Source organism: Allokutzneria sp. NRRL B-24872 (assembly GCF_002155965.1).
Classification (GTDB): Bacteria; Actinomycetota; Actinomycetes; order Mycobacteriales; family Pseudonocardiaceae; genus Allokutzneria.
Genome location: NZ_MUMH01000064.1, coordinates 1 through 55,514, shown reverse-complemented (window position 1 = coordinate 55,514; position 55,514 = coordinate 1). Strand labels below are relative to the sequence as shown.

The 55,514-nt window shown below is 69.3% G+C and carries 60 protein-coding genes and 1 tRNA gene; 33 read left to right on the top strand and 28 right to left on the bottom strand.

What is annotated here, in order from left to right:
* Positions 1–168 precede the first annotated feature (168 nt).
* Positions 169–747 carry a hypothetical protein gene (locus CCN37_RS17445; protein ID WP_143261656.1) on the top strand — a complete coding sequence of 193 codons (579 nt, stop codon included), beginning with the start codon at positions 169–171 and terminating at the stop codon, positions 745–747.
* A gap of 7 nt (positions 748–754) precedes the next feature.
* On the opposite strand, the gene CCN37_RS17440 is transcribed toward CCN37_RS17445, so the two are convergent.
* Positions 755–3,046 (bottom strand): helicase-associated domain-containing protein, encoded by a 2,292-nt coding sequence (locus CCN37_RS17440; RefSeq protein ID WP_086821836.1) that lies wholly within the window; start codon positions 3,044–3,046, stop codon positions 755–757.
* A 92-nt stretch (positions 3,047–3,138) separates the two neighbouring features.
* On the opposite strand from CCN37_RS17440, the gene CCN37_RS17435 reads away from it, so the two are divergent.
* Positions 3,139–3,885 (top strand): GntR family transcriptional regulator, encoded by a 747-nt coding sequence (locus CCN37_RS17435; protein WP_246843105.1) that lies wholly within the window; start codon positions 3,139–3,141, stop codon positions 3,883–3,885.
* An 80-nt stretch (positions 3,886–3,965) separates the two neighbouring features.
* The gene (locus CCN37_RS17430) at positions 3,966–4,223 is read left to right on the top strand and encodes an AMED_5909 family protein (RefSeq protein WP_246843104.1); all 258 of its coding nucleotides are present in this window, start codon (positions 3,966–3,968) and stop codon (positions 4,221–4,223) included.
* On the opposite strand, the gene CCN37_RS17425 is transcribed toward CCN37_RS17430, so the two are convergent.
* The gene (locus CCN37_RS17425) at positions 4,209–4,868 is read right to left on the bottom strand and encodes a hypothetical protein (RefSeq protein ID WP_246843103.1); all 660 of its coding nucleotides are present in this window, start codon (positions 4,866–4,868) and stop codon (positions 4,209–4,211) included. The two genes, CCN37_RS17430 and CCN37_RS17425, sit on opposite strands and share 15 nt — an antisense overlap.
* Before the next feature lie 23 nt (positions 4,869–4,891).
* Positions 4,892–5,215, bottom strand: a complete 324-nt coding sequence (locus tag CCN37_RS17420) for a hypothetical protein (RefSeq protein ID WP_086821834.1) — start codon at positions 5,213–5,215, stop codon at positions 4,892–4,894.
* A gap of 366 nt (positions 5,216–5,581) precedes the next feature.
* On the opposite strand from CCN37_RS17420, the gene CCN37_RS17415 reads away from it, so the two are divergent.
* The 4 genes from CCN37_RS17415 (at position 5,582) to CCN37_RS17405 (ending at position 8,142) form a co-directional block, all read left to right on the top strand.
* Positions 5,582–5,881 carry a hypothetical protein gene (locus tag CCN37_RS17415; RefSeq protein WP_086821833.1) on the top strand — a complete coding sequence of 100 codons (300 nt, stop codon included), beginning with the start codon at positions 5,582–5,584 and terminating at the stop codon, positions 5,879–5,881.
* A gap of 358 nt (positions 5,882–6,239) precedes the next feature.
* On the top strand, positions 6,240–7,019 hold the full coding sequence (locus CCN37_RS39050) for a hypothetical protein (RefSeq protein WP_143261655.1): 780 nt from the start codon (positions 6,240–6,242) through the stop codon (positions 7,017–7,019).
* Positions 7,020–7,499: 480 nt separating this feature from the next.
* A complete protein-coding gene (locus CCN37_RS17410; protein ID WP_086821832.1) occupies positions 7,500–7,721 on the top strand; it encodes a hypothetical protein in 222 nt (73 codons plus the stop codon).
* Between the two features lie 61 nt (positions 7,722–7,782).
* On the top strand, positions 7,783–8,142 hold the full coding sequence (locus tag CCN37_RS17405; protein WP_210408085.1) for a type II toxin-antitoxin system VapC family toxin: 360 nt from the start codon (positions 7,783–7,785) through the stop codon (positions 8,140–8,142).
* A gap of 182 nt (positions 8,143–8,324) precedes the next feature.
* Here CCN37_RS17405 and CCN37_RS17400 read toward each other — a convergent pair.
* Positions 8,325–8,397 (bottom strand) — tRNA-Lys (locus CCN37_RS17400).
* Between the two features lie 118 nt (positions 8,398–8,515).
* Positions 8,516–9,715: an Ig-like domain-containing protein gene (locus tag CCN37_RS17395; RefSeq protein WP_086822086.1), complete on the bottom strand. Its 1,200-nt coding sequence runs from the start codon at positions 9,713–9,715 to the stop codon at positions 8,516–8,518.
* A 352-nt stretch (positions 9,716–10,067) separates the two neighbouring features.
* On the opposite strand from CCN37_RS17395, the gene lysA reads away from it, so the two are divergent.
* A complete protein-coding gene (gene lysA, locus CCN37_RS17390) occupies positions 10,068–11,405 on the top strand; it encodes a diaminopimelate decarboxylase (protein WP_086821831.1) in 1,338 nt (445 codons plus the stop codon).
* Here lysA and CCN37_RS17385 read toward each other — a convergent pair.
* Positions 11,372–12,289, bottom strand: a complete 918-nt coding sequence (locus CCN37_RS17385) for a DMT family transporter (RefSeq protein ID WP_246843101.1) — start codon at positions 12,287–12,289, stop codon at positions 11,372–11,374. The genes lysA and CCN37_RS17385 overlap by 34 nt on opposite strands.
* A 160-nt stretch (positions 12,290–12,449) precedes the next feature.
* On the opposite strand from CCN37_RS17385, the gene CCN37_RS17380 reads away from it, so the two are divergent.
* From CCN37_RS17380 to phoU, 7 genes are all read left to right on the top strand, one after another.
* Positions 12,450–12,980 carry a hypothetical protein gene (locus CCN37_RS17380; protein ID WP_143261654.1) on the top strand — a complete coding sequence of 177 codons (531 nt, stop codon included), beginning with the start codon at positions 12,450–12,452 and terminating at the stop codon, positions 12,978–12,980.
* 1 nt (position 12,981) lies between these two features.
* A complete protein-coding gene (locus CCN37_RS17375; protein WP_086821829.1) occupies positions 12,982–13,329 on the top strand; it encodes a hypothetical protein in 348 nt (115 codons plus the stop codon).
* A gap of 424 nt (positions 13,330–13,753) precedes the next feature.
* The gene (dusB, locus tag CCN37_RS17365; protein WP_371504397.1) at positions 13,754–14,893 is read left to right on the top strand and encodes a tRNA dihydrouridine synthase DusB; all 1,140 of its coding nucleotides are present in this window, start codon (positions 13,754–13,756) and stop codon (positions 14,891–14,893) included.
* Positions 14,894–14,964: 71 nt separating this feature from the next.
* Positions 14,965–15,336 (top strand): hypothetical protein, encoded by a 372-nt coding sequence (locus CCN37_RS17360; protein WP_246843100.1) that lies wholly within the window; start codon positions 14,965–14,967, stop codon positions 15,334–15,336.
* A gap of 260 nt (positions 15,337–15,596) precedes the next feature.
* Positions 15,597–16,529, top strand: coding sequence for a GGDEF domain-containing protein (locus CCN37_RS17355; RefSeq protein WP_086821825.1), 933 nt, complete (start codon positions 15,597–15,599; stop codon positions 16,527–16,529).
* A 239-nt stretch (positions 16,530–16,768) separates the two neighbouring features.
* The gene (locus CCN37_RS17350) at positions 16,769–19,669 is read left to right on the top strand and encodes an LCP family protein (RefSeq protein ID WP_086821824.1); all 2,901 of its coding nucleotides are present in this window, start codon (positions 16,769–16,771) and stop codon (positions 19,667–19,669) included.
* A gap of 89 nt (positions 19,670–19,758) precedes the next feature.
* Complete coding sequence (phoU, locus tag CCN37_RS17345; RefSeq protein ID WP_086822080.1) at positions 19,759–20,409, top strand: phosphate signaling complex protein PhoU; 651 nt, start codon at positions 19,759–19,761, stop codon at positions 20,407–20,409.
* Here phoU and CCN37_RS17340 read toward each other — a convergent pair.
* From CCN37_RS17340 to CCN37_RS17300, 9 genes are all read right to left on the bottom strand, one after another.
* The gene (locus CCN37_RS17340; protein WP_086821823.1) at positions 20,406–20,990 is read right to left on the bottom strand and encodes a Uma2 family endonuclease; all 585 of its coding nucleotides are present in this window, start codon (positions 20,988–20,990) and stop codon (positions 20,406–20,408) included. The two genes, phoU and CCN37_RS17340, sit on opposite strands and share 4 nt — an antisense overlap.
* A gap of 88 nt (positions 20,991–21,078) precedes the next feature.
* Positions 21,079–21,420, bottom strand: coding sequence for a Uma2 family endonuclease (locus CCN37_RS42050; protein WP_168200711.1), 342 nt, complete (start codon positions 21,418–21,420; stop codon positions 21,079–21,081).
* Between the two features lie 124 nt (positions 21,421–21,544).
* On the bottom strand, positions 21,545–22,321 hold the full coding sequence (pstB, locus tag CCN37_RS17330) for a phosphate ABC transporter ATP-binding protein PstB (RefSeq protein ID WP_086821821.1): 777 nt from the start codon (positions 22,319–22,321) through the stop codon (positions 21,545–21,547).
* Between the two features lie 18 nt (positions 22,322–22,339).
* Complete coding sequence (pstA, locus tag CCN37_RS17325) at positions 22,340–23,251, bottom strand: phosphate ABC transporter permease PstA (RefSeq protein ID WP_086821820.1); 912 nt, start codon at positions 23,249–23,251, stop codon at positions 22,340–22,342.
* A complete protein-coding gene (pstC, locus tag CCN37_RS17320) occupies positions 23,248–24,123 on the bottom strand; it encodes a phosphate ABC transporter permease subunit PstC (RefSeq protein ID WP_371504392.1) in 876 nt (291 codons plus the stop codon). Before pstC ends, pstA begins: the two co-directional genes overlap by 4 nt.
* 157 nt (positions 24,124–24,280) lie before the next feature.
* On the bottom strand, positions 24,281–25,396 hold the full coding sequence (gene pstS / locus CCN37_RS17315) for a phosphate ABC transporter substrate-binding protein PstS (protein ID WP_086821818.1): 1,116 nt from the start codon (positions 25,394–25,396) through the stop codon (positions 24,281–24,283).
* Between the two features lie 312 nt (positions 25,397–25,708).
* Positions 25,709–26,047, bottom strand: coding sequence for a hypothetical protein (locus CCN37_RS17310; RefSeq protein ID WP_246843099.1), 339 nt, complete (start codon positions 26,045–26,047; stop codon positions 25,709–25,711).
* Between the two features lie 131 nt (positions 26,048–26,178).
* Positions 26,179–27,081, bottom strand: a complete 903-nt coding sequence (gene mshD, locus CCN37_RS17305) for a mycothiol synthase (protein WP_086821817.1) — start codon at positions 27,079–27,081, stop codon at positions 26,179–26,181.
* Between the two features lie 14 nt (positions 27,082–27,095).
* Entirely contained in the window at positions 27,096–27,842 is a 747-nt protein-coding gene (locus CCN37_RS17300; protein WP_086821816.1) for a response regulator transcription factor, read from the bottom strand.
* Between the two features lie 127 nt (positions 27,843–27,969).
* On the opposite strand from CCN37_RS17300, the gene CCN37_RS17295 reads away from it, so the two are divergent.
* The 9 genes from CCN37_RS17295 to CCN37_RS17255 all read left to right on the top strand — a co-directional run bounded on the left by CCN37_RS17295 (position 27,970) and on the right by CCN37_RS17255 (position 34,697).
* On the top strand, positions 27,970–28,773 hold the full coding sequence (locus tag CCN37_RS17295; protein WP_086821815.1) for an alpha/beta hydrolase: 804 nt from the start codon (positions 27,970–27,972) through the stop codon (positions 28,771–28,773).
* Positions 28,770–29,612: a DUF2993 domain-containing protein gene (locus tag CCN37_RS17290; protein ID WP_168200710.1), complete on the top strand. Its 843-nt coding sequence runs from the start codon at positions 28,770–28,772 to the stop codon at positions 29,610–29,612. Before CCN37_RS17295 ends, CCN37_RS17290 begins: the two co-directional genes overlap by 4 nt.
* Before the next feature lie 33 nt (positions 29,613–29,645).
* Positions 29,646–30,077 carry a thioredoxin family protein gene (locus CCN37_RS17285; protein WP_246843114.1) on the top strand — a complete coding sequence of 144 codons (432 nt, stop codon included), beginning with the start codon at positions 29,646–29,648 and terminating at the stop codon, positions 30,075–30,077.
* Between the two features lie 222 nt (positions 30,078–30,299).
* Complete coding sequence (locus CCN37_RS17280; RefSeq protein WP_086821812.1) at positions 30,300–30,722, top strand: DUF4395 domain-containing protein; 423 nt, start codon at positions 30,300–30,302, stop codon at positions 30,720–30,722.
* Between the two features lie 66 nt (positions 30,723–30,788).
* On the top strand, positions 30,789–31,631 hold the full coding sequence (locus CCN37_RS17275; RefSeq protein WP_086821811.1) for a sulfurtransferase: 843 nt from the start codon (positions 30,789–30,791) through the stop codon (positions 31,629–31,631).
* A gap of 13 nt (positions 31,632–31,644) precedes the next feature.
* A complete protein-coding gene (locus tag CCN37_RS17270) occupies positions 31,645–31,965 on the top strand; it encodes a DUF1416 domain-containing protein (RefSeq protein WP_086821810.1) in 321 nt (106 codons plus the stop codon).
* Positions 31,966–32,094: 129 nt separating this feature from the next.
* Entirely contained in the window at positions 32,095–32,709 is a 615-nt protein-coding gene (locus CCN37_RS17265; protein WP_086821809.1) for a peptidoglycan-binding protein, read from the top strand.
* A 179-nt stretch (positions 32,710–32,888) separates the two neighbouring features.
* A complete protein-coding gene (locus CCN37_RS17260) occupies positions 32,889–33,539 on the top strand; it encodes an FABP family protein (protein ID WP_086821808.1) in 651 nt (216 codons plus the stop codon).
* Between the two features lie 255 nt (positions 33,540–33,794).
* Complete coding sequence (locus CCN37_RS17255; protein WP_168200709.1) at positions 33,795–34,697, top strand: SGNH/GDSL hydrolase family protein; 903 nt, start codon at positions 33,795–33,797, stop codon at positions 34,695–34,697.
* Between the two features lie 50 nt (positions 34,698–34,747).
* Here the strand turns inward: CCN37_RS17255 and CCN37_RS17250 are convergent, their stop codons facing one another.
* On the bottom strand, positions 34,748–35,599 hold the full coding sequence (locus CCN37_RS17250) for an aminodeoxychorismate lyase (protein WP_086821806.1): 852 nt from the start codon (positions 35,597–35,599) through the stop codon (positions 34,748–34,750).
* A gap of 41 nt (positions 35,600–35,640) precedes the next feature.
* Between CCN37_RS17250 and CCN37_RS17245 the strand changes: the two genes are divergently transcribed.
* The 5 genes from CCN37_RS17245 (at position 35,641) to CCN37_RS17225 (ending at position 39,640) form a co-directional block, all read left to right on the top strand.
* Entirely contained in the window at positions 35,641–36,060 is a 420-nt protein-coding gene (locus CCN37_RS17245; protein ID WP_086822077.1) for a Fur family transcriptional regulator, read from the top strand.
* The gene (locus CCN37_RS17240) at positions 36,057–37,130 is read left to right on the top strand and encodes a folate-binding protein YgfZ (protein WP_168200708.1); all 1,074 of its coding nucleotides are present in this window, start codon (positions 36,057–36,059) and stop codon (positions 37,128–37,130) included. Before CCN37_RS17245 ends, CCN37_RS17240 begins: the two co-directional genes overlap by 4 nt.
* Before the next feature lie 53 nt (positions 37,131–37,183).
* Complete coding sequence (locus CCN37_RS17235; protein ID WP_086821805.1) at positions 37,184–38,023, top strand: 3-keto-5-aminohexanoate cleavage protein; 840 nt, start codon at positions 37,184–37,186, stop codon at positions 38,021–38,023.
* Between the two features lie 73 nt (positions 38,024–38,096).
* Positions 38,097–38,687, top strand: a complete 591-nt coding sequence (locus CCN37_RS17230) for an aerial mycelium formation protein (protein WP_086821804.1) — start codon at positions 38,097–38,099, stop codon at positions 38,685–38,687.
* A 14-nt stretch (positions 38,688–38,701) separates the two neighbouring features.
* Positions 38,702–39,640: an asparaginase gene (locus CCN37_RS17225; protein WP_371504452.1), complete on the top strand. Its 939-nt coding sequence runs from the start codon at positions 38,702–38,704 to the stop codon at positions 39,638–39,640.
* Positions 39,641–39,725: 85 nt separating this feature from the next.
* Here the strand turns inward: CCN37_RS17225 and CCN37_RS17220 are convergent, their stop codons facing one another.
* On the bottom strand, positions 39,726–40,214 hold the full coding sequence (locus CCN37_RS17220; RefSeq protein WP_086821802.1) for a hypothetical protein: 489 nt from the start codon (positions 40,212–40,214) through the stop codon (positions 39,726–39,728).
* Positions 40,214–40,705 carry a hypothetical protein gene (locus tag CCN37_RS17215; RefSeq protein ID WP_086821801.1) on the bottom strand — a complete coding sequence of 164 codons (492 nt, stop codon included), beginning with the start codon at positions 40,703–40,705 and terminating at the stop codon, positions 40,214–40,216. The genes CCN37_RS17220 and CCN37_RS17215 overlap by 1 nt, the downstream gene beginning before the upstream one ends.
* A 366-nt stretch (positions 40,706–41,071) precedes the next feature.
* Between CCN37_RS17215 and CCN37_RS17210 the strand changes: the two genes are divergently transcribed.
* Together CCN37_RS17210 and CCN37_RS17205 are read left to right on the top strand one after the other, a co-directional pair.
* Entirely contained in the window at positions 41,072–42,238 is a 1,167-nt protein-coding gene (locus CCN37_RS17210; RefSeq protein ID WP_086821800.1) for an MFS transporter, read from the top strand.
* Positions 42,239–42,281: 43 nt separating this feature from the next.
* Entirely contained in the window at positions 42,282–43,481 is a 1,200-nt protein-coding gene (locus tag CCN37_RS17205; RefSeq protein ID WP_086821799.1) for an MFS transporter, read from the top strand.
* Here the strand turns inward: CCN37_RS17205 and CCN37_RS17200 are convergent.
* Entirely contained in the window at positions 43,478–44,371 is an 894-nt protein-coding gene (locus CCN37_RS17200; RefSeq protein WP_086821798.1) for a hypothetical protein, read from the bottom strand. The genes CCN37_RS17205 and CCN37_RS17200 overlap by 4 nt on opposite strands.
* Before the next feature lie 179 nt (positions 44,372–44,550).
* Between CCN37_RS17200 and CCN37_RS17195 the strand changes: the two genes are divergently transcribed.
* Positions 44,551–44,745 (top strand): DUF3073 domain-containing protein, encoded by a 195-nt coding sequence (locus CCN37_RS17195; RefSeq protein WP_086821797.1) that lies wholly within the window; start codon positions 44,551–44,553, stop codon positions 44,743–44,745.
* Positions 44,746–44,829: 84 nt separating this feature from the next.
* Here CCN37_RS17195 and iolD read toward each other — a convergent pair whose 3' ends face one another.
* The 9 genes from iolD to CCN37_RS17150 all read right to left on the bottom strand — a co-directional run bounded on the left by iolD (position 44,830) and on the right by CCN37_RS17150 (position 54,363).
* Positions 44,830–46,722 carry a 3D-(3,5/4)-trihydroxycyclohexane-1,2-dione acylhydrolase (decyclizing) gene (gene iolD, locus CCN37_RS17190; protein ID WP_086821796.1) on the bottom strand — a complete coding sequence of 631 codons (1,893 nt, stop codon included), beginning with the start codon at positions 46,720–46,722 and terminating at the stop codon, positions 44,830–44,832.
* A 139-nt stretch (positions 46,723–46,861) separates the two neighbouring features.
* Positions 46,862–47,752 (bottom strand): 5-deoxy-glucuronate isomerase, encoded by an 891-nt coding sequence (gene iolB / locus CCN37_RS17185; RefSeq protein ID WP_086821795.1) that lies wholly within the window; start codon positions 47,750–47,752, stop codon positions 46,862–46,864.
* Complete coding sequence (locus tag CCN37_RS17180; RefSeq protein WP_086821794.1) at positions 47,749–48,636, bottom strand: aldolase; 888 nt, start codon at positions 48,634–48,636, stop codon at positions 47,749–47,751. The genes iolB and CCN37_RS17180 overlap by 4 nt, the downstream gene beginning before the upstream one ends.
* Entirely contained in the window at positions 48,633–49,568 is a 936-nt protein-coding gene (iolC, locus tag CCN37_RS17175; protein WP_086821793.1) for a 5-dehydro-2-deoxygluconokinase, read from the bottom strand. Before iolC ends, CCN37_RS17180 begins: the two co-directional genes overlap by 4 nt.
* On the bottom strand, positions 49,565–50,344 hold the full coding sequence (locus CCN37_RS17170; protein WP_086821792.1) for an ATP-binding cassette domain-containing protein: 780 nt from the start codon (positions 50,342–50,344) through the stop codon (positions 49,565–49,567). The genes iolC and CCN37_RS17170 overlap by 4 nt, the downstream gene beginning before the upstream one ends.
* A gap of 2 nt (positions 50,345–50,346) precedes the next feature.
* Positions 50,347–51,387 (bottom strand): ABC transporter permease, encoded by a 1,041-nt coding sequence (locus CCN37_RS17165; RefSeq protein WP_086821791.1) that lies wholly within the window; start codon positions 51,385–51,387, stop codon positions 50,347–50,349.
* Between the two features lie 72 nt (positions 51,388–51,459).
* The gene (locus tag CCN37_RS17160) at positions 51,460–52,458 is read right to left on the bottom strand and encodes a sugar ABC transporter substrate-binding protein (RefSeq protein WP_086821790.1); all 999 of its coding nucleotides are present in this window, start codon (positions 52,456–52,458) and stop codon (positions 51,460–51,462) included.
* A gap of 22 nt (positions 52,459–52,480) precedes the next feature.
* Positions 52,481–53,353: a TIM barrel protein gene (locus CCN37_RS17155; protein WP_086821789.1), complete on the bottom strand. Its 873-nt coding sequence runs from the start codon at positions 53,351–53,353 to the stop codon at positions 52,481–52,483.
* Entirely contained in the window at positions 53,350–54,363 is a 1,014-nt protein-coding gene (locus tag CCN37_RS17150) for a Gfo/Idh/MocA family oxidoreductase (RefSeq protein ID WP_086821788.1), read from the bottom strand. The genes CCN37_RS17155 and CCN37_RS17150 overlap by 4 nt, the downstream gene beginning before the upstream one ends.
* A 139-nt stretch (positions 54,364–54,502) precedes the next feature.
* On the opposite strand from CCN37_RS17150, the gene CCN37_RS17145 reads away from it, so the two are divergent.
* On the top strand, positions 54,503–55,501 hold the full coding sequence (locus tag CCN37_RS17145; RefSeq protein WP_086821787.1) for a LacI family DNA-binding transcriptional regulator: 999 nt from the start codon (positions 54,503–54,505) through the stop codon (positions 55,499–55,501).
* Positions 55,502–55,514: the final 13 nt, after the last annotated feature.

The window sequence follows — 55,514 nt, the reverse complement described above, 5'->3', positions numbered from 1 at the left end:
TCAACTGGTGGAGCGGGTCGGTGGATTCTTCTGCAACACGGTGAGGATCGCCGGAAAACCTGCCTGACGTGCACCGGCCCTTCCTCATCGGACTTGTGCCAGAAGTGCGCCAGCCACCACCAGGAATTCGGAGACCGCCTTGCGACCTCCGTCGTCACTCTCACTCATGTGCGGGGCGGAAGCGTGCACCAGTCGGTCCACACGATGCACGCCTACAAACAGGAGATTCCGGCTCCGCAGTGCGCTGACGACCTGGCGATGATGGCCGCCGGAGCGACCAGAATCCACAGGGGGTGCATCGCAGGGAGCTCGGACTCGTCCTGGGACACGGTCACCTTCGTCCCCTCCAAGCGCTACCCCGGAGCGAGGCATCCGATCGTGGAGCTCGCTCGCAAGATCAAAGGCGCAGAGATCCCTGACAGGCGAGCACTTCTTGAGCTGGGGCCCGGGATCGAGTACGACGACCGGTCTGTGCGCGCAGACAGGTTCAACGTGCCGGACAAGTACCGGGAGCGGGTGCAGGGCCGACACGTCCTGCTGCTCGACGACACTTGGGTGACCGGAGCGAAGATCCAGTCCGCTGCCGTGACCCTGCGCGACGCGGGAGCTTCGCGGGTCACCGCACTCTGTGTCGCACGCTGGTGCAAGGTCAGCTGGTCGGACCACAAAGCGCTGCTGGACAGCCGCACCGATCCCTACGACCCGTTCGTTTGCCCGGTCAGCGGGAAGAACTGCGTCGAGGGCTGATCACCGGTCATGGCACAGGCGAGACCGACCTGATCTTGGCGATGGCGAAACCGCGTTCGGCTTCCCGCAGGTAGCACCAGGATTCGAGCCACCGGTCGTTGATCTCCTCCGGCTGGATGTTCCTGATGGTGAACGCGCCGGTCTGGTCGCTGTAGGCGATGCGCACATCACCGCCGTTGTCCACAGCGTCGGCGAGCAGTTCCAGTTCCGCGTCGCTGAGGGAGCCGTTGTGCTGCCTCAACGCCTCGAACGTGTCGGTTTCCCTCTCCACGCGGACAGGTTCTCCGTGCGGATCAGCGGCGAGCTGTTCGACCAGTTCGGTCGGTGTGAGCCGGGCGCGACCCGATCCGCCAGGTGCCCGCTTCACTGCCTCGTGCTCGTGGCGGGACTCGACGATCACTGTGCCGGACTCGTCCTCGGCGACGGGAGCGAGGCCCGCAGCGCGCAGTCCGGCGAGCACGTCAGCGGTGTCGGCGGAGCTGGCGGCGACTGTGGGGGCGAGCCGCCGCAGGCACAGCGCTCCCAGCGAGCGGGTGTGCAGGATCTCGGTGATCGTCGCCTCGTCCGCGACCACGCAGGACCGCGTGCTCCGCACCCGCACATGCCCGTGCCGTCGCGCGACGTCGTTGACCAGGTATTCCAGTGGTTGGGGCAGCTCGCGCTCGGAGATCGCCCTCAGCTCGGCCAGCAGCTCAGCCGAATCCCAGCCGGCGTCGAACGCCGCGCGCACGCTCGCCGGGGAGAACCGCCACATCCCGGCTGACCCGCGCGCTTCGCTCACGGCCGCGGCCACCAGCAACCTGGCCACGGCCAGGCTGGGCTGTCCGGTGACGACCGCGGTGAGGTCCGATTGGAGGATCACCGAGCAGGGAGCCTCCGGAAGCATTGGGGCGCAACGCCGAGCCAGCTCCTCCGCCTCGTCGGGCACGGCCAGCAGGTGCTCACCGAGCGGGCTCAGCGTGTCGGCCGCAAGCACCCCCAGCAGCTCCGCTTCCCTGAGCGCTGCCGAGATTTTGTCCGCGCGTTGATCGTCGGGGTAGCCGTGCAGCGGGCAGAACCACTCAATCTCCCGGCCCGCTGCGACCGCGGAGCCACCCGAGCGCGCGGCGGACAACAAGGCCCGGCGCATCAGCCCCGCCTTCGACGGAACGAACAGCGGAGGCGGAGTCTCCTTGTCTCCCTTGAACTCTTCCCTGTTGCTCGGCGCGTGATCCATCGCGAACCATGCGCTGGCCAGCTTCGCCCAGCGCGAGCCGGGCTCTGCCGCTCGCCACTCCGCGTACGCCGCCGTCGGCACGTAACCAGCCCCGGTCTTGCCCAGCAGTCCGACCGCGTGAGCCAGGTCGATCCACAGCGCGACCACGCCTTCGGGAACTGCGAGTCGCCCAGCGAGCTTGGCCCGTTCGCGAGCGCCGATCCCGCCCTTCTTCAACGACGCGACCGGATTCGCGGCGGCGTCGTCGAGCAGGGTCGTGACCCCGCGCAGCGCTTCCTGAGCGGCAGCCTGAGCACTCCCGCCGACGACGTCTTCGTCCGCGCCGGACAACGGGATCTCCGGTCGACCGGTCAGCGCGAAGTCCTGCTCCGCCAGCCACGCGGCGACCGCGACCTCCTTCGGCACCTCCGGTATCCCGTTGAGCAGCAGCACGAGCCCGACCAGGTTCGCCGGGCGCTCATCCCCGCTCCGGAAGCCGAAGTAGCCGAACCGGATGCGGCGATACTCATCAAGTCGTCTTCTCGCCGCTTTCGGCAGCGCCTTCACCCGGGCGACGATCGACCGCGTGTCCGACATCAGCTCTGCGAGCCGGGTGATCAGTTCCGGCTTGCGCAGGCCGTCGACGTCACCACCCAGCGCGGCGACCGCCGTGCGCAGATCGTCGGCGAGCACCACCTGCGCGAGCTTGGCGACCGGCTTCGTCGCGCCCAGTGCCTCCGACCAGTGAGCCCGGAGCGATTCCGGCAGGAACACCGTCGCCGACGTGGTCCAGGCCAACCCGCGAGCGCACAGCTCCGCGACTCCCTCGCGAACCGCCGTCTCCGGCGCGTCGAGCAGTCGCGCGACTCCGGTCACGGTCGCCGACGGGGCCAGCACCGCGATGGCCTGGCCCACGACCACCGCGTCCCGGCTCACCTCGCGCAGCGCGTCGGCGAGCGAATGCGTGTCGCTCAGCCGTTGAGCGAGCCCGGTGAACCCTCGCGGAAACGGCTCGACCAGCACGTCCGGCCGTTTGTGGAGCAGCGCCGTCAGCGACGCGCCGTCCAGTTCGGACAGGTACTCGGCGAACGCTTCGGTCTGCATACCTGCACATTGTCCTCCGCGAAGTCAGGTGCGCAGCCCCGCCCCAGTAGCCTGCCGCTGTACAGAACCGAACCCCTGCGGAGGAGGTGGCGGTGGCGCGGCACGGATATCGCGAGATCGCTGACGAGATCCGGAGCCTGATCGACTCGGGGACCCTGCCGCCCGGGAGCAAGGTCCCCGGCGAGAACGAGATCATGGCCCAGTACGGCGTCGCGCAGCCGACTGCCCGCCGCGCGCTGGACACCCTGAAGAACGCGGGACTCGTTGTCGCGCGCCGTGGTTCGGGCACCTACGTCCGCGAGTTCCGCCCCGTCCGCCGCGTTTCTCCCGACCGGCTCAGGACCACCGTGTGGGGAGGCGACCGCTCGATCTGGAGCGCCACCGACAACCGCCGTCTGGCGGTCTCCGACGTTCGGGTTTCCCAGGAATCGGCTCCACCCCACGTCGCACACGTCCTTGACCTGGCCGCCGACGACCAGGTCGTGGTCCGGCGACGGTTGTACGCGATCGAGGAACAAGCCGTCCAGCTCGCGACGACCTACTACCCGGCGACGCTCGTCAAAGGCTCCGCGATCACCGAAGCCGACACTGGCAGCGGCGGTGCCTACGCACGCCTGAAGGAGCTTGGGCAAGAGCCTGTGCACTTCCGCGAGGAACTGCGCACGCGGATGCCGAACCCAGAGGAAACTAAGACCCTCCAACTGGTTCAGGGCACACCGGTCATCGAGATCATGCGCACCGCGTACACGGCGGCCAACGTGCCGGTAGAGCTGAACGAGATGATCCTCGACTCCGGCTCCTACATGCTGGAGTACAAGTTCTCCGCTCACCCGAACTGACTATCTGTACAGAACCTGCTTGACTCCTGGCACCTCGATTCCACTAATAGGGCTCAGGTTCTGTACAGAGGAGTCGGGGCATGCGCGTCACCACCTGGTCGCAAGCGATGAACGTCCGCACCCTGCGAGACGCGCACGAGGCGGTTCGGCGCCTCCGCCCGGCACCAGAGGCGCCCCTGCGGGAGTGGCGCGACTTCTACGCGCGGAGCGCGGCGGTCTACACGCAGGTGGCCGATGTCGACCGCGCGCACCACCACGAAGCGCTCTACTGGGTCAACCGCGACACCGACCGCGCCGCCGAGTTCGCCCAACGCCTCGCTGCTTCACAGAGCAGCTAGCTCACGTCGCATGTTGTTGCGGGCAAAGGAATCCCACCGCCGCCGCGCGTCAGCGGTCCGATAGAGGACATCCCGCTCGACGAGGCTCCGCAGCACAGCCGCACGCCCCACGCGCCACTGCTCGTCCGCAACGTGCGAGTACTCCGCGCGCACCGCCCGCACGTAGGCGTCGTACTTCTCTTGTGGCGCACCAAGAATCGCCAAGTCCACGTCGAGCAGCACGTCCGCCAACGAGTCCTCGCCAGCGGCCTCGTGCGTGATCGTCGCGAGGACGAGCGCCGCAACACGGTCGATGACCTCACCAGGGACGTCGGCGTCCGCGAGGTGGTGCCGAGCCCATGCAGCGCTCGCCCGCTCGTCCTCACCCGGCTGGCCGTTGTAAACGACGTCGTGCGCGCAGATGGCGAGGGTCAGCACGTCACGTTCAGCGGGCTCGATCGCGATGTTCTCCGCCAGCAGTTCCACGTCGGCGAGCATCGCCAGAACGTGCCGCTCCGTGTGGTAGCCGCGGTGCGCTTCGCCGTACCGCGCAAGCAGTTCTTCCGCTGATGCAGCGGCTTTCCCCGCGTCCCCACCGCGCCCGGCGACGGCTCGCGTCCAGGCATCGCGCACCACGGCCTCCTGGAGGTTCCGGCCGACCGCCACGACCGGCCGGACCTCAGCCTGCCCTAGCTCCAGGTGCCCTCAACCCGCCGAACGGAGTCGCACCACATGGTGTAGTCGCCGTAGTCGCCGCCCTTGACCCGGATCTTCTCCGACGAGCAGACCAGCCCGCGCTTCTTCGGAACGATCGTGATCGTGGCACTGCCCTTGCACTTGTTGTGGTAGTACACGGTGGTGTTCAGCTGAACGCCACCCTGCTTGTACGAATAGGTGAAGCATCCACTCTCACCCCGGTGCATCTTCGCTTCGGCCGAGGCCGAAACAGAAGACAAACCCGCCACTCCCACAGCCAGAACGACCGCGGCAAAAACCCTGACAATCTTGCGCATGAAGATTCCTCAGCCCGAGTTCGATGTATGCGATCCCCGCGAGCACGACTCACACCCGCAGGCCGCGAACAAGTGATTACCAGAGCACCGTAACAGAACTCCGATAAATCAATTCGCGTAACCGACACCACGACGTCGACCACACGATGGAGTGGCGATCCTTCGACTGAGCCTAAAGTGTTCGCCCCATCACGGCAGCCCGGAGCTGCCCGGACGGGACCAGCCGGGACCAGCCGGGACCGCAGAGCCAAATCCCTGCACGGTTGTTCACATTTCCGCACGGCTGAATCCACTCACCACCAGCAGGTAGACGCCAGTAGCTTGCGGCCAGCAGAACCTGTGAACCCCACGGATGAGGACTGAAAAATGTCGCGGATCATCGTGCGAGCTGGGAGCGCCCTCGTCGCCCTGGCCAGCATTTTCACCCTGGGTGTCTCCGCCGCACACGCGGACCCTCCCACACTGTGCAATTTCTACGACAAGGACGGCATCCGCTTCTACGGAAATTGCTCGCCCGCCTACGGCACCTTGGTCGAATGGGACACCGTGTCCTCACCTCTTGGGCCGGGCAGGCCGTGGCGCGAGTGCGCGCACCCCAAGCAACACCTGCGCCTCGGCTACGCGGCACTGGTTCGCAACCAGCGCGCGACCTCGAAAGGCTGCTAGCCCCGAACGAACCGAAGGCCCCCTGAGCGATCAGGGGGCCTTCGGTCTGTCTCGGCGATCACACGACCGCGCTGGTGGGCCGCGTGGGACTCGAACCCACAACCCGCGGATTCAAGATCGCCCCCGGTCGATGTCTGGCATTGCTCGTCCCCACCTGCCACAACCAGAGAGTATTGCGAAAGCAAACGGTTGTTGCCTGCCGATGCTTCCGCCCACTTGGCGTTGATTGGTGGGGATTGAGTGGGGGGCGAGCATGTCCTACTTGTGACCGAACTGGTCCTCGCCTGTCAGGCTACGGCGTCATGATCAGAGAACCACATGACTACGGCAGTCTCAGAGCCAGAGGAACGGGGTGGATATGGAGAGCGACGACTGCACGGCTCGGCGACTATACGAACTCTTTGTCGACCTAATGAATTACTGGGATCAGAACCATAGCCTGCATACGGCATGGAGGAAGGTCTTCAAAAGCAGATACGAAGGCGACGAAGATTGGACACTCGGGGAGATACAAGCAATCCTAGGGAGCATGCTTAGCGAAATTCGCAGCGATGCGCAATCCCTCTCTCCCGGCATGCCTCCCTCGGTTACACTGCAACACTTTGACCAGTGGGCACGAATCTGCTTCGGCGCTGGATTCGATGCCAAATCAGCCGGACTAGGAAATATCTCACGCCCGGCGGAACACGAGATAAATTACCTCCTAATAGTTGCCAACCTGGTAGAGTACAAGCTCGGATCACGACGCATCGAAGATGAGCAACTAGAGCTCCTGGCGCGCCAGGCAGAGGATCTACTAAAAGAGATCCGGGCAGACACAATCCTTTCGCCAGACGTAAGAAACAGACTAATCCACTCAGTCACAGACGTTGCGGATGCGATTAGAAACTACCGAATCCGAGGTAGTTCGCATCTAGAAAAGGTGAGTCAGGTACTCGCCGCGAATGTTGCAAACCAAGAGGCAAGCGGAGGAATTAAGGAGAAGTTTTTCACATTCCTTCGACACATTCGCTTGGCCCTACACGTCGGAAAAGGCATTTCCCAACTCGCCGACGGCAACCTTCAAGGAGCACTTGAGAGTGCGACAAAGATCATCGAAGCAGAGGTCATAAAGGACGACTCCGATGAAGAATCTTGACAGCGCCTAACCTGCTCATTGAAGTCACCCGAGAGATTAAGGAGCCCGCTCGATTCCGTAGCAAGGGGACCCGGACCGCAGGCCCGCCAGGGCCGAGGACCGGAAGCCCCGCGCAGTCGCGGACCCCCGACCACGCAGCCAACTCAGCCATGCGCGGGTCCGCGTAGGGACTGCACCCGTTTCACGGCTTCCCCACCCACGTCGACCAGGTCGGCTTGTTCGGCCTCGTGCTCCTGGTCCAGCTCCACCGCCAGCCCCGCAGCTTCCGCCCTCGTCGGCCTTCGGGCCTCCACTGCTTTCCGCGCGGTGTGACGGGTGGGTGGCCGGAGGCCGGGCCCCGCCCGGCACTGACCGCGCGGGAGGGAACACAGTGGCCAGCGGCCCCGGAGGGGCCGCCTTGAACTAGTAAGGAAACTCTGAACACGCGTGCTGTTAGGTCGGAGATGGTCAGGGTGCGTGCCCCAGACTTAGACTGGCTCCATGAGCGCTCGCGAGGATGCTCGTCACCTGTTGGACGCGGTTCCGGATGATCAGATCCCGGCCGTGCTCGAACTGCTGCGCAGCTTCGTCGGTACGGCAGACCAGGAACCTCCTCGGCGCCGCTTCCGGACGGTCGGGGTGTTCGACGGTCCCCCGGACCTCGGCGCCACCGCGAAGGAGATCGCTCGGCGAGAACTGGGAGAGGGACGCAAGGGCGCATGATCGTCGTTGACACCGGTCCACTGGTGGCCATGGCAAACCGGCAGGATCAGGATCATGAGCGATGCGCTCACTTGCTGGCCACAGTTCCTGGGCACTTCTCCTACCTGAGCCGCTGCTGAGCGAGATCGGCTACATGCTCTCCACGCGCGGCACTCGGCGTGCTGAAGGCGTTCAGGCTGAGGCTGGCTTTCTCCGCGACGTCGCCGAAGGCCTCTACGAACTGGTCTCATTGACCGCCGAGGACCTGAACCGCGTGGCTGACCTGGTAGAGCGGTACTCAGACCTTCCCCTCGGCACCGCCGACGCCTCAGTTGTCGCTGTGGCGGAACGGTTCGGAGCTACCACCATCGCCACCTTGGACCAGCGCCACTTCAACGTGGTCCGCCCCCGACACGTACCAGCTTTCACACTGCTGCCGTAGCGGTCCTTCGGGCCGCCCGCATCTCGGCAGGGATCTCTTGTGGGATGGCGGATCCCTGGTCGGGTGCGGCTGCGCTGCTCAAAGCTGTGATCCCCGCAAACAGTCCAGCTCAAGAGCGGGGGTGAAGCTGGGGCAACAGCACTGAAGTACGAAACCCCCAGGCCGTTGACCTGGGGGTTTTGTGGGCCGCGTGGGACTCGAACCCACAACCCGCGGATTAAAAGTCCGCTGCTCTGCCAATTGAGCTAGCGGCCCGTCGACAAGGCTAGCCGACTGCGGGGCGTGACGGGTGCAGAACCGGGCAGCGCGGCGGCAACGATCTCGATCACCGCTGGTGGGGCGGCCGTGCGGGGCCGCCCCAGCTCGCGCGGCGTCAGCCCTTGCCGAGTGCGGAGAGGGCCTTCCAGTTGCTGTACGGGGCGCCCCAGATGTCGCTGCCGTTGGTCGGGATGTCGATCTTGGCGCCGGTCACCTCGATGGGGTCGCCGATGAGGGTGGCGTCGTGGAACTCCTTGGCCCGCGCGGAGGTCAGGTTGATGCAGCCGTGCGAGACGTTGGCCTTGCCGTGCGAGCCGCGGGTGCTGTCGTTGGCGTGGATGAACTCGCCGTTCCACGACATCCGGACCGCCCACGGCGCCGGGTAGTTCTCGTACTCGTAGGCGAGGTTGGTCATCAGCTTGAGGCGGTGCTTCTCCATCGCCCAGTACTTGCCGTTGCGGGTGACGAGCTTGCGGTCGTGCTCCTTGCCGAGGCTGGCCGGGTAGTCGGCGACCTGCTGGCCGTTCTCGGTGACGATCACGTGCTTCGTCTGGTTGTCCGCGACGGTGATGCGGGCGCGGCCGATGCTGAAGCTCCTGGTGATGCTCTCCTTGCCGAAGGAGTTGCCGCCGAAGGAGACGCCGTAGAGCTTCGCGTTCAGGGTGACCTTGGTGTTGGGCTTCCAGTACTCGGCGGGGCGCCAGTAGACCTGGTCGTTGTGGGTCCACGCCCAGGAGCCCTCGGTCGCGGGCTCGGTGGTGACCTTGAGGGCCCGCTCCACCGACGCCTTGTCCTTCACGTCCTGGCCGAAGACCAGACCGATCGGCATCGCGATGCCGTAGGTCTCGCCCTGGACCACGTTCGGCGAGATGTTGATCATGCGGCCCTGCTTGACGGTGCTGAACGAGCCCGCCAGCGGCACGGGCTTGCCGTCGGTGCCGACCGCGCTGCCCGCCCACTTGTAGGTCTTGCTGAAGCCGAGGTCCTCCCCAGGAACCCACGACCTCTTGTCCTCGGACAGCTTGCCCGCGACGGCCTTGCCGTCGTTGTTGGTCAGCGTGACCTCGGTGAGCGTGCCGTCGGTGACACCGACCTTGACCTCCTGGCCGGGAGGCACGTCCTTGGCGCCGTCGGCGGGCGCGATCGCGACCTTCGCCGGGGCCTTCGGAGCCTCCTCCGGGGTGGACGTGCTGCCCTGCGTCGTCGTGCCGCCCCCACCGGTGCACGCGGCCAGAGCCGGAGTCAGCGCGAGCGCCGCGCACCCCAGCACGACGAGCGCCCAGCGACGCCCCGAACGACCCTTGTCCCCCACCATCGTGTCCTTTCCCACAAACCCGTAAACCGCACTCCCTTGACGCCCCGGGCGGGTGGCACGTTGGCGCGGATATCTATGAACTGGGTCACACTTCAGTGCCAGCTCGTCGCGTTCGTGGCATGAGAAAGGCGCGATGATCACTCGCGTTCACCCGAACTACCTGCTCAAACCACTCGAAAGGTCCACAGTGGACACGCTGAGGCGCCGGGTGACGAGCGCACATCACGATTTGGCGCAGCGAAAACGTCAACATCCCGGGCCGTCGCGTCAGGACCGCGTATGGGGCCTCGCAGACCACCGCCGCCAGGAGTGTCGTGGAGCGGTCGAACACCCCCACGCCACGGAGCCCACGGTGACCCTCGCTGAGCTGATCCCCTCACTCCGCACCTCGATCGACCGCCTGCCCGCGCCGGAGATCTGGCCGAGCTCCACCCGCCTCACCCCGACCGGCGACCTGGCCGTCGGCGGGGTCGCGCTCGCGGAGCTGGCCGGGCGCTTCGGCACCCCGACCTACGTCGTCGACGAGGCGCAGGTCCGCGCGAACTGCCGCGCCTACCGCCGAGCCCTGCCGGACGTGGAGATCGCCTACGCGGGCAAAGCGTTCCTGACCCGCGCGATGGTCGCCTGGATCGCCGAAGAGGGCCTGTCGCTGGACGTCTGCTCAGCGGGCGAACTGGCCGTGGCCATGGCGGCGGGCTTCCCGGCGGAGCGGATCGTCCTGCACGGCAACGCGAAGTCCCCCGACGACCTCAAGGCCGCGATGCAGGCCGGAGTCGGCCGCGTGGTCGTCGACTCGCTCGACGAGATCGGCCAGCTCGGTGCGCTCGCGACGGCGCAGCCGGTGCTGATCCGGGTCACCCCGGGCGTCGACGGGCACACGCACGCCGCGATCGCCACCGGCGTCGAGGACCAGAAGTTCGGGTTCTCGCTGGCCAGCGGTGCCGCAGCGGAGGCGGTCCGGCACGTCCTCGCCGAGCCCGGGCTGCGCCTTGCCGGACTGCACTGCCACATCGGCTCGCAGGTCGGGCGGGTGGCGGACTTCGAACTGGCCGCTCGCCGCATGGTCGGACTGCTGGACAGCGTGCGCGCCGAGCACGGGATCACGTTGCCGCAGCTGAACCTGGGCGGCGGGCACGTGGTGCCGTACCTCGCGGGCGAGGCGGACTTCGACCTCCACGGCTTCGCCGATCGAGTTCGCGGTGCGGTGAACTACGAGTGCGATCGCCGAGGGCTGCCCGCCCCGAAGCTCACCGTCGAGCCGGGCCGCTCGCTGGTGGCGCGCGCCGGCGTCACGCTCTACCGCGTTGTGACCGTGAAGCGCGGGACCAACCGCACGTTCGTCGCGGTCGACGGCGGTATGAGCGACAACGCGCGCCCGGCGCTCTACGGCGCGAAGTACGCGGTGCGTCTGGTCGGGCGTGGAAGCCGGGTGCCGGACGCGCCCGTGACCGTCGTCGGCAGGCACTGCGAGGCGGGTGACGTCATCGCCGAGAACGTGCCCTTACCCGGCGACGTACACGCCGGGGACCTGCTCGCCGTGCCGTGCACCGGCGCCTACCACCACTCCCTAGCCTCGAACTACAACATGGTCGGCCGCCCACCCGTCGTGGCCGTGCGCGACGGAGTTCCTCGGCTGCTCGTTCGCGGCGAGACCGCTCAGGACCTGCTCGCGCGCGACGTCGGTTTGTGAACCACCGCCGGGGCCTTGCGAACGCGCTCGTGCCAGCTCAACAGGGTCACCGCGCCGACGATCACCGCGAAGCCGATCCACTGCGTCACTGTCAGCGAGGTGCCGAGCAGCCCTACCCCGATCAGGGCAGCGGTGGCGGGGAAAGCCAGCTCCGCCAAGGTCGCGCGGGAGGCGGGCGTCGTCTGGAGGCCGAGGTAGTACAGGCGCAGCGCGAGCAGGCCCGGGATCACCGCCAGCAGCACCAGGCCGAGCGCGTTGTCGACGCCGACCAGGACCGGCGCGCCCTGCACGCCGACCACGACGGCCGACGCGGGGAGCCCGATCGCGAACCGCAGCGTGGTCACGTGCATCGGCGACATCTCCGTGCTGACCATCCTGCCGAGCACCGTGCCGCCCGCCCACAGCGCCGCGGCGCCCAGCGCGAGCAGGGCGGCGGACAGCGCGGAGACCCGGAACTGCGACGGGTCGGGGAAGCTCAGCAACCACGCTCCGAGCAGCGCGGGAACGGCGAACGCCGCGTAGGTCCACCGCACGCGCTCGCGCAGGAAGAAGAAGGCGGCCAGCACCGCGAACACCGGCTGGAGCTTCTGCAGGACGAGCGGCGTCACCGGATCGCCGAGCTTGAACGCGGCGGTGAACATCGCCGTGGCCACGGCCGAAGCTCCGACGCCGATCGCCACCAGAGCCGCTTTCTGCTTCGCCGTGCTCGTCGCGAACGCCCGCAGCGCCGCTGGCAACCACGGCAGCAGGAGCACGACGACGATCAGGTGCTCCCAGAAGACGACCGTCGCCGGGGGCAGCGCGTCGGCGAGGGGCTTGCGCAGCAGTCCGTCAGTGCCCCACAGCGCCGCCGCGCAGGCCACCAACCAGGTGCGATCACGCACCGCTCACCTCCGGGGTCGAGTTCCTGCCCGGACACAACCATCGGGTGAGGCGCCCGCATTCCCACTGTCCACTGTGGACTGCTTAGCAAATCGGCGTGTGGACGTGGCGACGCAGGGTGGCGCGCAGGGTGGCAAAACGCCTTCACTATCGTCCGCTCCCGTGGAGATGTACGCGGCGGTCGTCGATCGCGAGGTGTCTGCCGAGGACGCTCCGAAACTCGCTGACGAGGTTCGGAGCTGGCTGCTGATGCGCCAGGTGATCATCGGGGAGCAGTTCGAGATCTTCGAGGGCGACCCGCTGTGGGCCTACCGCCCCGGCTCGAACGTCAAGCGGCTGCTCGGGCCGAGCCCGGACATGCTGCGCGGCGTGCGCATCGTGACCGGCCGCACCGCGTTCTCCTCGACGGCCGGACACTTCCTGTTCTGCCCGGTCTGCCGCTACACCTTCGAGCCCGACGAGGACGACGCGACCGACGCGCTCGCCGAGTGGCAGTCGGGTGGCAGCGCGGGCCCGGTGAGCTGCCCGGACTGCTACCTCACCCAGCCGATCACCGAGTGGGACAGCGACTGGGCCTATGGCAACCTGGGCATCGAGTTCCACGGCTGGCCGGACCTGCCGTACTTCTTCGTCAGGGAGCTGACCAGGCTGCTCGCCCACGAGACCGTCGTCGCCTGCGGCGTGGCGCGCTGAGGTGTTCCTCCCCGACGCGAGCGAGCGCGCCGAGCTGGTCGAGGTGGTCCGCCTCGGCGACGACCAGCTCGTCGCGATCTGGGAGGGCGACAGCGCCCGGAGCGCGCTCGCGCTGATCGCGGGCGTGCCGCACGAGGAGCTCAAGCGCTGCTTCGTCCCGGGCTGGATGATCCGCGCCCACGGTGACGCCGGGCCGCTGTTCGAGATCGAGTTCTGCTTCCGCTGCGATGGCGCGCTGCTGCGCGGGCCTGCCGTTCCCGAGGCCCAGCGAACGATCCACGGTTTCGACGCGCAGAGCGCGCAGGCACAGGAGCTGCTCGCCCGCTTCCGCTCAGAGGACCCCGCCTGACGTACTTCGAGACCGCCTGTGTCGCGGCTCTGGGGAGCGCACCAGCCGGAGGACAGCGAGGGCGCGCTCACCTCGTTTCCCCGGCGCGAGCACCGCGACCACTCCTGCCACCAGGAACACCAGCGCGGACGGCCCGTAGCGGAGCGACAGCGCCACCGTCACGATGGGAACGGGCGCGCTGAGAAGCGCTTGGACAGCTGTTGACATGGGGCGTTCTCCCTCGGAGGACGAGGAGAAACGCCCGCTGCGTACGACACGCGTCCTCCTTCGTCGTGCTGAAGAAGGAACGCCTGCACCTCCACGGCCAGCCGACCCCCGGATCAGCCACCGAGTCAGGAACAGACGACCTCGGACCAGCCCAGCGTGCCAGCGGACACCGGCCGGAGCCATCCGCCGTCCGGAGCACGCCGGTTACCCTGACCTGGTGGCATCCGCAGCGCCTTCCCTGAAGATCGGCCAGTACCCGGTCGATCCCGCCGTCGTGCTCGCGCCCATGGCGGGCATCACCAACGTGGCGTTCCGGCAGCTCTGCCGCGAGTTCGGCAGCCCCACCTCGCTCTACGTCTGCGAGATGATCACCGCGCGGGCGATCGTCGAGCGCGACGCGAAGACCATGCGGATGATCGCCTTCGGCGAGGGCGAGCACCCGCGCTCCATGCAGCTCTACGGCGTCGACCCGGTGAACGTGGCCGAGGCGACCAGGATCGTCGTCGGCGAGGGCCTCGCCGACCACGTGGACATGAACTTCGGCTGCCCCGTGCCCAAGGTGACGCGCAACGGCGGTGGCGCCGCGCTGCCCTACAAGCGGCGGCTGTTCGGCGAGATCGTGGCAGCCGCGGTCAAGGCCGCCGAGCCCTCGGGCGTTCCGGTGACGGTGAAGTTCCGCATCGGCATCAACGACGAGCACATCACCTACCTCGACGCCGGGCGGATCGCCGAGGCGGAGGGCGCCAAGGCGGTCGCGCTGCACGCCCGCACCGCCGCGCAGCGGTACTCCGGCGAGGCCGACTGGACGGCGATCGCGCGGCTCAAGGAAGCGGTGCGGACCGTTCCCGTGCTGGGCAACGGCGACATCTTCTCCGCGCAGGACGCGCTGCGGATGATGGCCGAGACCGGCTGCGACGGCGTCGTGGTCGGGCGCGGCTGCCTCGGGCGGCCGTGGCTGTTCGCGGAGCTCCAGGCAGCGTTCCGGGGTGAGCCGATCCCCGAGGGGCCTTCGCTGGGCAAGGTCGGCGAGATCCTGCACCGGCACGCGCTGCTGCTCGTCGACCACCTCGGCGTGGACACGGGCGTGCGCGACCTGCGCAAGCACATGTCCTGGTACCTCAAGGGCTTCCCGATCGGCTCGGACCTGCGCCGCCAGTTCAGCCTGGTGAGCACGGTCGCCGAACTGGAGGACCTGATCGCCCAGCTCGACGGCTCCGCGCCGTTCCCGGACGACGCCGAGGGCCCGCGCGGGCGGCAGGGCTCGCCCGGCAAGGTCGCGCTGCCTGAGGGCTGGCTCAACGACCCCGAGGACACCGCCGTCCCGGTCGGCGCCGACCTCATGCACTCCGGGGGCTGACGCTGAGAGCGCTCGGCGCCCTCCTGCTGCTGGCCGTCGCCGGCTGCGGGCCCGCGATCCCCGGCGAGGCGGTGCTCGCAGGGGTCGGCGATCCCGAGCGGGCGCTGGTGGTCCGCCACTTCGAGGACGGCAACGCGGCGGCGGCCAAGGGCAGCGCGGCGCAGCAGGAGCTGTTCCGGAAGAGCCAGCACCCCGATTTCCATTCAGGCATTTGCCAACTCAATGGCCTCACGGTGCTGACCGAACCGGTCTGGTCGACGTTGCGCGCGGACCCGAAATGGTCGCCGGGCGGAAACACCGCACCCCCTCGCGGGAATGTGTATGTCGTAGCAGTTTCGGTCTCGACGCGCCGCGACAACAACACGGTGGGCAACCAAATCGGTTCCCAACACGTTGTCGTCCTGAATGGAATGGCGTATGGGTTCGCGCCCTGCCCGAACTGAACGCGCTCCGTCCCTGACCGGCGCACCCCCTGGGCCGACCGAGGATATTGGCTGGTCCACGCGGGTAGTAACGCCCCGATCGGGCACGACCCACCGGCGCGGCCGGGTACACAACCCTCTGGGAGATGGATCACGCTGCGTCACCAGTTCGGAGCAACCCTCGATCAGCCAGTCGAGCGAATTACCGGACGGGCCGGGCGCGGTGCCTCAAGGGCTCCGGCGCGCGCGACGACACCACCGTCGTAAGGGAGGTGAGTGCGGTGACCGTACTGCGGCCAGGCATCGCCGAGTCGGACCCGGCGCGGGGCAGCGCCGTCCGAGGCGTGCCCGCACCACCCGTCCCACCGGCGCACCGCGGTTCCCCGGCGAACGGGGTACCGCACAATTCGAGTTCCCAGCAGCCGAACGCGGGGCTCGTCCAACTGCACGAATCCATCGCCGCGTTGTTCGCATCGCGCGGGCAGTGGCGGCAGGCATATCACCACCTGCGTTCCGCGTTGGACCTGCTCTCCTCCGAGCAAATCGAGCCGCCGCACGTTCCGGAACAACTGCGCAACGAAGTCGACAGGCTGCGCAGGGAACACGCGGAAGCGCGTGAACAAAGCCTCCGGGACAGCCTCACCGCCTCCTACAACCGGCGGTACCTGGACCAGCGCCTGGTGGACCTGCTCACCGAGCAGGATCGCGACACCGCGGGCGGCCTCGCCGTCGCGCTCGTCGACCTGGACTGGTTCAAGCAGGTCAACGACACCTACGGGCACCTGATCGGCGACCGCGTGCTCCAGCGCGTCGTCGAACTGCTCCAGGACGGCCTGCCGGAGGGCGGGTTCTGCGCGCGCTACGGCGGCGAGGAGTTCGTCCTGGTGCTGCCGGACATCGACGCCCCCGCGGCGGTCGCCGTCTGCGAAGCGGCGCGGGCTCGCGCCGAACGGTTCCCGTGGCAGCAACTGGCCACCGGACTCCGGGTGACCGTCAGCATCGGGCTCGCCCACGAACCGGCCCCGGAGCAGGGCGGAGCGCCCCTCTCGGTCGACCCCCAGGCGCAGCTGCTGCGCGCGGACAGCCTGCTCTACGTGGCGAAGCAGTCCGGCCGCAACGCGGTCGCCTACCGCGAGGGCGGACGCGTTCGGCTTGCCGGGGCGGCCGCCGGGCGCAGGGCAGTGGCCGAGCCGCGCGTTGTCGGGTACTACTGACCGCCACCCGTACGGAGCAACGCGGTAACAACGATCCGGCCCATTCGCGATCACCGTTCGTTCGGTTACCTTCGTGAGTCCGGACCGTGATCCGTACTATCGGCCGGGACCTCGGAGCGTTCGTCGTCCGACAGAGCGTGACGGGGTGTGACACTGCGCACACGGCGAAGCAACCCAGACGGGTTAGCTTTGCGTCTTCAACGGGGGACGGGCGACTACGACCAGGGAAAGGAGGCCGGGTGTCGGAGGACTCGCGCCGCGGCTTCGGCTCCCGGGGCTCCAGCCACGAACCCCAGAACGAGCACCGGCCGCCGCTGGACCAGCCGACCGGCCGCCGACGCCGCTCGTTGGACGAGGACGGCGGAACCTCGGTCTCGGACCTGCTGGCCAAGCACGGCGGCGGCAAGCAGCTACCGCCGCAGGAACCGGCCGACCCCCGCTGGCAGCAGCCCCAGGCAGCGCCGCAACGGCCCCCAGCGCCGCCGCAGCAGCCCCCGATGCCGATGTCGCCCCCGCCGGTGCCCCAGGGCGCCCCGCACTCCGGGCACTGGCCCGTCGACCCCGCCGCGCCGCAGCACTCGCCGATGGAGCAGGCGCAGGGCGGTCGCAGGCGCGCACGTGAACAGAATTCGGGTCCGCAGCGCGTTCCGGTGGAACAGCCGCCGTTCGATCCCAGGCTCTCCCCGCCGCAGCGGCCACCGCAGCAGCAGCTCCCGCCGCAGCCCCAGCCCCAGCAGAACCGGCCCCCGCTGGAGCAACCGTCGGCGCGCAGGCTCGCCCAGCCGGAACCGCCCCAGGCGACCGGCCGCAGGGCGCTGGCCGAGCCCCCCGCCGGCCGTCCGCCGATGGAGCCGCAGCAGACCGGCCGCCGCGCGCTGCCCGACCCGCAGCAGCCCCTACCGCCCGGTATGCCGCCCCGGTCCGCCGAGCCCCAGCAGGGCGCCAGGCGGTTCCCGCCGGCCAACCCGCCGGTGCCCCCCGGTGCGCCCGGCCCGGCTCGGCAGCAGCAGCCCCCCGTGCAGCCGCCGCAGAACCCGCCGCGCTTCCCGCGCGACCACAACAGCGGACCGCAGCGCCTTCCCGGCGGTCCGGTCCAGCAGACGCCTCTCCAAGTCCAGCCCCCGGCTCCGGCTCCGGCAGCCCCCGCTCCGGCTCAGCCGAAGCAACCGGCCGCCGAGTCGGACTTCGAGCTGGACGAGCGCCGCCGCAAGATCGACGCCACGCTCGCGCGCTTCTCCGCGGTGCACGACGAGATGGCCGAGATCGAGCAGGCCGAGAAACAGCGGCGCAGCAAACTCACCCGGCTGATCCGGATCGAGGAGAGCGCGGAGCTCGGACCGGAGTTCAGCGCTCAGCTCAAATCCAAACTCGATTCCGAGGACAGGGCGATACGAAGCCCAAAAGTGCCGATCCGGCAGCTGCACGCCACGATGCACCACGCAGCTCCGGATCGCGCAGAGCGGGACAGTCGCAACGGAATCGCCGTCGGCAGCGGGGCGGTTGGCGCTTCTGGGGATGAGGCCGTCACCGCGCTCATCCAGCAGATCCCCGACGAGCCGCAGGACGACGCACCCGTCGAGGCCGCGCCCGAGCCGCTCGCGGACGGCGGCGGAGATGACGGCGGGAACGACGACGAGCCGCCGGTGCTGCCGGTGCTCCCGCCGCAACGGCTGAACCCCAAGGCGCGCTTGGCTTTGCGCGGCGTCGCGGTCGCGGTTGCCGCGCTGGTGTTCGTGGTCCTCGGCACCGGCTGGGTCACCAAGGTCTGGCTGGACGGGCAGTTCCGCGAGGTCGACGCGCTCGACCAGAACTCCGCGGCCATCCTGCACAAGGACAAGCAGTACGGCGCGGAGAACTTCCTCATGGTCGGCTCCGACACCAGGGCGAACTCCAAGGCAGAGGACGGCGTCGGCAGCGAGGCCGCATCGGAGGGCGCGCGCTCGGACACCGTGATGATCGCCCACGTGCCCGCGGACCGGAAGCGCGTGGTGATGGTGTCCTTCCCGCGCGATCTCAACACGCAGATCCCGGACTGCAACGGCTGGGACCCGAAGACCGGCGAGCAGACCTCCAAGAAGGTCCCCGGCTCCAAGCAGAAGCTGAACGCGGCCTACGCGATCGGCGGGCCGAAGTGCCTGACGAAGCTCATCCAGAACCTGTCCGGCCTGCACATCAACCACTTCGTGGCGATCGACTTCCAGGGCTTCAAGGCGATGGTCGACGCCGTGAAGGGCGTGGAGATCTGCGTCACCAAGCCGATGAAGGACGCCGAGATCGGCGTGGTGATCCCCGATCCCGGCAAGCAGACCATCAACGGCGACGCCGCGCTGAGCTTCGTCAGGGCGCGCAAGGTCGAGGGCGACACCACCGGCGACTACGGCCGCATCAAGCGACAGCAGGCGTTCCTGTCCTCGTTGCTGCGCAAGGCGATGTCGAGCCAGGTGCTGACGAGCCCGAGCAGGCTGCGGGACTTCGCGAGCGCCTTCGCCAAGGCGACCTACGGCGAGAACATCGACGTGAGCCAGCTGCTGACGCTCGGCGAGTCGCTGAACGGCTTGGAGGCCGGGCGGGTCACCTTCACCACGGTGCCCACGACCACGACCAAGCTGGAGGACAACAGCTTCCGCGAGGACCTGCGCACCGAGGCCACCAAGGCGCTGTTCACCGCGATCATCGACAAGGCCCCGCTGCCCGGCGAGAAGCCTTCCAACAACGGCACTCCCGATCCCCAGGCCGGTGGTCCGGTCGGTCCTCCGCCGACGGCCAAGGAGGTCCCCGTCCAGGTGCTCAACGGCAGCGCCAAGCCGAAGCTGGCCGAGAACACGGCGGAATCCCTTCGCAAGGCGGGTTTCCAGGTCGTCAACGTCAGCGGCGCCGGCGAGCAGGTGCAGCGCACCGTGATCCGCTTCTCCGCGGAGCGCGCGCTGCACGCGAAGGTGCTCCAGGGCGTCGTTCCCGGGGCGCTGCTGGAGGAAGTGCCGAACATGGGCGGCTCGGTGCGGCTGCTGCTCGGCCCGGAGTTCGAGTGGAAGACCCCCTCCGGCGGCGGCCAGAGCCAGCAGCCGAGCACCTCGACGACGCCGCCCCCGCTGCCGAAGGACCTGTCCACGGTCAACGCGGCCGACGAGATCTGCAAGTAGGTCACGCGCACGCGGTGTTTGTGCTCCATTAACGCCGGGTTCACCGAGCTATACGGTCCCCGAGTCCTGCCCGACGTAGGGTGGGCGGCATGCGTGAGGCCTACCAAGAGCAGCTCGACCACTTCGCCAACCACCTCGGTGACATGTGCGCAGCGGTCAGCGAAGCCGTTCAGCGGGCCACCGCCGCCCTGCTGAACGCGGACCTGTCGCTCGCCGAGCAGGTGATCGACGAGGACGCCCGCATCGGTGAGGCCCGCAAGGCGGCTGAGGAGCAGGCGTTCGCGCTGCTCGCCCTCCAGTCCCCCGTCGCGACCGACCTGCGCGTCGTCGTCTCCGCGATCCACGCGGCCGAAGACCTGGAGCGCATGGGCAAGCTCGCGCTGCACGTCGCCAAGACCACCCGCCGCAGGCACCCGCAGCCCGTGCTGCCGGAGCAGGTCCGCGAGGACTTCTCCGAGATGGGGCGCGTGGCGCACGAGCTGGGCACGAAGGCCGAGCGCGTCATCCGCACCCGCGACCTGGAACTGGCCATGGAGCTGGAGCAGGACGACGACGAGATGGACGAGCTGCACCGCCACCTCTTCGCCGTGATGATGAGCCCCGAGTGGCCGCACGGCGTCGCGCCCGCCGTCGACATCACCCTGCTCGGCCGCTTCTACGAGCGCTTCGCCGACCACGCCGTCGCGCTCGCCCGCCGCGTGGTCTTCATCGTCACCGGCAAGATGCCCGGCGACGACTAGTCGTCCTCCTCCAACAACCGGTCGAGATCGATGTCGACCGGGAACGGCTCTGCGGCGGTGAAGCGCTTGCTCACCTCCTGCGAGTCGACGTAACCGAACTCTTCGGTGAGCGAGTAGGCGATCAGTGAGACCGGCTCATCGAGATCGACGATCCAGTAGTGCGGGATACCGGCATCCGCGTACTCCTGCCGTTTCACCACGTTGTCCATCCGGCGCGAGCCGGGTGACACGATCTCGACGACCAGCAGGACCTCCGAAGCCCGGATCAACCCGCCCTCGGCTCGGACTCGCGCTCGCCCCGCCCTCTCCGCGACGAGCACACCCGGCCTGCGCGAGAAGCCGGGCTTCCCCGGGGCGGCGAGTTCCAGGTCGACATCGAGTTCCGGGAACACCGAGTACGTCTTCGGTACTCGGTCGTCGAGTGCTCGCAGCAGCCTGTTCAGGGCGAAGCTGTGCTCCGGCGTTGGGCTCGGGGACATCAGGAGACAACCTTCTTGCAGCTCGGTGTAGCCGTGCTCGGTCTCACCGAGTGCGACGTACTCGTCGATGGTCAGCAGGTGATCAGGGCGGGAAAATTCCATCGCTGCTCTCCTCACATCCACCACCGAGTGTCCCGGTGCGATTGTGCCGGAGGAGCCGACGACACGTAGTTGCCGCGGTGGCAAGGTGTCACCCCTTCGCAGGATTCTTGGTTGCCAACAGCACCGTTCTCGGTTGCTCGGGATCGACCGTCCAGCAGTGGGGAATGCCGGCGTCGGCGTAGTCCTGGCGCTTGATGACGGTGTCGGTGCGGCGCGAGTCGCGCGACACGACCTCGACGACAAGATCGGTCTCTGAGGCGCGCACTACGCCGTCCTCAGCGCAAACCCTCGACACGGCAACGCTTGTAAGCACAACGAAGTCCGGGCGGCAGCTGCGGTTCCAGCGCAAGGCAGACGGCGAGGACGAGCCGACTGGCGCGAGGTACTCGTCTACGGTCGAGTGGCGGTCAGGGCGGGGAAGGGCGATCACACCGACGACTGCGGCAGAGAATTCTCCTTGCCACGTAGGCAAAGCATCCCCCACATGGACGAAATCGGCCGGGCGCTCGTGCGCCCGGCCGATCCGTTTCCCCTGTGGCCCAGTCGGTTGTGGCTCAGCCGAAGCGGCCGGAGATGTAGTCCTCGGTCGCCTTCTGCTTCGGGTTGGAGAAGATCTTCTCCGTGCCGTCGACCTCGACGAGGCGGCCGGGCTGGCCGACTCCGGCGAGGTTGAAGAACGCGGTCTGGTCGCTCACCCGCGCGGCCTGCTGCATGTTGTGGGTGACGATGACGATCGTGTACTGCTGCTTGAGCTCGGTGATCAGGTCCTCGATCGCCAGGGTGGAGATCGGGTCGAGCGCGGAGCACGGCTCGTCCATCAGCAGCACGTCGGGCTGCACGGCGATGGCGCGCGCGATGCACAGCCGCTGCTGCTGACCACCGGAGAGACCGCCGCCGGGCTTGTCGAGGCGGTCCTTCACCTCGGCCCACAGGTTCGCCCCGCGCAGCGAGCGCTCGGCGATCTCGTTGAGCTCCTTCTTGTTCTTCGTCCCGGCCAGCCGCAGCCCGGCAACCACGTTGTCCTTGATGGACATGGTGGGGAACGGATTGGGCCGCTGGAAGACCATGCCGATCGTGCGGCGGACGGACACCGGGTCCACTGTGGACGCGTAGATGTCCTCGCCGTCGAGCAGCACCTGTCCCGCGACGCTCGCCCCGGGGGTCACCTCGTGCATCCGGTTCAGCGACCGCAGCACGGTCGACTTGCCGCAGCCGGACGGTCCGATGAACGCCGTGACACTGCGCGGCGGCACGGACAAGGTGACCCCGTCGACGGCCTGGAACTTGCCGTAGTAGATGTTGAGGTCCTTGACGTCGATGCGCTTGGCCATCGCTGTTTTACCGCCCGCTCACTTCGTCTTGATCGCCGAGAGCCGCGACACGACCGCGGCCACGAGGTTGAACAGCATGATGATCACTACCAGGGTCAGCGCGGCGCCCCAGACGCGCATGTCGCCCGCCTCGGTGCCGGTGGCGCGCTCGGTGTTCATCAACAACGGCAGCGAGGCCATCTCGCCGGAGAAGATGTTGTAGTTGATGAACGGCGCGTAGCCGACCAGGATCAGCAGCGGCGCCGTCTCGCCCATCACCCTGGCCAGGCCGAGCATGACGCCGGTGACGATGCCGGACAGCGCCGTCGGGATGACGATCTTGACGATCGTCTTCCACTTGGGCACGCCGAGCGCGTAGGAGGCCTCGCGCAGCTCCATCGGCACGATCCGCAGCATCTCCTCGGTGGTGCGGATGACCACCGGGACCATCAGCAGCACCAGGGAGAGCGAGACCGCGAACGCGCTGCGGGTGAAGCCGAACGTGGTGATCCACAGCGCGTAGATGAACAGACCGGCCACGATGGACGGGACACCGGTGAGGATGTCCACCATGAAGGTCGTCGTCTTGGCCATCCGCGAGCGCGCGCCGTACTCGACGAGGTAGATCGCCACGAGCACGCCGATCGGCACCGAGATGAGCGCGCAGACGACGCCCTGCACCAGGGTCCCGAAGATCGCGTGGTAGGCCCCGCCGCCGAACTGCGTCGCGGTGAGGCCGTTGAGCGACTTGCCCCACCAGTCCGCGCTGAGGATGGGGCCGAGGCCCTTCTCCACCACGGTGTAGAGCACCCACACCAGCGGGATGACCGCGATGGCGAAGCACAGGTAGACCAGCACGGTCGCGACGAGGTTCTTGGTCTTGCGCGCCGCACCGATCGGCCGGAACGCCGGCGGGCTCGCCGGGCGGTCGAGATCAACGGAGGTACTCATGCGTACTCCTTCTTCCCGGCCACGACGGTCCGCGCGAGCGCGTTGACCGCGAAGGTGATCAGGAACAGCACCAGGCCGGCGGCGATGTAGGCGCCGACGGTGAGGTTGTCGTTGAACTCCGCCGAGCCCAGCGCGATCCGCGAGGCGAACGTCGCACCGCCGTCGAAGATCGTGTAGTTCGGCGGGGAGTCGGTTGCGCTGAGGATCGTGGTGAGCGCGATGGTCTCGCCGAGCGCGCGGCCGAGGCCGAGCATGGCGGCGCTGATGAAGCCCGCCTTGCCGAAGGGCAGCACGGTGGTGCGCACGACCTCCCACTTGGTGGCGCCGAGCGCGAGCGCGCCCTCGACGTGCGCGACCGGGGTGCGCTCGAAGATCTCCCTGCTGACCGCGGTGATGATCGGCAGGATCATCACCGCGAGCACGACGCCGGAGATGAAGATGTTGCCGCCACCGCCGGTGGAGACGTTGCCCAGCGCGAAGATCGGAATCCAGCCCAGCACGTCGTTGAGCCACTCCGCGAACGGCAGCAGCGTCGGCGCGAGCACCTGGATGCCCCACAGGCCGAAGATGATCGACGGCACGGCGGCGAGCAGGTCGACCACGTAGGCCAGCGACCGGGCGAGCCTGCGCGGCGCGTACTGGGTGAGGAACAGCGCGATGCCCAGCGCGACCGGGGTGGCCAGCACCAGCGCGACAGCGGAGGCCGCGACGGTGACCCACAGCAGGTCGATGATGCCGAAGCGCAGGTTCGCGGGGTCGTTGGTCACCCAGTCGCGGCTCAGCAGGAAGTTGACGTTGTCCCGCTGCAGCGAGGGAACCGCGCGCAGCAGCAGGAAGATCCCGATCGCGGCGATCAGGACCACGATGAACACGCCCGCACCGGAGGTCAGGGCCCGGAAGATCCGGTCACCTGGCCTGACAACGGTCGGCTTCTCAGCGCTGGAGATGACAGCCTCCGGTAGTCCGGTCAAGCGGAAGGCCGGAACGCGCGTCGCGTCCCGGCCAACCGCCCGATCGAGAGTGGAACCGTCAGGCGATCGCCGCGACGGCCGTTGTCAGCTTCTTCTTGAACGCCTCGGGCAGCGGCACGTAGCCCGCGGCCTCCAGCTCGCTCGCGGAGGCGTTGGCGGCCACCGTCAGGAACGCCTTGAGCGCCTTGGTGGTGTCGGCGTCGTAGCCCTTGGAGCAGACCACCTCGTAGGTGGCCAGCAGCAGCGGGTAGGCGCCGGCGGCCTTGGTGCCGTAGATCGAGTTCAGGTCCAGCACGAGGTCGTTGCCGGAGCCCTTGACCTGGGCGCCGTCAATGGCCTTGGCGGCGCTGGCCGAGGTCAGCTCCACCGCGCCGGCGCCGGTGTCGACCTTGGCGATGCCCAGCTTGGCGTTCTTGGCGAAGGACCACTCGACGTAGGTGATGGCGCCGTCGGTGCTCTTGGTGGCGCTGGAGACGCCGTCGGAGGACTCCTTGCCCTCGCCGACGCCGCCGGTGAACTTCTTGCCGCCGCCCTTGGTCCACGCCTGCGGGGCCGCGGTCTTGAGGTAGGTCTGGAAGTTCTCGGTGGTGCCGGACTCGTCGGAGCGGTAGATCACGACGATCTTCTTGTCCGGCAGCGAGGTGCCCGGGTTGACCGCGGCGATGGCCGGGTCGTTCCACTTGCTGATCTGGCCGCTGAAGACCTTCGCGGCGAGTTCGCCGTTGAGCACCAGGCCGTTGACGTTCGGCAGGTTGTAGGCCAGCGCGACCGGGCCGAAGACCAGCGGCAGGTTCCACGCCGGGTTGCCCTCGCAGCGCTGCGCGGCCTTGTCGACCTCGCCCTTCTCCTTGCTCAGCGGGGAGTCGGTGCCACCGAAGTCGATCTGCTTGACGGTGAACTGGCTGATGCCCTTGCCGGAGCCGGACTTGGTGTAGGCGATCTTCTGGCCCTGGCACTTCGCCTGGAAGTCCTTGGCGAAGATGTCCATGGCGTTCTTCTGCGCCGAGGAGCCCTCGGCCGAGAGGTTGGCCTTGCCGCCGCACTCGACGCTCAGGTTCGCCATCGAGCTGGACGTCCCCTGGGCACCGGTGTTGTTGTCGCTGCCGCAGGCGGACAGCAGCAGGGCACCGACGGCCACCAGACCGATCGCGGCGCCGCTCTGCTTGATCTTCACCTGAACTCCTCCAGCTGGGAAAGGGATGCGTCGGCGAGGTTTCCGCCGTACGGCCGCAGACGGTAGGCAGCCAGGGTTGACGGCCCCCGCTGAACAGGTGAACGACGGGTGAACAAGCCACTCGGAGTGACCATCCCCACCCCTTTGGGGCCTTTCCGTGTCCCCCGCGTGACCAGCGCGTATGCGCGCCGTGACAGCCCCGTCATCCGGTGTGCCCACGGCTCCCAGTCTGCGACGAGCCCGTCCGCCCCGCGACACAGGAAAGGGGGCCGCGCTCGTTCGAGCACGGCCCCCTCCCGGAGGAGTTCGGCGCTACCGGTTGGGCAGGTTGCGCAGGATCTCGTTGCCGGAGTCGACCGCCTCGTTCCACGCCGAGAGGTAGGCGAAGCACATGATCAGTCCGACGATCGAGCAGACGAGGCCAGCGATGGCCAGCCCCTTGTTGCTGGCGGCACCGCTCATCGCCTTGCTCAGGCCGACCCCGGAAAGCACGGCGCCGATGATGACCAGCGGCCACGCGACGACACCGATGATCGGGATGAAGCTGAAGACCAGGCCGATGAGGCCGACGACGAAACCGGCGGTGCCCAATCCGTTCTGCTGCTGTGCGGGGTATCCACCCTGGTTCTGCGGCGGGTAAGGCATGGACATGGCTGAACTCACTCCCGAACAGGTCTACGGCGTGTTAAAGGCGCGTGAAAGTACCGCACATTCACATACCCGCGTGCCGGTTCGTGCGGACTCGGTACCTCTCCGTCACCGGATGCCCAACCTGGAACGGGTCATACCGGCGCAAACTGGACATCGGCGTCCCACTGGCTGAACCCGAGCTTCTCGTAGACCCGGACGGCCGCGGCGTTGTCCGCCTCGACGTAGAGCATCACGGCGGGCAGGCCGAGCGAGCGCAGGTGGTGCAGCCCGGCGAGGGTCAGCACGGAGCCGAGGCCGCCGCCCTGCGCGTCGGGGTCGATGCCGACGACGTAGACCTCGCCGATGGGCTCGCCGCCGGTGCCGGGCGAGGCCGGGTGCACCTTCGTCCAGTGGAAGCCGACGACCTCGCCCGCCTTCTCCGCGAGGAAGAAACCGTTGGCGTCGAACCACTCCTCGGCCTCGCGGGTGCGGACGTCCGCCTCGGTCCAGCCGCCCTGCTCGGGGTGCCAGGAGAACGCGCGGTTGTTCACCGCGACCATGGCGGCCTCGTCCTCACCGGGCCGGAAGGTCCGCAGCACAACGCCTTCCGGGGCCTCGCGGGTCGGCAGGGGCTCGGCGAGCGAGCGGCGCATCCGCCACAGTTCGCGGGCGCGGCGCAGGCCGAACTTCTCCGCGAGACGCGTGGCGGCGGGCGTCTCACCGTGCGCCCAGATGCGCAGCTCCGCGCCGTCGGAGACCTTGGCCAGCACGCCTTCGACCAGCGCGGAGCCGGTGCCGCGGCGGCGGCGCTCGGGGTGGACGGCCAGCTCGGCGACCGCGTTGCCGTCGTTGTCGCCGGTGCGGTCGAGGAAGGCGTAGCCGACGACCGGCCCGCCCGCGCGCTCGGTGGCGACGAGATGGTCCCCGGCGTCGAGGTTCAGCAACACGTGCTCGCCGATGGGCGCCCTGCCGTCGACCTCGGCCGCGGCGGCGACGAGCGCGCGCACCTGGTCCGCCTGCTCTTCGGAGAGCTTGTCCTGCCAGATCAGTTCCACCGAACCGACGTTACCTAGCGCGAGAGCGGAATCCGAGGCGCAGGAGTCGTGGGAGCCGGGGTCGCCGCGCGCTGGGAGCCGGAACGGGTGGCCGGGCGGACGAACTTGTAGCCGACGTTGCGCACGGTGCCGATCAGCGTCTCGTGCTCAAGGCCGAGCTTGGCGCGCAGGCGCCGCACGTGCACGTCCACGGTGCGGGTGCCGCCGAAGAAGTCGTAGCCCCAGACCTCCTGGAGCAGCTGTGCGCGGGTGAAGACCCGGCCCGCGTGCTGGGCGAGGTACTTGAGCAGCTCGAACTCCTTGTAGGTCAGTTCGAGCGCGCGTCCGCGCAGCTTCGCGGAGTAGGTGGCCTCGTCGATGACCAGCTCGCCGACCTGGAGCGCGCCGTCGCCGCCCCGGTGCGCGGCGGCCCGGCGACCGCGGACCAGCCGAAGGCGGGCGTCGACCTCGGCTGGGCCGGAGTTCGGCAGCAGGATCTCGTCGATGCCCCAGTCCGCGTTGAGCGCGACGAGGCTGGCCTCGGTCACCACGGCGATGACCGGGACGTCGATGCCGCTGCCCGCGAGCAGGCGGCAGAGGCTGCGCGCGCCGACGAGGTCGGTGCGGGCGTCGACGATGACGGCCTCGTGCGGACCGGCCTCCAGCAGCGCGGAGACGTCGGGCGCGAGGGGGCGGACCTGGTGCGGGAGCAGCGAGAGAGCGGGCAGCACCGACTCGGGGTCGCGGTCGGTGGTCAGCAGCAGCAGGTCGATGCTCGACATGGCGCTCCTCTCGCGCGGGCCGCACTCGGTCCACAAAGAGTTCGGTCGGCGCCGTTGCCGAAGGATGTCGGGGAGGATACCGAACGTGCCACCTCGACACCTAGGCCGCGAAACCCGCGTCACACTGATGACCTCGGACAACGTTCGCCTGCACGCTGCCTTGCACGATTCAGCTGAGCCGACCGGTCTGGCCGTCGTCGTGGCACACGGCGTAACACACCACGTCGGCCTGCCCACCGTTGAACGACTGCTGCGAAGGCTCGCGCTGAAGCACTCCGTGCTCGGCTTCGACCTGCGCGGACACGGTCGCTCCGGCGGGGTCTCCACGGTCGGCGACGCCGAGATCCACGACGTGGAGGCCGCGGTCAGGTACGCGCGGGAGCGCTACGAGCGGGTCGCGACGCTCGGGATCTCGCTCGGCGCCTCGGTGGTGCTGCGCCACGCGGCGCTCGTCGAAGCCCCCGACGCCGTCGCCGTCGTCAGCTGCCCGGCGCGGTGGTGGGTGCGCGAGACCCCCGCGATGCGCCGGGTGCACTGGATGCTGGAGCAGCCGCAGGGCCGGATCGCGGCGAGGCTGCTCGGGGTCCGGCTGGGCACTCCGTGGGCGGAGATCCCGGCGTCTCCGGTCGAGGTCGCGAGCCTCGTGCCGCCGGAGAAACTGCTGATCGTGCACGGTGAGCGCGACCAGTACTTCCCCCGCGAGCACGCCGAGGCGCTGCACCGGGCGACCGGCGGGGAGGCCGAACTTTGGCTCGAACCGGGCATGAGGCACGCTGAGAGCGCGCTGACGCCACAGCTGGTGGACCGCATCGCGCGGTGGCTGGACGAGCGCACCCGAGGCAACGCCGTCGGGGTGCGTGACGTCCCCCTATCGGTACCGCGGCCCTCCAGCGGCGGACCGGGGCAAGGATTGGACGGAGAACCCACGTGAAGAAGCTGGTCATCAGCCTGGTCGTCGTACTGGGCCTGTTCGTGGTCGCCGACTACGCCATCGCGGCGACCGCCGAGTACCAGTTGTCGCAGCGGATGCGGACCCAGCTCAACATCACCGAGGACCCGGACGTCCGGATCAACGGCTTCCCGTTCATCTACCAGGCGCTCACCGGCGACTACCCCAACGTCGAGGTCCGCGCGGTCGGCGTGCCGCTGACCGCGGACGGCAAGATCAAGGTCGAGGGCGAGGTCCGGCTGCGGCACGCCCGCGCCTCGCTGTCCGACCTGATCTCCGGCAACACCCAGGACATGCGGGTGGACGAGGTGCTCGGTGCCGTCAAGGTCACCGCGAGCGACGTCGGCAAGCTGATCAACATTCCGGACCTGAAGATCGAGAACCCGACGCAGGAGGAGCTGAACAAGCTCCAGAACGACGTCAACCGGGTCAAGGAGCAGGAGGAGCCGAAGCCGCCGCTGGCCGGGACCGTGCAGGACGAGGAGAAGCGCAAGGCCATGGTCCGGCTCACCGGCAGCACCACGATCGCCGGGCAGAAGACCGAGATCACCGTGCTCGGCGTGATCCAGATCGTGGAGGGCCAGATCGAGATCAAGCCCAACACGCTCAAGCTCGGCAACGCCAAGTCCGGCGGCGAGGTCTCCCTGCCGCCCGCCATCGAGCGGGCCGCTCGCGCCGCCTTCACCACCCGGGTCAACCTCGGCGCGCTGCCCTTCACCGTCGTGCCGACCGCGGTCAGGGTTGAACGGAACCAGCTCGTCATGGAGGCTCTGGCCAGGGACGTGCAGCTGCGCACCCTCACCGGGCGCATGGGGCAGTGACCCCCTAGCTCTTTCGGCGGTGACACGATGACGGTGACGGGTTTCGTCGTTGTGCTGGCCGCGATCGCCGTGACGGTCGCGGTCGGCCTGCTCCACCGCAAGCTCAACGGCAGGGTCAGGCAGAAGGGACAGCCGGTGGAGGTCGCGCTGCCCGCTCCGGTGCGCACCGCGCTCGACGCGGCGCCCGACGCCGGAGCTCCGGTCACCCTGCTCCAGTTCTCCACCACCTTCTGCGCGCCGTGCCGCCACGCGCGGGTGCTGCTTGCCGACCTCGCCGGGCGCACGGAGGGGCTGCGCCACGTCGACTTCGACCTCACCGCGCACCCCGAGGTCGCCGAGCAGCTGCGCGTGCTGCGCACCCCGACCACGCTCGCGCTTGCTCCCGACGGGCGGGAACTGCTGCGGGTCAGCGGGCTGCCGAAGCGGGACGCGCTGGTCACCGCGCTGCGCCCGCACCTGCCCTAGCACGGGCTCTTCCCACTGGTTGGACACCCCTCCCGGAGCGCGGGCGATCGGAGTAACCTCGCCGACATGTACGTATGGCTGACGAAGCGACGCGTGGTGGACCACTGCCGCGTGCGCAGCAGCCTGTGTCGCCTCTGACGGGCGGTTGCTGACGGCTGCGCCGAGCGCGCCGGAAACCGCCTCTGACGGACTCTTTTCGCAGTCGAGTCAGGAGGCAAGTCCATGTCCGCAGACCCACCGGTCGACCCCCGAGGGCCCCGTTTCTCGGCGTGGCTGACGAGTCTCGTGCTCGTGCTGGCGATGGTCACCGGGGTGTGGCAGCTGCTGGCGGCGCAGACGGTCATCTTCGCGATGTGCGCCTTCGTCAGCCTGCGCCTCAACCCCTACGGCCAGCTCTACCGCACGACGGTGCAGCCCCGGCTGCGGCCGACGACCGAGCGCGAGGCGTCGGAGCCGCTTCGCTTCGCCCAGGGCGTCGGGTTCGTCTTCACCCTGGTCGGCACCATCGGCTACGCCTCGGGCCTGACCACCCTCGGCCTCGTCGCCACCTCCGGCGCACTGGTCGCCGCGCTGCTGAACGCGGCGTTCGGCCTGTGCCTCGGCTGCGAGATGTACCTGCTGCTGAGGCGTTTCCGCCCAGCGTGAGACGCCAAGACTTTCCACCCCAGCAAGTGTCCTGAGTAGACGCAAACCCTTCACGAGGAGCGCTCGATGAGCCGTGAGAACGTCCTGGTCTCGGCCGAATGGGCCGAGCAGAACCTCGACGCCGAAGGGGTGGTGTTCGTCGAGGTCGACGAGGACACCGCCGCCTACGACACCGGGCACATCCCCGGCGCAGTCAAGATCGACTGGAAGTCCGACCTCCAGGACCCGGTGCGCCGCGACTTCGTCGACCGCGAGGGCTTCGAGAAGCTGTTGTCCGCCAAGGGGATCAGCAACGACAACACCGTGGTCCTCTACGGCGGCAACAACAACTGGTTCGCCGCGTACGCGTACTGGTACTTCAAGCTCTACGGCCACGCCGACGTGAAGTTGCTCGACGGCGGGCGCAAGAAGTGGGAGCTGGACGGGCGCCCGCTGGACAAGCAGGACGTGCAGCTGGCCGCGACCAGCTACACCGCGTCCGAGCCGGACACCTCCATCCGCGCCTTCCGCCGCGAGGTCGAGGACGAGATCGGCGCAAAGAACTACGTGGACGTGCGCTCCCCCGACGAGTTCTCCGGCAAGCTGGCCGCCCCCGCGCACCTGCCGCAGGAGCAGGCGCAGCGGCCCGGCCACATCCCCGGCGCGCTGAACGTGCCGTGGAGCAAGGCGGCCAACGAGGACGGCACCTTCAAGAAGGACGAGGAGCTGCGCGAGCTGTACCAGGCGGAGGGCCTCGACGAGTCCAAGGCGACCATCGCCTACTGCCGCATCGGCGAGCGCTCCTCGCACACGTGGTTCGTGCTGAAGGAACTGCTCGGCTACTCCGACGTGAAGAACTACGACGGTTCCTGGACCGAGTACGGCTCGCTGGTCGGCGTGCCGATCGAGCTCGGCGCGGGCAAGAAGTAAGGGAGCGAACGAGATGAGCAGCTGCGGAGCCCCCGCCCAGACGGCGACGTTGCCCGCCGACATCGACACCGGCAAGGAGGTCGTGCTCTCCGGGCGCGTGCTCTCCGGGCGCGTGCTCTCCGGCGGTGCCCCGGTCGGCGGCGCGTTCGTGCGCCTGCTCGACTCCTCCGGCGAGTTCACCGCCGAGGTCGTCTCCTCCGACGAGGGCGACTTCCGGTTCTTCGCCGCGCCGGGCTCGTGGACCGTGCGCGCGCTGCACCGCTCGGGCAACGGTGAGACGTCGGTGAGTGCCGACGGCCCGGGACTGCACACCCTTGAGGTCGCGGTCGTCTAGAAGCCACTCCGAGAAAGTTCGGCCCCGTTCCTGCCTCGCAGGGACGGGGTCGAACTCTTTTCTTTTCGTGGCAACCACATCCCCCACCCGAACGTGTCACTGACACAAGACACGGCAAGGGGAGGAACCATGCGGAAGTTCGGTGTTCGGGCTGTCATCGTCGCGGTGCTCGCGGCGGGGCTCAGCGGTGTGGCAGCGGTGACCGGCGCGGGCACGGCGATGGCTTGTGAGGCGCACCAAGGTGATTCGCGCGAGTTCGCCGCGACGCTGTCCAGAGTGGAGCCCGGCCAGCGCGGGGTCGAGGTGCTCGGCTTACAGCGGGCGCTGCGCTACAAGGGCTACGGGCTGCGCGGAACGGGGCTGTACGCGGAAAACACGCTCGCGTCGGTGAAGGACTTCCAGCGCCGCAACGGAATCGTCGACGACGGCGTGGTGGACCAGCCGACCTGGCAGGCGCTCGTCGGCGTGTTGCCGCCCGCCAACACGAGGACGCCGCCGCTGCCGGAGCGCGGCATGCAGCCCGGCGCGCACGACCCGCAGACGATGGACTGGCTCAGCGACGCGCTCAACCGGCTGGAGATCAACTCCCCTGAGTACCACGACGGGCACTACAACGACGCGTGGCAGGCGACCGTGCGCGTGTTCCAGCGCAACGTCGGCATCAGGGACAGCGGCATCATCGGCCCGCTGACGTGGGGCGCGCTCTACCGCGCGATCTCCATCAGCGGCCAGTGGGGCTGTTGATCCTCGTCACTGAACAGGGGTGGGGCGGCGCGGCCGTCCCACCCCCGGCGTTATCCTCGGCGGGTGGAATGGTTCTTTACCGGGCTGATCGGGCTGGCCGCGCTGCTGACACTGTGGTTCGCCGGCTACGTCGTCTACCGGCTCTACTCCGACCAGCGCTGACGAGTGAATCGCAGGACATGACCCAGACTCCCCCCGAGCCGCCCCCCGGTGTCGTTCCCGGCAGCGGTGACGCCGCCGTCCGCGCCGCGGCCGAGCGCGCCGAGCACACCCGCGACCGCAACCTGCCGCAGTTCGAGGACATGCCCATCGCGGGCGACACCGCGAACCTGCGCCTCGGTCCCAACCTGCACGACGCCTGCCTGGACCTGCTGCCGCTGATCGGCGTGTGGCGCGGCGAGGGCGAGGTCGTCTACCCGACGATCGAGGGCCCCTACCGCTTCGGCCAGCAGGTGACCTTCGCCCACGACGGGCGGCCGTTCGTGTACTACGAGGCGCGCTCCTGGCTGCTCAACGAGGCCGGCGAGGTCGTGCGCCCCGCCGCGCGCGAGACCGGCTTCTGGCGCCCGCAGGCCGACGAGACCATCGAGGTCATGCTCACCCACTCCTCGGGCATCGTCGAGATCTACTACGGCAAGCCGCTGAGCCAGACCGCGTGGGAGTTCGGCACCGACATCGTCATGCGCACCGCGACGGCCAAGGAGGTCAACGCGGCCTCCCGCCTCTACGGCGTCGTCGAGGGCGACCTGGCCTACGTCGAGGAGCGCGCCATGGCCGGTCAGCCCCTCCAGCCGCACACCTCCGCCCGCCTCACCCGCGTCGTCGGCTGAGGTCGCGGCCAGCAGCCCCTGTCGCACGTGAATCCCGTGCGGCGGGGGCTTCGCTTTTCTCAAGGCGGCAACGCCGATCCCGGTGACAATCGGTTGCGTTCCGCGTGCATTTCACGCGTGCACGAAGCGAGGATCGAACTTCGTCGGCCGCACCCATAATTTCCACGCAAGAGCTCGTTGAGATCAACAATTCCTCAAGTCGCCCACTGGGTGGCGGGAATTCTCTCGCTCGACAGTCTCGACAGTGGAGAAGCGTTGAACAAGAACATCCTTCCGGTCGCGGTCGTGCTGGCCGCGTTCCTGGTGTGCGCCTTCGCCGTTGTCGCCTCCGCCGCGCCATCGGAACCGGTGCGCGCGGTGGTGCTCGGCGACTCGACCGCGTCGGGAACGGGAGCGGGTGACTACCGGGACGGCACCGCGCGCACCTGCTGGCGCAGCGCCAACTCCTACGGCGAGGTCGCGGCGGCGAAGCTGCGCGCGGGCGGCCGGGATGTCGAGCTGCGCAGCGTCGCGTGCAGCGGCGCGGCGATCGACGACGTGCGCAGGCCGTTCAAGAACGAGCCGGCGCAACTGGAAGCGTTGCAGCCGGAAACCGATCTGGTGCTGCTCACCCTCGGCGCGAACGACGTCGGGTACGCCGAATTCGGCACCCTCTGCATCACCGGTGATTGTTCGACATCGGGCAACACCGTGACCGATCAGCTCCCCGCGATGAGCGACAACCTTTTCCGGCTCTTCACCGAGATCAAGGCCAAGAGCCCGACAGCGAAGATCATCGCGGTCGCCTACGGCAGCCAGCTGGCGCGCGGCCACAATTCGCTCACCGCGCTCGACCCCGTGTGCGCGCCCCTCGTCTTCACCGGCGCGGAGCGCGTCGAGGGCAACAAGGTCGCCAGCGCCCTGGACGCGGCCCTTCGCGCCACGGTCGCCAAGGCGCGGGAGAGCGGCGTCGACGCCTCGTTCGTCAGTCCCTACGAGGCCGATTCGGTCACGGTCGGCAAGGCGTTCGCAGGTCACTCGCAGTGCGAGGCAGGGGCGCCCTACTACCGCGGCTTCGACGCCCTGCTGCCCACGCAGGAGGGCCGGGAGGCGGTGCTGCACCTCAACAAGACTGGGCAGTCCGTGCTCGGTGGGCTCGTCGCCGCGAGCATCCGGTAGCCGAACGCGGTGTGGGCTGACCGAAGGCGCGATCAGCCCACACACGAGCTTCAGGCGTAGGCGGCCTCGTAGAGGGACGAGATCTCCTGGTGCAGGGGCGTGAAGTCCCGCAGGGGCGTGCCGTTGAGCGTGTGCACGCGGGTGATGAGCCGGACGCTTGAGACGCACCAGAGGCCGTCCGCGCTGGTCAGGTCCTCGACGGTCATCGGCTCGACCTTGGTCTTCCAGCCAGCCGCCTCGGCGGCGCGGAACAGGGCCGCCTGGGTGGTGCCCTCCAGGATGCCGAGCGGGGGCGGCGTGGTGGTCAGGGTGCGGTCCTTGGCGATGACCACGGTGGACGTCGGCCCCTCCAGCACGGTGCCGTCGGCGGCCGTGAAGATCACTTCCTGGGCGCCCTGGCTCTTCGCGTAGCGGGTCGCGGCCATGTTCACCGCGTAGCTGAGCGTCTTGGCGCCCAGCAGCAGCCACGGCGCGCGGTCGGTGAGGTCGGTGCTGTAGCCGCGGTCCAGGGTCAGCGCGGCCACGCCGTCGCGGCGGCAGGCGATGGTGCTGTCCGGGATCGGGATGCCCATGGCGAAGCCGGTCGGCGTGCCGTCGCCGTACTCCGGGCCCCGGGTGTAGATCAGCTTCAGGCCCATCTCGGGGTGGGTGTCCCACGGCCAGGCGTCGATGACGATCTGGCTGAGCCGCTCCCACGCGGGCACGTCGACCGGGGGCATGTCCAGCAGGGCGGCCGAGCGGGCGAGCCGGGCGAGGTGCGGGTCGAACTCGCGGGTCCTGCGGTTCACCACGAAGATCGTCTCGAACACGCCGTCGCCGCGCTGGACGCTGTAGTCGTCCGGTCGGAGGAGGGGGGCCTCTGGGTCGACGAGAGTCCCGTCGAGCTTTGCCACTACGCGCATGCGATCAGCCTACGATCGGTGTCGTGGACAGCGTGCCGGAGATGCTCCGCCGGACCCTGCGCGAGCGCGGGCTGCGGATGACGCCGCAGCGCCAGCTGGTGCTCGACGCGGTGACAGAGCTCGATCACGCGACCCCGGAGCAGATCTGCCAGCACATCCGCGAGCGCACGCCGACGGTCAACATCACCACCGTCTACCGCACGCTTGACCTGCTCGAACAGCTCGGACTGGTGCGGCACACGCACCTCGGGCACGGCGCGCCGACCTACTCGGTGGACGCCCACGAGCACGTCCACCTGGTCTGCCACCGCTGCGGCGGACTGGACGAGGTGCCTTGCGACGCACTCGCGGCGCTGGGGGAACAACTGCACTCCGCGCGCGGTTTCCACCTGGATGCCAGCCACCTCGCGCTCTCCGGGGTGTGCGCGGACTGCTCAGTCGGAGATCAGGAGTTGCCGTGACGCTAGGCCAGCCAGGCGCGATCCCCCCGCCGGAGGACTCGGTGGACCCCGGGGTGCCGTGGCACTTCGGCGATCCGCTCGCCGAGCAACGGACGGCCGCGCGCTCGGCGGCGGTCATCGACCGCTCGCACCGCGGCGTCATCGCGGTCTCCGGTGCCGACCGGCTGACCTGGCTGCACTCGCTGACCAGCCAGCACATGACCGCGCTCGCCAACGGCTCCGGGAGCGAACTGCTGGTCCTGGACGTGCAGGGCCGGGTCGAGGACCACGCCGTCGTCGCTGAACTGGACGGCACGGTGTGGCTGGACACCGAACACTCGCGCGTCGAGCCGCTGCTGGGCTACCTCACCAAGATGGTCTTCTGGTCCAAGGTCGAGCCCAAGGACGTCACCGACGAGTTCGCGCTGCTCACCGTGCTCGGCCCGACCTCGGACGAGGTGTTGGCGGCCGTGGGCGTGGTGGTCGCGGACGGGGTGCTCGCCCTGCCCGGCGGCGGCTTCGCCAGGCGGATGAGCGCGCCGGACTCCGTCGACCTGCTGGTGCCCCGCGCCGAGCTGGACTCGTGGTGGTCGCGGCTGACCGACGCGGGCGCCAGGCCGACGGGCAGCTGGACCTACGAGGCACTGCGCGTCGAGGCGCTGCGCCCCCGGCTCGGCATGGACACCGACGCGCGCACGATCCCGCACGAGGTCTCGTGGATCGGCCGCGCCGTGCACCTGGACAAGGGGTGCTACCGGGGCCAGGAGACGGTCGCCCGGGTGCACAACCTCGGCAAGCCGCCCCGGCGGATGGTGCTGCTGCACCTGGACGGCTCGCAGGAGGTGCTGCCCGAGCCCGGGGCCCCGGTCACGGCGGGCGGCAAGGTCGTCGGGCGGCTCGGAACGGCCGTGCTGCACCACGAGCTGGGCCCGATCGCGCTGGCGCTGCTCAAGCGCTCGGTGCCGGTCGAGACCGAACTGGCCGCGGGTGAGGGCGAGGACGCGGTGAGCGCCGCGATCGACCCCGACTCGGTGCCGCCGGACACCGGTGAGCAGCCAGGACGTGCCGCGCTGCGCAGGCTGCGGGGCTGACCACCTGCTCCGGGGGTATCACCGGACGGCGCTCGCCTGGCAGGATCGCCACCATGACAGCGTCGTCGTCCGGCACCCTCATCACGGTCGCCCCCACCGGGGCGGAGCACAGCAAGGCCGAGGTCCCGAACCTGCCGGTCACGCTGGAGGAGCTGGTCCGCACGGGCCAGGACTGCGAGCGCGTCGGCGCGAGCATGATCCACGTGCACATCCGCGACGCGGAGGCCCGGCCGAGCCTGGACCAGGGCCTGCTCAAGGAGACCGTGGCCGCGCTGCGCGGCGAGACGAACCTGATCGTCCAGCTGTCCACCGGCGGCGCGGTGACCGACCCGGAGGAGGACCGGCTGGCCGTGCTCGACGCCATGCCGGACTCGGCCTCCTGCACCATGGGCACGGTCAACTTCGGCGACGCGGTGTTCATGAACCGCTGGGAGTTCATCGTCGAGCTGCACAAGCGGATGCAGGAGCGCGAGATCGTCCCGGAGTACGAGATCTTCGACGTCGGCCAGCTCGCCTCGCTGAACCGGCTGCTGGACGAGCACGGGGCGCCCGCGGGCGGTCACGTGCACGTCGACCTCGTGATGGGCGTTCCCGGCGGCATGCCGGGCACGACGGAGATGCTGACCTCCGCGCTGCGGTTGCTGCCGCAGGGGGCGAGCTTCTCCGCGACGGGCATCGGGCGCACCTCGCTCCCGGTGATGTTGGCCTCACTGTCCGCAGGTGGGCATCTGCGGGTCGGCATGGAGGACACGCTCTCCTACGCGAGGGGCGAGCGGGTGCGCGACAACGCCCAACTGGCGGCCCGAGCGGCGGCGTTGTCCCGGATCGCGCAGCGGCCGCCGATCGCGGTCGACGAGGCTCTGACGCTGCTCGGAGTGCGGCAATCCAGGTGATTATTCGAATGTGTACCTGTTGGGAGTAGAGCGGGTGTTGGCGGCTGACCGGAATGTCCCGCAGGATGGGCACGTGATCGAGGTACGTCCAGGCGGGCGCCGGAGGATTGACCGCGTGCTGGCCCCGGACTACACCGAGGGTGTCGAGCAGCGCCCCCTCAGCGAGGTGCGGGAGCTGCGGGACGAGGCTGCGCAGGAGGAGACCGACCTCTCCTACGTGCGCAGACTTCTGCACGCCAGGATCGACATCGTCCTGGCCGAGCAGCGCAGGCGCTCCGAGGGTGGTCCGACCTCCGTGGTCGAGCAGCTCGTCGGCATCCTCTCGGAGAACGCGGTCCGGTCCACCAGCAGTCTCGGGCGCGCCCAGATGCCGGAGCCCTCGCGCGCGGAGGCGCACCGCAGGCACGTCGAGACCCTGGTCTCCGACGTCGACCTGTCCAACGTCACCTCGCTGACCGAGGAGCAGATCGCGCACGCGCTGCGGGCCTACCGCGCCGAGGAGGCGTCGGTGTCCGGGCGGCGGCGCGAGGTGCAGGTGGTCATGGACCAGCTCAACGAAGAGATCGCTCGGCGGTACCGGGAGGGCAGGGCGTCGGTGGACGATCTGCTGGCGGCCAGCAGGCTGCGCCAGCAGGACGGCACCGACGAGCCCGAGGAGGACTAGCCATCGCCAGCGAACTGGTCGAGGTGGTCCGTTCCGGCGTGCGCGAGTGCGTGCACCACGGCTCGGTGATCGTGCTCGGGCCGGCGGGCGAGGTGGTCCGCGTGCACGGGGACACCCGCAGGCCGATCATGCCGCGCTCGTCGAACAAGCCGGTCCAGGCGCTGGGGATGCTGCGCTGCGGCCTCGACGTGCCGGACGACGCGGACCTGGCGCTGATCTGCGCCTCGCACAACGGCGAGCCCGAGCACGTCGAGCGGGCGACGGCGCTGCTGGCCAAGCACGGCCTCACCCCGGACCACCTGCTGTGCCCTCCGGACTACCCCGTGCACGAGGGCAGCAGGAACGCGCTGGTGGCGGCCGGTGGCTCGGCGAACCGGGTCAGCATGAACTGCTCCGGCAAGCACGCGGGCATGCTCGCGACGTGCGTGCAGCGCGGCTGGCCGACCACGTCCTACACCGATCCGTCGCACCCGCTCCAGGTGGCGATCAGGAACACCCTCGCCGAGCTGGCCGAGGAGCCGATCGCGCACACGGCGGTCGACGGCTGCGGTGCCCCGCTGTTCTCCGTCTCGCTGTACGGGCTCGCCCGCGCCTTCGGCAAGCTGGCCAGCGCGGAGCCCGGCTCCGACCTGCGCCGCGTCGCCGACGCCATGCGCGCTCACCCGTACCTCGTCGCGGGGACCGGGCGCGAGGACACGCTGCTGATGGACGCCGTGCCCGGGCTGCTGTGCAAGGCGGGCGCCGAGGGCGTGCACGCGGCGGCCCTGCCGGACGGGCGGGCGGTCGCGCTCAAGATCTCCGACGGGGCCCAGCGGGCGCGGATGCCGGTGATCGTCGGCGCGCTGCGCTCGCTCGGCGTCGCGACGCCCGCGCTGGAGGAGCTGGCCGAGGAGCCGGTTTTCGGCGGCGGTCGGCGGGTCGGCTCGGTGCGCCTGCTCCCCGCCGTGTTCTAGGGCCGTCTTCTGAGTTGGAACAGGCGAAGGGACCTCCACCCCCTGCGGTGAAGGCCCCTTCTGGCTTGCTGCGGTTCGCGCGCGACTAGTTCTTGGGGAACTCGATCGTCAGCGTCGAACCGGTGTGGTGCACGGACTTCGGGAACAGGCCCTTGCGGGTGCCGATGACCCAGGACAGCGTGCCCTCGAAGTCGCCGTTGAGCACGACCTCACCGACGACGCCCGCACCCTTGACACGACGCGGACCGGTGTACGGGTTGCCGTACCAGTCGTATCCGCACAGCATGCGGACCTCGTACCAGCTCGTGCCCTTGACCTTGACCGGGTCGCCGGAGCCGTCCTGCGTCGGCGGCGAGGTCAGCTCGCGCACCGTCACGTCCTCGACGGGGCGGGAGTAGGTCAGGTCGACGGCGGTCGTGGAGCCGGTGTCACGGACCTTGACCTTGGAGAAGGTGAACGGCGCGCACTCCTCCTGCACGGGGGCGGCGGAGGCCACGGGCGAGAGCACGCCCAGCATCGCCACCGCCACCGCGCCCGCGGCGATCGCCCTGCTCAGACCTCGGGTGGAGATCATCAGGCGGCCTTGACGGTCACGGTGACGGACTTGCCGCTGACGGTCTTGGTGAAGGGGCGCTTCTTGTCGACGCCGATCCACCACAGCGACTGGCCCTCGAAGTTGCCGCCGTGCACGATCTCGGTGACCGCGCCCTCGCCCGCGATGCGCGTCGGGCCGGTGTAGGTGTCGCCGATCCAGTTGTAGCCGTCGACGACGACGCGGATGAACGCCTTGCCCTTGACCTTGACCGGGTCACCGCTGCCGTCCTGGTAGGGCTTCTCGCCCGGGTTCAGGTACGAGACGTCGCGGACGCTGATCTTGCAGTGGTAGTTGAAGACCACGCCGACGCCGGCCTTGTCGGCCGAGTGGAAGGCGTTCTTGAGGACGTTGCCCTCGGCGCAGTCGACGGCCGCCGGAGCGGGGGCGGCGACCGCGGCGGGGGCGATGGCGCCACCCAGTGCGGCGATCAGGACGCCACCGACGGTGAGGCGGGAGAGCAGCGAGGTCATCGTCTTCCTTTCAGTCGCGGCGCCTGGGGGTGCGCCACCGAGAACGACTGAACCACGGTGATGTTGGAAAATTGGCAACACGGCCGTGTGACCAAGATGACGCATGCCCACGGAGCGGAATAGTCGCTCTTTAACGCATATTTCCCTTTTCTTGTGACCATCGTCACCGCGAGCCCGAACATCAAGAAGGGGTCAATGACCTGCGGTTTTGTGGAAATTGCAGTTCGGACACAGCCGAAGAACACCTCGATCACCCCATGCATCGACATGGAAAATCTTCCACATAAATGCCTGGTTCTATTACGTGTCATTTCAATTATTGGGAATGCGCTCCCGACATGTGGATGCGCGTCCTAGGCTCCCCTGATGATCACGCGCCCCGAGAGCTACCGCTGGGTCGTGCTCGCGGCGGGTGCCCTCGGCCAGGGGGCCAACGCCTCCTACTTCCTGGGCCTGCCGGTGCTGATCCCGCAGCTGCGCGACCACTTCACGCTGAGCCTGCCGCAGGCCGGGCTGCTGGTCGGCGCGGTCAACCTCGGCACGATGCTGACGCTGGTGCTCTGGGGCGCGAGCGCCGACCGCTTCGGCGAGCGCCCGATCATGACGATCGGCCTCGTCGCGGCGGCGCTCTGCCTCGCGGGTGCGGCCGCGACCGACGACGTGCTGGTCGCCGGGCTCGCGCTGCTCGGGGCAGGGGCATTCGGGGCCAGCGCGAACGCGGCGAGCGGACGCGCCGTGATGATCTGGTTCGCCGCCGACGAGCGGGGCATCGCGATGGGTGTGCGGCAGTGCGCCACGCCAGCGGGCGCCGCGCTCTCCGCGCTCGTGCTGCCGCTGGCCGCGCACTCCGGCGGCGTGCCGCTGGCCTTCCTGGTGCTGGCCGGGATCAGCATGGTCGCCGCGATCGCCGTGGTCATCTGGGTCCGCGAGCCGGAGGGCGCCGTCCGGGCACCGAAGGGTGGCGGAGCCGGTGAGGTGCTGCGCTCCCCCAGGCTGTGGCGGCTCAGCCTGGCCAGCGCCTGCCTGGTGATCCCGCAGTTCACCACCGCGGCGCTGCTGGTCGAGCTGTTCCACGAGCACCGGGGCGTGAGCCTCGTCGTCGCATCGACCCTGCTCGCCGTCGCTCAGCTGCTCGGCGCGGGTGGGCGGCTGTTCAACGGCGCGTGGTCGGACCGCGTGGCGAGCAGGCTCGGACCGCTGCGCGCGGTCTCGGTGCTCATCGCGGCGTCCTTGCTGTTGGTGGCCTTGCTGGACTGGGGAAACGTTGCCGTTCCGGTGCTCGCCGTGGTGGCGATCGCGGCCACCGCGCTCTCGCTGAGCTGGAACGGCCTGGCGTTCACCGCCGCTGGGGAGATGGCGCCGGAGGGCAGGAGCGGCACAGCGCTGGGCTTCCAGAACACGGCCAACTACCTGGCGGCGGCTATCGCCCCGGGCATCGCGGGCTGGCTGGCCGCTGAGGTGTCGTGGCCGGTGGCGTTCGCGGTGGGCGGCGCGTCCGCGCTGCTCAGCCTGGTGCTGCTGCGCAAGCTCTGAATATCGGTTGCCGGTCGGAGCACGTGCGGCGACAGTTCCGCTCATGCGCGATCTTCCGAAGTCGTTCCGCCGTGTCTGGGCGGGCGAGTCGGTCTCCATGTTCGGGGACTACAGCTACGACGTCGTCTTCGCCTGGCTGGTGCTGTCGACCACCGGCTCCACGACCACCACCCTGGCCGCCGTGATGATCTCCATCGCGGTGCCGCGCGGCGCGTTGCTGCTGGTCGGCGGGGCTGTCACGGACCGGTTCTCGCCGAGGACCGTCATGTTGATCTCGCATCTCGTGCGCGGCGGCTGCGTGCTCGCGCTGGCAGTGCTCAACGCCACCGGCGCCCTCTCGGTCTGGCACTTCTTCGTCTTCGGCGTGATCTCCGGTGTCGCTGAGGCGTTCTTCTGGCCCGCGAGCACGAGCATCCTGCCGTCGCTCGTTCCCGACGAACAGCTCCCGAAGGCGAACGCGCTGCTCGGGATGAGCGAGCAGTTCGGCCGCCTGGTCGGACCGATCGCGGGTGGCGTGCTCGTCGCGCTGGGCAGCACCACCATCGCCATGATCGTGAACGCGGCGACGTTCCTGTTCGCGGCGTTGACGCTGCGCGGAGCGCCTGCGGGAGCACCGGCCGAGCGCCCCGAGACCCCGTTGTGGCGCGAGATCGGCGCCGGGCTGCGCTACGCCCGCGACAACGTGGAGATCCGGATCGTGTTGCTGCTGGTCACGGCGGCGACGCTGGCCTACGCGGGGCTGTTCGCCGTCGGACTGCCCGCGCTGGCCAAGGAGCTGTCCGGCGATCCGATCGCGCTCGGCGTGCTCGTCGCGTCGTGGGGGCTCGGCCAGCTCATCGGCGCCTACAGCGCGTCGGTCACCGGGCTGCCCCGGCGCTGGGGCTTGCTGATCATCGGGATGACGCTGTGCGAGGGCACGGCCTTCGCGGTCATCGGCTTCCTGCCCAGCGTGTGGGTCGCCGCGGCCGTGCTCGCCGTGATCGGCGTGGGGGTCGCGTACTCCAGTGACGTGGCGCTGCCCGCCTTCATCCAGACCACCGCTCCGCGCGAGCTGCTCGGCCGGGTGAACAGCATCATCGACCTGCCCCGGATGACCCTGGACTCCGTGTCGATCGCGCTGATGGGCGTGCTGATCGCGGTCGACGTGCAGTGGGCCTTCGTGGGCGCGGCACTGCCGATGCTCCTGGTCGGCGTCGGGCTGGCGTTCAGCAAGACGGCTCGGGGGATGAAAGCGGCTCGCTAGTTGTGCTGCTCGCGGGAGGCCAGGTCGCTCCAGAACTCGCGGAGCTTCGCGTAGCGCTCGGCGGCCAGCTCGGCGTTGCCCGTCTCCAGGGCGCTGAGCGCGACCTGGACGTCCTCGGCTGAGGTGTCCTCGGTCAGCTCGGTGTCCTCCAGGAGCTGGACGATGCCGCCGTAGTCCAGCTCGATCACCGAGTTGTCGTCGAAGTGCGCCAGCCAGCGCGAGGTGTCGCGGAGGATGCGGGCCGGGCCCTCCTCGCCGAGGGTCGCGGTGACCACCGCGTGCGCCTCCTCGGCGCGGCGGCGCGCGTCGGACATGGAGATCAGCCAGTGCACGCTGCGCTCCGCGTCCCCGCGCTCCTTCAGGACCACCTTGCGCGCGCCCGGGTCGACCAGCGCGAACCACGGCAGCGGCACGGTCCACGTGGAGGAGACGACGTGCGCGGCTCGGCGCGGCAGGTTGCTCAGCGCGGCCGACGCCCTCGCCCTGACCACCTCGACCGGCAGCGGCAGCGCCTCGTCGACCAGCGGTCCGACCGAGTGGGCCAGGAAGCCCATCACCCCGGCCGCGGCGCGCGGGCGGAGGTCGAGCGGGCAGACCAACGGGGACTCGTCGGAGTCGACCGCGTCGCGGCCGGGCGCGTCGGCGACGGGCAGGGTGATCACGTCGAGCCTGCGCAGCGCGCCTTCGCCCTCGGCGTTGTCGCCGGGGAGCAGGCGGGTCGGGGCGGTCGACTGTGTCCTAAGCCACAGTTCGCGCTCGCGATCGGCGGCCTGGGACCTGGTGAGCCCGCCTCCGTTGCGCAGCGCGTGCTCGACCTGCGAACGAAACGCGCCCTCCAGGGAGGACAACGGCTCGTACACCCGGAGATAGGCGACGAACGGACGGGGCACGGGAGGAATCGTGCCATGCGGTCTCGGCCCGGTCACAACCGTGTCATGAGGCACTGCCCGGAGCGCCGTGCCGCGTCGCATTCAGTGGCCTGGGCACGGTACGGTGACTGCCAGGAAACGAGTCGAGACGTGCGGGGCCACCACTGGTCGCCCCCGTCCCTGTATGAGGGGGTCGAGCCATGGGGCGCGGCCGTGCAAAGGCCAAGCAGACGAAGGTGGCCCGGGAGCTCAAGTACCACACCCCTCCCGCCGACTTCGATGCGTTGCAGCGCGAGCTGTCCGGTGACGAGAGTCCTCCTCCTCCGCCCTCCGTCGAGGACGAAGAGGACGACGACCCGTACGAGGACAGGTACGCGGACAAGTACCGCGACTGAATCCCTCTCCACACGCACATCAGGGCCGTTCCACCAGCACCGGTGGGACGGCCCTGAGAACGTGTCCATCGGGTTCGGAGTGCGTCAGTTGGCCAGGTAGCGGAGTTGGTGGGTCCGGGCTTCTTGGAGTTCGCGGTGGGCCTGGGTGATCTCGGCGCGGTGTGCGGTTTCGGGGACGCCGACCTGCCACCAGGCTCCGGCCTCGGTCCAGGACGACGGGTGCGTGCGCACGAGGACCATGACGGGACGGCGTTCCTGGCGGGCCTGCGATCGGGCGGCGGCGTACGCGGGACCGACCTCGGCGAGGGTGTCGGCCTGGATCACGCCGCAGCCCAGTGCAGCGGCGTGCGCGGCGAAGTCGACTCGGCGCTGGGAGCTGTCCGTGCCCTTGCCTGCAACTGTGCGGCAGTCCTTGAACATGTTGTTGAAGGCCGCGCCGCCTTGGCCTTGCTGGAGGCGGGCGATCACCGCGTAGCCGTCGTTGTCGCAGACGACCGCGACGAGGGGGTGCCCGGCGAACGCGGCGGAGAACAGCTCGGAGTTCATCATCAGGTACGAGCCGTCGCCGAGCAGTGTCGTGACGACGCCGTCGGGGTGCGTCTCGGCGCGGGCCATGGCGGCGCCCCAAGCTCCGGCGATCTCGTAGCCCATGCAGGAGAAGCCGTACTCGACGTCCATGGTCGCGGCGCCCAGTGCGCGCCACCCACCGATCAGCTCGCCGGGCAGGCCGCCCGAGGCGGTCATGACGTAGTCCTGCGGGTGCGCGTTGTCGTTGACGGCGCCGACGACCTGCGCGTAGGTCGGTAGCCCGTCCGTGGCTTGCCGGAGCCCGTCAAGGTGCTCGTCCCACTTGGCGCGCTCGTGAGCGGCAGAGGCCGTCCACGGGTCCTCGGCCCGCCAGTCGCCCAGCGCGCGGTTCAGTTCGCGCAGTCCCTCGGCGGCGTCGGCCACCACGGCGAGCGAACCGTGCTTGACCGCGTCGAAGCGCGCCGCGTTGATCGACACGATCTTGGTGTCGGGGTGGAAGACCGTCCACGACGCGGTGGTGAAGTCCTGGAGGCGGGTGCCGACGGCGATCACCACGTCGGCCTTCGCGGCGAGGGTGTTCGCCGACGAAGAACCGGTCACGCCCAGCGGCCCCGCGTGCAGCCGGTGGTCGTGCGGCACGAGGGTGCGGCCGGCGGTGGTCTCGGTGATCGGCACGCCGTGCGTCTGGGCGAACTCGATGACCTTGCCGCCCGCGCCGGAGTAGCGGACGCCGCCGCCGACCACCAGCAGCGGGCGCTTGGCGGCCTTGATCAGCTCGGTGGCGCGCTCGATCGACCGCGAGTCGGCGCGAGGGCGAATCATGTGGTGCACCACCGGCGCGAACAGCGACTCCGGGAAGTCGAACGCCTCGCCCTGCACGTCCTGCGGCAGCGCGAGCGTGACCGGGCCGCACTCGGCGGGGTCGGTGAGCACGCGCGCGGCCTGCGGCAGTGCGGCGAGCAGCTGCTCCGGCTTGGTGATCCGGTCGAAGTAGCGGCTCACCGCGCGGAAGGCGTCGTTGACCGTGAGCGTGCCGTCGCCGAAGTGCTCCACCTGCTGGAGGACGGGGTCGGGCGCGCGGCTGGCGAAGGTGTCGCCGGGCAGCAGGAGCACCGGCAGCCGGTTGGCGTGCGCGACGCCCGCGGCGGTGACCATGTTGAGCGCGCCGGGGCCGATGGAGGACGTCGCCACCATGACCTGGCGCCGGTGGGTGGCCTTGGCGTGGCCGATCGCGGCGAGCGCCATGCCCTGCTCGTTCTGCCCGCGCCACACCGGGATCTCGTCGCGGTGCTCTTCGAGGGCGTTGCCCAGGCCGAGCACGTTGCCGTGGCCGAAGATCGCGAACACCCCGGGGAACAGCGGCGCCTGCGAGCCGTCGAGCAGTTCCGTGCGCTGGGCGATCAACCACCGCACGAGCGCCTGGGCCGTGGTCAGCCGAACCGTACGCACTCCACTACCTCCTGGGTTGTGCCCTGAACGACCCGTTCAGGGAGTTCAGAGTCATTCGGGGCGTTTCGTGCTGAATGACTCGTTCACCACGTTGAGCGTGGTCAATGACTCGTTCAGCACGTTCAACCACATCAACGAGTCATTCAGCACGTTTGGGGACTGCGGTGGTGACGGGGCAGCGGGGGTCGGCGGGGGTGGTGGCCCAGGTGTCGCGGACCCAGGTGTGGGCGGGGTCGTCGCAGAAGGCCATGGAGCGCTCCTCGGCCGGGCCCGCGAGGACGTTGAGGTAGTACATGGGGTAGCCGGGCGCGGCGACGCACGGGCCGTGATATCCGCGTGGGATGAGGAAAACATCGCCGTCGCGGACGGTGACGTCCTCGTCGATCTCGCCGTCGCCGGTGTAGGTGCGGTGGAAGCCGAAGCCCTCGCGCGACGGGGTCACGCCGTCGCGCGCGGCGATGCGGAAGTAGTAGATCTCCTCGTTCATCACCTCGCACGGCTCGGAGTCGTCGTGCTTGTGCGGCGGGTACGAGGACCAGTTGCCGTCGGGGGTGATCAGCTCGCAGGCGTTGAGCTTGTCGGCGTGGTCCCACACGCCGGGAGTGCCGAAGTTGGTGACCTGCCGGGTCGCGTTGCCCGCGCCGCGCACCTCGACGGGGACGTCCTCCGCCGGGCCGTAGCGGGGTTCGAGGCGGCGCGTGCACTTGGCCATCGGCAGTGCGATCTCGGCTCCACCAGCTGAGGTCAGCGTGACGGACGCTTCCCTTGGCACATAAGCGAAATCGGTGACTCGCGTGAAGACGGACTCGCGGCCTTCGAGTTCGAAGCGCTGGCCGTCGACCTCCACCACGCAGCCGCCCGCGAGGGGGAGCACGAACGCCTCGAACTCGCCTGTCTCGACAACGCGCGGCTTGCCCGGCTCCAGCACGAGCACGCGCAGACCGCAGTGCGTCCAGCCCGCGTCCTCGGGAGTGAGCAGGATCGGGTCGCCGTCGACAGCGAGCGTCCCTTGTGGACGGTGGAGCGTCACGCGGAGATCTCCTCTCGGGTGGAGCGCAGAAGGCTCGCAGCGGTAGCCACGGCAGCGGCCACGTCGCCGTCCGGCGGGTAGAGCAGCGTGCGGCCGACCACCAGTCCGCGCACGACCGGATGGCGCAAAGTCTTGTCCCACAACGATGTGTCAGCGTCAGGACCACCGAGGACCAACGAGGGCAAGGTGGTCGCGCCGAGCACGGCGGAGGGATCGGCGGGCGCGGGGAGCTTGAGCCACGTGTGCGCCGAAGTGCGGCCGATACCGGAGGCGACGGTGACCGCCCTGGCCAACGACGCCGCGTCATCCTGGAGCACCAGCGAGCCGTCGCGGCGTTCGTAGGGCAGCGGTTCGACCATCGCCATGACACCGGCGGAGGCCAGAGATGACACGGCTTCCGCGCACGCGTGCAAGGTAGGAGCGGTCCCGGCGTCGGAGTTCACCAGGCGCAGCAGCATCTTTCCGCCATCCAACCGGTAGTCCACAATGGACTCTGCGGAGTAGGCGGTGAAGCGGTCGTCGATCTCCCAGTCCGCGCCCGCGAGGCCGCCGCGGTTCATCGAGCCGATGACGACCTTGTCGTGCAGGCCGTGCAGGAGAAGCAGTTCCTCGATGATGTCCGGAGTGCCGAGCACACCGTCCACCGCCGGGTTCTCCAGCGCGATGAGCAGGCGCTCCAACAGCGAGCGGCGGTCGGCCATCGCGGTCGGATCGCCTGCGGCGCCAAGGGCTCCGCGCGCGGGGTGGTCGGCGGCGACGAGGAACAGCGTGCCGCTCGGCCCCAGCAGCGGCCTGCGGCGACGGGCGGCGTAGGCGGACGCGATCGCTCCGGGCTCGAAAGCCCTGGTGTGCAACAACTTCCGCCAGTCGGCATCGGTGATCACGAAAGCTCAGCCTCGATCTCCTCAGGCGTCGGCATGGCGTCGGCGCACGCCAAGCGCGACGCGACCAGTGCGCCAGCCACGTTCGCGTACTCGGCGATGCGCACCGGGTTCCAGCCCGCCAGCAGCCCGTGTGCGAGCGCTCCGCCGAACGCATCACCCGCGCCGAGCCCGCACACGACCTCGACCGGGTGCGGCGGCACGGTCCACGAGCCCTCGTCGGTGGCGACCAGAACGCCCTCGGCGCCCTTCTTCACGATCGCCAGGCGCACACCGCGATCGAGCAAACGTTTGGCGGCTTCGTCGGGATCATCAGTCCCCACAGCGATTTCCACCTCGGTGCGGTTGCCAACCGCGACCGTGACGTGGTCAAGCATCCACGAGATCTCTGCGCGCGCGGAGACCTCGGACTCCCAGAACATGGGGCGGTAGTCCAGATCGAGCACCGTGTGCTCCCGGCGGCCCCTGCGCAGCAACATTTCCCGCTGCGTAGCTCTGGCAGGCTCCTCGCACACACCGGTTCCGGTCACCCAGAACAGCGGCACGTTCTCGACCTCGTCCCACGGCACGTCTTCCGGGCGCAGCCGGAGATCGGGCGCGGTGGGACGGCGGTAGAACAACAACGGCGGGTCGGCGGGCGGGTTGAGCGCGCAGAACACCACTGGAGTGAGCAGACCTGGTTCCGTGCCAACGTGTTCCGGCGAAACGCCGAAGTCGCTGAGCGCGCTGCGGACGTACGGGCCGAAGTCGTCCTCGCCGACCTTGGTGAACACGGCGGAGCGGCGGCCGAGCCTGGCCGCCGCCACCGCGACGTTGGTCGCCGTGCCACCGAGCGACTTCGCGAAGGTGCTGACCTCGGCCAGCGAAACGCCGCTCTGCTCGGGGTAGAGGTCGACACCGACGCGCCCGACCGTCAGCAGTTCCAATGCGCTCACGAGCCCATCCCCCGCAGTTCGTGCTCCAGCGCCTCCAACTCGGCGCCACCGGCCATCTGCCTGGTCAGCTCTTCGAGGGAGATGTCGGCCTTGTCGAAGCAGCCGAGGCTGCGCCCGCGCTTGAGCAACAGGAAGCGGTCGCCGACCGGGTAGGCGTGGTGCGGGTTGTGCGTGATCAGCACGACGCCGAGCCCCCGGTCACGCGCCTGCGCGACGTAGCGCAGCACGACCCCGGCCTGCTTGACGCCGAGCGCGGCCGTCGGCTCGTCCAGGATCAGCACCTTCGCTCCGAAGTGGACGGCGCGCGCGATCGCGACGCACTGCCGCTCACCGCCGGAGAGCGTGCCGACCGGCTGCTCCACGTTGCGGAGGTCGATTCCCATCTCCGCCAAGGCTTTCTTGGTGGTCGAGCGCGCATTCGCGCTGTCCAGCCGGGAAAACGGACCCCAGCCCTTGCGCGGTTCGGAGCCGAGGAAGAAGTTGCGCCACACGCTCATCAGCGGGACAACGGCCAGGTCCTGGAAGACCGTCGCGATGCCGCGGTCCAGTGCCTCGCGCGGGCTGGACAGCCGGACCGGTTCGCCCTCGATGAGGAACTCGCCGGTGTCGTGCTGGTGCGCCCCGGCCAAGATCTTGATCAGCGTCGACTTGCCCGCCCCGTTGTCGCCGAGAACGCAGGTCACCTCACCCGCGTTGACCACGGTGGACACTCCGTTCAGCGCGATCACGCTGCCGAAGCTCTTGCCGACCTCACGGGTTTCCAGAAGCGCGCTCATCGTCATTTCCTCACCCGCTCCGCCCTGCGGCGGAAGGCGTTGTTCACCAGGACGGCGGCCAGCAGCATGATGCCGAGGAACAGCTGGAACCAGTCGCTGTCCCACTGCGCGAAGACGATGCCCTGACGGGCCATGCCGAAGATCAGCGCGCCGATCGCGGCCCCGATCGCCGAGCCGAACCCACCGGTCAGGAGGCAGCCGCCGATCACCGCGGCGATGATGAACTGGAACTCCAGCCCGATGCCCTGGTTGGCCTGGACCGTGGTGAAGCGCAGGATGTTGATCGAGCCGACCAGCCACGCGGCGAAGGCCGTCGTCATGAACAGCAGGATCTTGGTGCGCACCACCGGAACGCCGACCGCGCGGGCGCTCGGGGCGGCCCCGCCGACCGCGAAGATCCAGTTGCCGAAGCGCGTGCGCACGAGCACCCAGCTGCCGACCGCCGCGGCCAGCACCCACCACACGATGGAGATCGGGAACGACGTCCCTCCAACGTCCACAGTGGACGCGAAGAGGTAGCCCGCCGACTCGTAGCCCTCGGCGGCGCGCATGCCGGAGACCTGCACCGAGCCGGTGACCAGCCGCGTGATGCCGAGGTTGAGCCCTTGCAGCGCGAGGAACGTGCCCAGTGTGACGATGAAGCTAGGCAGACCGGTCTTCATCACCAGCCAACCGTTGAGCGCGCCGACGCCGAGCGCGAACACCAGCGAGACCAGCAGCGCCAGCCAGGTGTTCCAGCCGAGCTGCGTCGCCAGGATCGCCGTCACCAGCGCGGTGGAGGCGGTCATCACGCCGGCCGAGAGGTCGAACTCACCGCCGATCATCAGCAGCGCGACCGCGACCGCCATGATGCCCAGCGTCGAGGAGTCGTCCAGCCAGTTCGCCACGCCCATCGGGCTGAGGAACTGGTCGGTGAGCACCGAGAAGAACACGAACACGGCGAGCGCCCCGAGCACCGACCCCAGTTCCGGCCTGCTGACCAGGCGATCCGCGAGGCCAACGCGAGCGACGCGCTCGTCGTCTCCCTGCACCGCCAACGCCATCCCAACTCCTTCGGTGAGATCCGGTGAGATCGGTGAGATCCGGCGGGCTCCGCGCGGAACCCGCCGGAGCGATCAGCGGGTGCCGCGGTCGGCGTTGCGGCCGACAGCGTCCACATTGGACTTCTCGACGAAGCCGGGACCGGTCAGCACCGGGCGGCCACCGCCGACGGTGTTGGCGTTGTCCTTGTAGAGCTTGAGGAAGACCACCGGCAGGTACCCCTGGAGGTACTGCTGCTGGTCGACGGCGAAGAGCACGTCACCGGCCTTGATCGCCGCCACGACGTCGGAGTTGAGGTCGAAGGTCGCCACCTGCGCCTTGCCACCGGTGTCCTTGGCCGCGCTCACCGCGTTGCCCGCGACCTGCGGGTTCAGCGTGAGCACCGCGTCGATCGACGGGTCCGACTGGAGCGCGCCCTTGAGCCTGGCCAGCGCGTCGGTCGGGTTGCTGATGTCGACCTGGAGCTTCTGCGTCGTGCCGAAACCCCGCTCCGCGCCGTCGCAGCGCTGGGTCAGCCCGATGTTGCCCGCCTCGTGGATCACGCACAGCAGCTTGCGCTTGCCCGCGTCCTTGAGCTTCTTGCCAGCCTGCTCGCCCGCGATGCCCTCGTTCTGGCCGACGTGCATGAGCGCGCCGAACTCGGTGCTGCGCTGCTCACCGGAGTTGATCGTGACGACCGGGATGCCCGCCTGGGTGGCCTTGGCGATCGAGTCGCGCAGCGCGTCCGGGTTGGCCATCGACACCACGATGCCGCCGACCTTCTGCGCCACCGCGTTGTCGATGGACTTCGCCTGCGCGGCGGGATCGCCGTTGGCCTGGTACTGGACCTCGACGCCGAGCTCCTTGCCAGCGGCCTCCGCCCCGTTCTTCACCACGTTCCAGAACGCGTCGCCCGGCGTCCCGTGCGAGACCACCGCGACCTTCAGCGGGCCACCCGAGGGAGCGGAACCCCCTGGCGCGCTTGAAGGAGTGGCACCCGTGCCGCCCGTGGGGCCACTGCACGCGGCGAGCACCAAGCCCGCCGCGGTGAGTCCGACCAACGCGCCGACGCGGCGGGATCGGTGAGACGTCATTGTCAACTCCTAGAAAGCGATCTCAGTCGAACTGCTTCCCCAGGTATTGCAGGCTCCGCTCGGTGTCCCGCACCGGCCGACCCGCCGCTTCGGCGTCCCCCACCTGCAACGCGGTGTCCTGTTCCAGGACCCACCAACCGTCGTAGCCGGACTCGCGCAGGAACGCGACGATACCGGCGATGTCCACGTCCCCGTCCCCGAGCGGAACGTAAATGCCCTCGCCAACGGCCTTGGCGTAGGCGAGTTCTCCGCGCTGGACCCGCTCCGCGACGTCGGCCCGGACGTCCTTGAGGTGCATGTGCCCGATCCGGTCGGCGTACTTGCGCGCCAGCTCGACCGGGTCGGTGCCGCCGATGAGCAGGTGCCCGGTGTCCAGGCACAGCTCCAGATCGGAGTCGGCCAGGAAGCGGTCGACCTCGTCGGCGTTCTCCACGTGCGTGCCGACGTGCGGGTGCAGCACGGTGCGAAGACCTTGTGCCGCAGCGATGTCTCGGATGCGGGCAGCGGTCTCGACCAGTGTGGCCCACTCCGCGTCGGTGAGCTTCGGCCGATCGTCGTAACCGTCGAGCCCGGTGGCCGCCGCGAGCACCAGCACCTCGGCCCCGGTCGCCGCGAGCAGCTTCGCCGCGCGCTCGGCTTCGTCCACAGTGGACTGGTCGCCGGTGTGCAAGGGGACGGCGAGGAATCCGCCCACCATGCTGAGGCCGTAGCCGCCGAGCAGTTCGCGCAGTTCGGCGGGGTCGGTCGGCAGGTACTCCGGCGGGCCCAGTTCGGTTGCCTGGACGCCGAGGCTGGCCATCTCGCCGAGCACGGTCTTCGCGTCGAGCACGTGGCCCCACCCGGGCACCTCGCAGACGCCCCACGAGATCGGGGCGGCGGCGATCTTCGGGCTCATCGGGTGACCTCCACTGACTGGGTGAGGCGCACCGGGTTTCCGGTACGGCGCGAGGTGTCACAGGCGAGCGCCAGCTCCAGGCTGGTCAGGCTCTCCCGTGCGGGCGAGGGGTTCTCGGCCTTGCCGGAGACCACGTCCACGAACACGGCCATCTCGTTGAGGTAGGCGTCGTGGTAGCGCTCGATGAAGCCGGGGTAGGCGCCGGGGCCGACCTTCGGGCCGTCGTTCTCCAGCGAGGTCAACGGGGTGCGGGGGTCGACGCCGACCGTCAAGGAGTCCTTGCTGCCCAGCACCTCGATGCGGTGGTCGTAGCCGAGCGGGTTGTGCCGCCCACCGGCGAGCGTGGCGTGCGCGCCACCCGCGAAGCGCAGCGTCACCACGGCGTTGTCCACGTCGTCGGCCTGCGCGAACGCGTCGTGCACGAGCACGGACCCGGCCGCGTAGACCTCCACGACGGGCTCGCCGACCAGCCACGGCACGGCGTCCAGGTCGTGGATGAGCAGATCGCGGAAGATGCCGCCGGATGCGGGGAGGTAGCCGAAGTCCGGCGGGTTCGCGTCGTGGCCGATCGCCCGGACGAGGTAGATCGTGCCCACGTCACCCGAACGGATGCGGCGGTGCAGCTCCACGGTCGCGGGGTCGAAGCGCCGCTGGAAGCCGACCAGGACCTCCACTCCGGACGCCTCCACGTCCTTGACCAGCGCGCGCATCTCGTCGATGTCGCTGGCGATCGGCTTCTCGCACAGCGTCGGCACACCGGCGGCCAGCGCCCTGCGCAGCATGTCCGGGTGCGTGTCGGTCGGCGTGGCCAGCAGGACCCCGTCCGAGGACGCCAGCAGGGCGTCCAGGTCGTCGACCGCGCGCACGGCGCCACCGAGCGCGGCGGCCGCCTGCTCGGCGCGTCCCGGCAGCGGGTCGAAGAGCACGACCTCGTCGATCCGGCCAAGTGAGGCGAGGTTGGCGGCGTGCATGGTGCCGATCCGCCCGACACCCGCAACTCCGATGCGCATTCGCTCTCCGTCCAGGTCAGGGGCTCGCGCCGTTAGAGCGCTCTATTGGTTGGAGCGCTCCAATGCTGTAGCGTTCTCCGCTGCAGTGTCAAGGCTCACAACCTTGGTAGCCGTCACGGGACCGGTCAAGGAGGACGCTGTGGCCCGTCCGACGATGGAGGACGTCGCGCGCGTCGCGAACGTGTCACGAGCACTGGTTTCCCTGGTGATGCGGGGTTCGCCGAAGGTGAGCGCGCAGCGGCGCACGGCCGTGCTCGAAGCGGCCGAGCAACTGGGCTACTCGCCGCACGTGATGGCCCGCGCGCTGGCCAGCCGGACCTCCACCGTGCTCGGCGTGATGCTCTCCGACCTGCACAACCCCTTCTTCGCCGAGGTCGCGGAGGGTCTGGACGCGGCGGCGCGGGCCGAGGGCTTCGAGCTGATCATCAACTCCGGCGGGCGGAGCCCCGCGAGGGAGCGGCGCGCGCTGAACAGCCTGCTGTCCTTCCGCCCAGCGGGTCTCGCGCTGCTCGGGCCGGTCGTGCCGTCAGCGGCGATCGAGTCCGCCGCCGAGCAGTCCCCGATCGTGCTGGTGTCGCGGTCCTCGCGCCTGTCCACTGTGGACACGGTGAACGACGACGGCGAGGCTGGCTCGCGAATGGCCGTCGATCACCTGGTGTCGTTGGGGCACAGTCGAATCGCTCACCTCGACGGCGGAGGTGGCTCGCAGTCCGCACTGCGGCGGCGCGGTTTCCAGATCGCGATGCGCGACCACGGGCTCGAACCGGAGGTCTTCCGCAGCGAGTACACGGACGCGGCGGGCGCCAAGGCGATCAAGGAGATGCTGCTCGCGCGGGAGACCCCGCCCACCGCCATCGTCGCGGCCAACGACTACAACGCGGTCGGCGCGATCTCCGCCCTGGAGGAGGCCGGGTTGCGCGTGCCGCAGGACGTCTCGGTGATCGGCTACGACAACACCTCGCTCGCGTCGATGCGCCACGTCTCGTTGACCACGATCGACCAGCCGCGCACGGAGATGGGACGGCTCGCCGCCGAGGCGCTGCTCCAGCGCGTGCGCGAGGGTCGGGCCGAACCGGTCCGGAAACTGTTGCACCCCAAGCTGGTCACCCGTTCGACCACCTGCCCGCCGCCCGCCTAGGCGCTGTCCTGTA

Excerpts from the sequence above, each read along its gene's own strand:
- CCN37_RS17440 (WP_086821836.1), bottom strand. The coding sequence starts at position 3,046 with ATGCAGACCGAAGCGTTCGCCGAGTACCTGTCCGAACTGGACGGCGCG.
- CCN37_RS17430 (WP_246843104.1), top strand. The coding sequence starts at position 3,966 with ATGCGCGTCACCACCTGGTCGCAAGCGATGAACGTCCGCACCCTGCGA.
- CCN37_RS17420 (WP_086821834.1), bottom strand. The coding sequence starts at position 5,215 with ATGCGCAAGATTGTCAGGGTTTTTGCCGCGGTCGTTCTGGCTGTGGGA.
- CCN37_RS17415 (WP_086821833.1), top strand. The coding sequence starts at position 5,582 with ATGTCGCGGATCATCGTGCGAGCTGGGAGCGCCCTCGTCGCCCTGGCC.
- CCN37_RS39050 (WP_143261655.1), top strand. The coding sequence starts at position 6,240 with ATGGAGAGCGACGACTGCACGGCTCGGCGACTATACGAACTCTTTGTC.
- CCN37_RS17410 (WP_086821832.1), top strand. The coding sequence starts at position 7,500 with ATGAGCGCTCGCGAGGATGCTCGTCACCTGTTGGACGCGGTTCCGGAT.
- CCN37_RS17405 (WP_210408085.1), top strand. The coding sequence starts at position 7,783 with ATGCGCTCACTTGCTGGCCACAGTTCCTGGGCACTTCTCCTACCTGAG.
- CCN37_RS17395 (WP_086822086.1), bottom strand. The coding sequence starts at position 9,715 with ATGGTGGGGGACAAGGGTCGTTCGGGGCGTCGCTGGGCGCTCGTCGTG.
- phoU (WP_086822080.1), top strand. The coding sequence starts at position 19,759 with ATGCGTGAGGCCTACCAAGAGCAGCTCGACCACTTCGCCAACCACCTC.
- CCN37_RS17340 (WP_086821823.1), bottom strand. The coding sequence starts at position 20,990 with ATGGAATTTTCCCGCCCTGATCACCTGCTGACCATCGACGAGTACGTC.
- pstB (WP_086821821.1), bottom strand. The coding sequence starts at position 22,321 with ATGGCCAAGCGCATCGACGTCAAGGACCTCAACATCTACTACGGCAAG.
- pstA (WP_086821820.1), bottom strand. The coding sequence starts at position 23,251 with ATGAGTACCTCCGTTGATCTCGACCGCCCGGCGAGCCCGCCGGCGTTC.
- CCN37_RS17310 (WP_246843099.1), bottom strand. The coding sequence starts at position 26,047 with ATGTCCATGCCTTACCCGCCGCAGAACCAGGGTGGATACCCCGCACAG.
- CCN37_RS17300 (WP_086821816.1), bottom strand. The coding sequence starts at position 27,842 with ATGTCGAGCATCGACCTGCTGCTGCTGACCACCGACCGCGACCCCGAG.
- CCN37_RS17295 (WP_086821815.1), top strand. The coding sequence starts at position 27,970 with ATGACCTCGGACAACGTTCGCCTGCACGCTGCCTTGCACGATTCAGCT.
- CCN37_RS17280 (WP_086821812.1), top strand. The coding sequence starts at position 30,300 with ATGTCCGCAGACCCACCGGTCGACCCCCGAGGGCCCCGTTTCTCGGCG.
- CCN37_RS17275 (WP_086821811.1), top strand. The coding sequence starts at position 30,789 with ATGAGCCGTGAGAACGTCCTGGTCTCGGCCGAATGGGCCGAGCAGAAC.
- CCN37_RS17270 (WP_086821810.1), top strand. The coding sequence starts at position 31,645 with ATGAGCAGCTGCGGAGCCCCCGCCCAGACGGCGACGTTGCCCGCCGAC.
- CCN37_RS17265 (WP_086821809.1), top strand. The coding sequence starts at position 32,095 with ATGCGGAAGTTCGGTGTTCGGGCTGTCATCGTCGCGGTGCTCGCGGCG.
- CCN37_RS17260 (WP_086821808.1), top strand. The coding sequence starts at position 32,889 with ATGACCCAGACTCCCCCCGAGCCGCCCCCCGGTGTCGTTCCCGGCAGC.
- CCN37_RS17250 (WP_086821806.1), bottom strand. The coding sequence starts at position 35,599 with ATGCGCGTAGTGGCAAAGCTCGACGGGACTCTCGTCGACCCAGAGGCC.
- CCN37_RS17245 (WP_086822077.1), top strand. The coding sequence starts at position 35,641 with ATGCTCCGCCGGACCCTGCGCGAGCGCGGGCTGCGGATGACGCCGCAG.
- CCN37_RS17235 (WP_086821805.1), top strand. The coding sequence starts at position 37,184 with ATGACAGCGTCGTCGTCCGGCACCCTCATCACGGTCGCCCCCACCGGG.
- CCN37_RS17220 (WP_086821802.1), bottom strand. The coding sequence starts at position 40,214 with ATGATCTCCACCCGAGGTCTGAGCAGGGCGATCGCCGCGGGCGCGGTG.
- CCN37_RS17215 (WP_086821801.1), bottom strand. The coding sequence starts at position 40,705 with ATGACCTCGCTGCTCTCCCGCCTCACCGTCGGTGGCGTCCTGATCGCC.
- CCN37_RS17210 (WP_086821800.1), top strand. The coding sequence starts at position 41,072 with ATGATCACGCGCCCCGAGAGCTACCGCTGGGTCGTGCTCGCGGCGGGT.
- CCN37_RS17205 (WP_086821799.1), top strand. The coding sequence starts at position 42,282 with ATGCGCGATCTTCCGAAGTCGTTCCGCCGTGTCTGGGCGGGCGAGTCG.
- CCN37_RS17195 (WP_086821797.1), top strand. The coding sequence starts at position 44,551 with ATGGGGCGCGGCCGTGCAAAGGCCAAGCAGACGAAGGTGGCCCGGGAG.
- CCN37_RS17170 (WP_086821792.1), bottom strand. The coding sequence starts at position 50,344 with ATGAGCGCGCTTCTGGAAACCCGTGAGGTCGGCAAGAGCTTCGGCAGC.
- CCN37_RS17165 (WP_086821791.1), bottom strand. The coding sequence starts at position 51,387 with ATGGCGTTGGCGGTGCAGGGAGACGACGAGCGCGTCGCTCGCGTTGGC.
- CCN37_RS17160 (WP_086821790.1), bottom strand. The coding sequence starts at position 52,458 with ATGACGTCTCACCGATCCCGCCGCGTCGGCGCGTTGGTCGGACTCACC.
- CCN37_RS17155 (WP_086821789.1), bottom strand. The coding sequence starts at position 53,353 with ATGAGCCCGAAGATCGCCGCCGCCCCGATCTCGTGGGGCGTCTGCGAG.
- CCN37_RS17150 (WP_086821788.1), bottom strand. The coding sequence starts at position 54,363 with ATGCGCATCGGAGTTGCGGGTGTCGGGCGGATCGGCACCATGCACGCC.